Below are 56820 nucleotides of genomic sequence, written 5' to 3'. Positions count from 1 at the left end.
CCACCGGAGGTGAGGACGACCTCACTGGGGCGGGCGCCGAGGGATTCGGCGAGGGTCTCTCGGGCCTCCTCGACGGTGCGCCTCGCGCGGCGGCCGGATGCGTGGAGGGAGGAGGCGTTGCCGGTGACGGCCAGCTGTGCGGTGAGCGCCTCGACCGCCTCGGGAAGCATCGGGGTCGTCGCTGCGTGGTCGAGGTAAGCCATGGTGACCCGATTCTACGGGCCCTGTTGGGAGGACTCGTGTCCAGGCCGGGCTAGAAGCTCCAGGACACCGAACTGTCCATCTGCATGAAGGCGACCAGGACGACCAGGTCGGCGATGCCGAGGCCCAGGCCCAGGAAGGCGCGGCCGCGGCGGGCGGTGCCCCGCCAGAGGGCCACGACGGCCAGGGCGATGGCGATGGGGCCGAGGAAGACGTTGAGGACGAGGAGGCCCACGAGGCCGAGGATGAAGGCGGCCACGGCCATGCCGTCGGCGTCACGGACGGCGGCGCGGGTGGCGGGGCTGGTGGAGTTGGTGGAGCTCGTAGAGCTGGTGGGCTGTGCGGTGAGCTGCATGATGATCGGTCCCCCAGGACGGGTGAGTCTGCGGATCAGTGGGTCGAGCTGTGACGGCGGGCGTTGCGCTCGCGGAGCGCGAAGATGCCGAGCCAGACGGCGATCACGACGGCGGCGACGGCGGTGAAGGTGAACGGCGCGTGGGCCACGGTGCCCAGCAGCGCACCGAAGAGCAGGAGCGCGGCGACGAGGAACAGCATGGGATGGAACCCCCTCCGAGATGCTTCGTGTGGTGCTTCTCGTTACAAGTCGGTGAACAGTTGTAGTAACAGTTGTTCACTGACTCCAGAGTCTAGCGTGTCCGACGACTTCTCAATTCCAGAGAACAGTTGTTTACTGATGACATGAGTCACACCCTCGGCATCCGGCAGGCCCAGAAGCAGAAGACCCGACAGGCGCTCCTCGACGCCGCGTTGGTACTGCTGGAGGAGCAGAGCCTGAGCAGTCTGGGCCTGCGCGAGGTCACCCGCGCCGTCGGCGTCGCCCCGACCGCCTTCTACCGGCACTTCCGCTCCACCGCGGACCTCGGCATCGCCCTCGTCGAGGAGGCGCTCGGCAGCCTGCACCCGATGATCCGCAGGACGGTCACCTCGGCCGACAGCGCCGAGGAACGCATAGTCCGCGCCGTCGAGTTGATCGCCCACCACGTGGCCACCCACCCCGCCCACGTCCGCTTCATCGCCCGCGAGCGGCACGGCGGGGTGCAGCCGGTACGGGAGGCCATCCGCGGCCAACTGGCCCGGTTCGCCGAGGAGGTGAAGGAGGAACTCGCCAAGGACAAGGAATCCGCGGGCTGGAGCGACGACGACCTGCTGATGCTGGCGAACCTCTACGTCGACCAGATGCTCATCACCGCCTCCCTCTTCCTGGAGGCGCTGGAGGGCTCGGAGAAGGAGCGGGAGCGGGTCCGGCAGGTCGCCACCAGCCAGATGCGGCTCATCAGCATCGGCCGGGACCACTGGCGGGGTTGAGCCCCGGCGGGGCCGAGCCCCGCTCAACGCCGAGGGGCGGCACCCCCGTTCACCGGGAGTACCGCCCCTGTCGTACGCCTGTGAGCGGAGTACGCGCGGAAGGTCAGCTCTTCGTGGCCGACTCCGACGGCTGCTGGCTCGGCGCGCCACTGGGCGCCGCGCCGCCGCCACCGGGACCGCCACAGCCGCCGCCCTGACCGCCCTGGCCGCCGCCGGGGCCGCCGCCCTGACCGCCGCCGCCGGGACCGCCGCTGGGCGCGCCGCTCGGCATGCCCGAGGGGGCGCCGGACGGCTGGGCCGTGCCGTTGGCGGTCGGAGCGCCGGAGGGGGCGCCGCTCGGCATGCCCGAGGGGTTGCCGGACGGTGCCGAACAGGCCTGCTGCCCGGAGTTGCCGCTGTTCGAGGTGGACGAGGAGTCGCCCGAGCCGCAGGCCACCAGGGCGAGGGGCGAGAGCGCCAGCAGGGCCACTGCGGGGATGAGACGCACACGCTTCATGAGAAACAACTCCAAGAAGGATGAGGGAGTCCTGAGGGCTGGAACTCAATCAACGCGGGTTAGGGCTTCCTTGAGGGACCGCTGTCCCGGGCCTGTGCGCGAGGCAAAGAGCACCTAAAGACCATCGTCTGACCTGCGCTTTTACGCGAGGCCGTCACCTACTCGCTGGTACAAGCCCGTGACAGAAGCCGCCGCCCGGAGCAGTTCCTCGCGTACTTCGGGCGGCGAGAGCACCTCAACCCGGTCGGAGAACTGGAGGAGTTGGCGGGCCTCGCCGACCACTCCGAGCGAGAGCCGGGCGGTCACCCAGTCGCCCCCGCCGTCGTCCTCCCCGTCGCCCTCCGGGAGTTCGGTGAGCGACGAGGCCATCAGCCGCAGGAACAAGTCGAGTCGGTCGCGCCGGACCCGTACGACGACGTCGATCCCTCCGGGGCGTTCCTCGACCTCGCGGCGCAACGCCTCCCACGCGTCGGCGAGTTCGACACCCGGGCGCCGCCGCACCGGGTCGTCCAGGACGGTCGCCGTCCGCACCCGGTCCGCGCGGAACAGCCGGGGCCTCCCCCGCCGGTCGGCGACCAGGTACCAGACACCGGCCTTGGAGACGAGACCGTACGGGTCGACGGTGTACGTCCGTGGCTCGCGCTGCCCGCTGTGCCGGTAGCGCAGCCGCAGCCGACGGTCGGCGAAGACGGCGTCCTGCAACACGTCCAGGTCCACGGAGGCTTGGGGACCGCCCTTCCAGCGGGTGGCGTCGACGAGGACGCGGCGCGAGGTCGCCTCGGCGGCGGGGCGGTGCGGGGCCGGGAGGGCCGCCATGACCTTGCGCAGGGCCGAGCCGAGGGCCGCGTCCAGGCCGAGCGCGGCGTGCGCGCCCTGTGCGGCGAGGATGAACAGGGCGCGGGACTCGTCGGCGGTCAGTCCGGTGACGTCCGTACGGAATCCCGCGAGCAGTTCGATGCCGCCGTGCCGGCCGCGTTCGGCGTAGACCGGGACGCCGGAGGCGGAGAGCGCCTCGATGTCGCGGTAGATCGTCCGGACCGAGACCTCCAGGCGCTCCGCGAGTTCGGGGGCGGGGACGCGGCCGCGGGTCTGGAGGAGCAGCAGGATCGACAGCAGACGGTCGGATTTCACCCCGCCAGGATCTCTCGTGCCGTTGGCGGCGGGGAAGCATCCCCCGTCGCCGACGGCACGGCCGACCCCACCCGACGGGCTGAAGTGACCTGGGCCGGCCTCGGATCAGCCGAGCCGGACGCGCGCCAGCTGCCTCGACTGGGCCACCAGTCGGTCCGCGGTGTCCCAGACCTCCGCGTCCTCCTCCAGGAAGCCGCCGGCGAGGTTGCGGGTGGTAATGGAGACGCGGAGGGGGCCCGGGGCGGGGCGGCAGCGGATGTGGACGGTCAGTTCGACCGTGGGGACCCAGCCCTTGAGGCCGATCTCGAAGGCGGTGGGCGGGAGGGCGTCGACCGCGAGGAGCAGGGAGAGGGGGTCGGCGTCGCGGCCGTCGGCGAGGCCGAACCAGGAGCGCATCTCGCCCTTGCCGGACGGGGCGCCGAGGGCCCAGCCGAGGGTCGACGGGTCGAGCTTCAGCATCAGGCGGTCGGCTATGGCCGAGCTGCCGTCGACGGGGGCCGGACCGTCCTCGGGGCCGAAGCACTGGTCCATGGGCGGGAACACCGGCGGCTGGGCCGTCGTACGGACGTCGTCCGGGAGGGAGTCCAGGTCGCCGTAGGAGGCGAGGACGCGGATGCGTTCGATCTCCTCTCCCTGGTCGTCGTACTGGAAGAGGGAGGCCTGGCCGGTGGAGAGGCTGCGGCCGGTGCGGACGAGTTCCGTGCGGACGACCGCCGGGCCGGGCTGGGACGCCGTCAGGTAGTGCGCGGTGATCGTGAACGGGTCCGGGTGCGGGAGGGCGTCCGCGAGGGCGCGGCCCAGGACGGCCAGCAGGTAGCCGCCGTTGACGGCGCTGATGATCGTCCAGCCGGCGGAGAGGTCGATGTCGTAGACGCCGGGGGCGCGGCGGGTGAGCGCGGTGTCCCGGTCGAACTCGCTGTCGCCGATGGTGGCCTGCGTGGCGGAAGCTGCTTCTGGCATGGCTGAACGGTACAACAGTTGATTACTAAGCGGTAGCTTTGCCATAGGTCCGAGCGAGGGAACAAGATCAAGCCAGGGTGAGAGCAGGGCAATTTCCCGGTAAGTGTCCGTACTCGTCCCTCAACCCCGCGCCCCGCCCGGCCCTCTGTAGGGACATGAGCCTCACCGGGACCGCGTTCCTCTACACACTGATCGTGCTGTCCGTCGTCGCCGTCGTCCTCCCCCTCGTGCTGTGGTCGCGGCTGCGGGGACCCCGCGTCCTGCGCGCCGCGGCCCGGCTGCTGATGGTGGTCTTCGCCCAGGGCACGGCCGTCGCCCTCGTCTTCGTGCTGGTCAACAACCAGAACAGCCTGTACGACAACTGGGCCGACCTGCTCGGCACCGGCGACCACGTCCAGCAGGCCGCGAACCTCGGCGCCGACGGCACCGGCGGTATCGCGCTGAAACGGTTGCCCAAGGTCCACCAGCGCTTCACGGACGCCTCCGGGCCCGGCATGAGCGACGTACGGGTGACCCAGCTCAAGGGCCGGATCTCCGGCGTCGACGCCGAGATCTACGTCTGGCTGCCCCCGCAGTACGGCAGGCCCGCCTACCGGCACCACAAGTTCCCGGTGGTGGAGCTGCTGTCGGGCTATCCGGGCTCGGCGAAGGCCTGGTTCGGCTCGCTGCACGCGGTCAACCAGCTGGAGCCGCTGATGCGCGAGGGCAAGGTGGCGCCGTTCATCCTGGTCGCCCCGCGCATGAACCTGCTGGCCGGGGTGGACACCGGGTGCGCCAACATCACGGGCACGGTGAACGCCGACACCTGGCTCAGCGTGGATGTGCCGAAGATGGTCGACGACAACTTCCGCGCCCAGGTCGGACCGGCCGGCTGGGCGGTCGCCGGGTACTCGGCGGGCGGGCACTGCGCGACCAAGCTCGCCGTCGCCCACCCCGACCGCTACCGGGCCGCGGTCAGCATGTCCGGCTACAACGACCCCATCGGCGAGCGCAATTCACTGGCCGCCGAGACCCCCGCCCTGCGCCGCGCCAACAACCCCTACGTCCTGCTGCGCGAGGCCCGTACCCCGCCCGCCGTCGCGCTCTACGAGTCCGGCCAGCCGGGAGACGGCTACGAGGCGGGCGTAGGCCTCGAACAGATCGCGAAGGCGCCGACGACCGTGCACGTCGTCTACATCCCGAAGAGCGCCGGCGGCCACAACATGGCCCTGTGGCGGCCGCAGGTGGTCCCCGCGTTCCGCTGGCTGACCGAGGAGATGGGGCTGCTGCACGGCCGTGCGGGAGCTGCCGCGGGGGCTACTCCTCACGCACGGTCGAGCGCCGGTTCCACGCGCGCGGAGCTCGCCAGTGGTACCGCATCGCCAGCAACCGCAGCACGAAGGCGGTGATCGCGGCGAGGGAGCTGCTGACCGGGGTCAGGGCGTCGTAGCGGATGCAGAGCACGACCATCGTGGCGCCGACGATCGCCGGGACCGCGTACAGGTCGCGGTCCCAGCGCAGCAGCGACGGCACCTCGTTGGCGAGCACGTCCCGCAGCACACCGCCGCCGACGGCGGTCGCGAGACCGAGGGTGGCGGACTGGGTGAGGCCGAGCCCGTAGTCGTACGCCTTCGTCGTCCCGGTGACGCAGAAGAGGCCGAGGCCCGCCGCGTCGAAGACGTTCACGCCGAGCTGGATGCGCTCCACCTGGGGGTGGAGGAAGACGACCAGGAGGGCGGCGAACAAGGGGGTGACGAAGTACCCCAGGTCGGTGAAGGCGGCCGGGGGTACCGCGCCGATGATCAGGTCCCGGAACAGCCCTCCGCCCAGCGCGGTGACCTCGGCGAGGACGGCGATGCCGAAGACGTCGAAGTTCTTGCGCACGGCCAGCAGCGCGCCGGAGATGGCGAAGACGAAGATGCCGATCAGGTCGAGCGTGTGCTGGACGGAGGGGGAGAACAGTGGCTCAAGCACCCCACATTCTTACCTATGAATGGGGGCGAACCTTGCAATGCAAGGGTTACGGGGTCGGAAGGGCCGGTTTTCCTGTGGTGAACAGCCAGGTCTGGAACAGGTCGTCCAGCTGTTGCCCGGAGATCTTCTCGGCGAGCCGGATGAAGTCGGCCGTGTTCGCGTTGCCGTAGCGGTGGATCTTCGTCCAGGCCGGCAGCAGCTTGAAGAAGGCCGCGTCGCCGATGCGCTCGCGCAGCACCTGGAGGGTCATGGCGCCGCGCTGGTAGACCGCGGAGGCGAACATCGTGTCGCGCTGCGGGTCGCCGACGGTGATCTGCCAGAAGGGGGCGTCGGCCGGGCGCGCGTTGTACCCGGCCAGGAACGAGTCGTGGGCGGTGCGGGTGCCCTGGTGCTCGGCCCACAGCCACTGGGAGTAGGTGGCGAAGCCCTCGTTGAGCCAGATGTCCTTCCAGCGCTCCACCGACACCGAGTCGCCGAACCACTGGTGGGCCAGCTCGTGCACGATGGTCGACTCGCTGCGGACGGCCGAGTAGACCGGCTTCGTCTGCACCTCGAGCGAGAACCCGGCCTGCGGCATGTCGTCGACGATCGCGCCGGTCTCCTCGAAGGGGTACGGCCCGAAGACCTGCGACCAGTAGTCGGTGGCGGCGGCCGTGACGGCGTACACGTCGACGTTGTTGCTGTTCGCGAGGACGGGGTCGATGGCGACGTAGATGGGGGTGCCGCCGGGTGTGGTGCCGGTCTTCACGTCGAACTTGCCGATGGTCGCGGTCGCGAGATACGTCGCCATGGGCTTGGTCTCGCGCCAGTGCGTGTACGTCGAGTCGCCCTTGTCGTACGTCTTCACGAGCCGGCCGTTGGAGACCGCGGTCAGGCCCTTGGGGGTCTTGAACCGGATGTCGTACGTGGCCTTGTCGGCGGGGTGGTCGCTGGACGGGAACCAGGTGGAGGCGGCGTTGGGTTCGCAGGCGACGAAGACGCCGTCGGTGGTCCTCATCCACCCGTAGTCGGAGCCGAACACGATGGGGCCGCCGAGGGGTTCGGGTACGCCGCCGTAGGTGACGGCGACCGTGAAGTCCCTTCCCTTGCGCAGGGATTCGCGCGGGGTGATCACGATCTCGTCGCCGTCGCGCGTGAACTGGGCGCGTCTGCCGTTCACTTCGACCCTGGTGACCTCCAGTTTCTGGAGATCCAGGTCGAAGGAGGAGAGGTTCTGGTTGGCGCGGGCGGTGAGGGTCGTACGGCCGTCCAGACGGTCGGTGTCCGGGTTGTACGCCACGTCGAGGGTGTAGTGGCGGGCGTCGAAGCCGCCGTTGCCGAGGAGCGGGAAGTAGGGGTCGTCGAGGCCGGGGGCTCCGGGTGAGGGGGCGGGGGCGGCCGCGATGACACAGAAAGAGGCCACCGCCGTGGCGATGGCCCCTAAGCGTGCCGAACGGGAGAGTCTCATGTGTCGTCCCTTTCGCGCGTGTGCCGATAAGTCGGACACGGACGACTCTGGACTCTCCCGGTCGGGCATGTGCATGACTTTGCCAACTCGTCATGCGTTACTTGTCGGTTGACTCCTGACCGTCCGCTTCCACTTCGGCTTCCGCTTCGGCATCGGGTTCGGCTTCGGAGGCGGTTGCCTCGACCTCCGCCGCCACCGCCGCCGACGTCTCCGCGCTCTCCGCCAGGACCTCGTCCGCGACCAGTTCGGCCGCTTCCTTCGCGACCGTCAGCAGGACGGTGTCCTGGGGTGCCTGGTCCTCGAAGTTCTCCGGGTGGTGGCAGGCGACCTGCTGGCCGGGCTTCAGCTCGGTGAGCTTCGGCTCGGTCGTCTTGCAGATCTCCGTCGCCTTCCAGCAGCGGGTGTGGAAGCGGCAGCCGCTCGGCGGGGAGATCGGCGAGGGGACGTCGCCCTTGAGCAGGATGCGCTCGCTCTTGGCGTTCTTGCGCTTGGGGTCCGGGATCGGGACCGCCGACATCAGCGCCTTGGTGTACGGGTGCATCGGCGCGCTGTACAGCGACTCGCGGTCCGCCAGCTCGACGATCTTTCCGAGGTACATCACCGCGATCCGGTCCGAGACGTGCCGGACGACCGAGAGGTCGTGCGCGATGATCACGTACGTCAGGCCGAGCTCCTGCTGGAGGTCGTCCAGGAGGTTCACGACCTGGGCCTGGATCGACACGTCGAGGGCCGACACCGGCTCGTCCGCCACCACGAGCTTCGGGTTGAGCGCGAGCGCGCGGGCGATGCCGATGCGCTGGCGCTGACCGCCGGAGAACTCGTGCGGGTAGCGGTTGTAGTGCTCGGGGTTGAGGCCCACGACCGACAGCAGGCGCTGGACCTCCGCCTTGATGCCGCCCTCGGGGGTGACGCCCTGGAGCTTGAAGGGGGCGCCGATGATCGTGCCGATGGTGTGGCGCGGGTTCAGCGACGAGTACGGGTCCTGGAAGATCATCTGCACGTCGCGGCGCAGCGGCCGCATGCCGCCGACGCCGAGGTGCGTGATGTCCTGGCCCTCGAACTCGACCTTGCCGGCCGTCGGTTCGAGCAGCCGGGTGATGAGCCGGCCCATCGTCGACTTGCCGCAGCCGGACTCGCCCACGACACCGAGGGTCTCGCCGGACTTGACCTCGAAGTCGATGCCGTCGACCGCGCGGACCGCGCCGACCTGCCGCTGGAGCAGGCCCTTCTTGATCGGGAAGTGCTTCTGGAGCCCGGTCACCTTCAGCAGGGTCTCGCCGGGGGCGGCGTCGGCCTTGGTGACCAGCGTGCCGTCGCTCTGCGCAGGGATGCTCACTTTGTCCTCGCTCACAGCTTCGGCGCAATCTCTTCGGTCCAGATCCGCTCCCGCTGCTCCTGCGTCATGTGGCAGGCGGCCCAGTGCTGGCTGCCGACCTCGGACAGCTCGGGGCGGACCGTGCGGGTGACGTTGTCCTTCGGGATGTCCGCGTACGGGCAGCGCGGGTTGAAGGCGCAGCCGGACGGGATGTTGATCAGCGAGGGCGGCGAGCCCTTGACCGGGATCAGGCGCTCCTGCTGGTCGCGGTCAAGACGCGGCATCGAGCCGAGCAGACCCCAGGTGTAGGGGTGGCGGGGCTCGTAGAACACCTTCTCCGCCGGACCGCGCTCGACGCAGCGGCCGCCGTACATCACGAGGATGTCGTCGGCGAGCTCGGCGACGACGCCCAGGTCGTGGGTGATGATGATGACCGCGGAGCCGAACTCCTTCTGCAGATCCCGGATCAGGTCGAGGATCTGCGCCTGGACGGTCACGTCCAGGGCGGTCGTCGGCTCGTCCGCGATCAGCAGCTCGGGGTTGTTGACCAGCGACATCGCGATCATCGCGCGCTGGCGCATACCGCCGGAGAACTCGTGCGGGTAGTTGTCCACCCGCTTGTCCGGCTGCGGGATGCCGACGCGGTCGAGCATCTCCACCGCGCGGCGCTTGGCGGTCTTCTTGTCGACCTTGTGGTGGATGCGGTACGCCTCCACGATCTGCTGGCCGATCGTGTAGTACGGGTGCAGCGCGGACAGCGGGTCCTGGAAGATCATCGCCATCTCGCGGCCGCGCAGCTTGCGCACGTGGTCCGGGTCGGCGGTGAGCAGCTCGGTGCCGTCCAGCCAGATCTCGCCGGAGATCTGCGCCTTGCGCTTGCCGTACTGGCCCGCGGTGTGCAGGCCCATGATGCCGAGCGAGGTCACGGACTTGCCGGAGCCGGACTCGCCCACGATGCCGAGGGTCTTGCCCTTCTCCAGCTGGAAGCTGAGCCCGTCGACGGACTTGACCAGACCGTCGTCGGTCGGGAAGTGCACCTTCAGGTCGCGCACTTCCAGGAAGGCGGTCGGCGCGGGCGAAGCGGGGGTGGGCTCGCCCACGGCCGCTCCGCTCTTGCTGAGTTCGGTCATGCGAGCCTCACTCGGGGGTCGATCACGGCGTAGAGGATGTCCACCGCGAGGTTGGCGATCAGCACCGCGAGAGAAGTGATCAGGGTGACGCCCAGAATGATGGGCAGGTCCTGGGTCTTGATGCCGTTGAGCACCGCCTGGCCGAGGCCTGGCAGGCTGAACGTGGTCTCGGTCAGGATCGCGCCGCCGATGAGGGCACCGAGGTCCATGCCGAGCATGGTCAGGATGGGCGTGAGCGTCGACCGCATGGCGTGCTTGCGGATGACGACCTGTTCCTTGAGGCCCTTGGCCCGCGCGGTGCGGATGTAGTCCTCGCCGAGGATCTCCAGCATGGTGGCGCGGGTGATCCGGGCGTACATCGCGGCGTAGAGGAACGCGAGGGTGGCCCAGGGCAGCAGCATGGAGGCGAAGTAGCCGCCGAAGCTGTCCGTCAGCGGGACGTACTCCGAGTCGATCCAGCCCAGCCCGATATCGAAGATCGCGACGCTCAGCAGACCGGTGAAGTAGATGGGGAGGGAGACACCCGACAGCGCGACGAGCATCGCACCGCGGTCCCACAGGCTGCCCCGCTTGAGCGCGGAGAGCACACCGGCGGCGATACCGAAGATCAGCCACAGTACGGCGGCACCGAGCGCGAGACCCAGGGTCACCGGGAAGCGGTCAGTGATCACCGGCCAGATGGCCTGTTCGGTACGGAAGGAGTAGCCGAAGCACGGCGCGGCACAGTGCACGGAGTCGCCGCCGCCCACATAGGTGCGGCCGGCGAAGAGGCCCTTGAAGAACTCCCAGACCTGAGCGTAGACCGGGTCGCTCAGTCCGAGCTTCTGCCGCACGCCCTCGACGGCGGCGGGGTCGGCCTGCTTGCCCACGAAGCTCAAGGCGACGTCGACGCCCGCCCACTTGGGGACGAGGAAGAAGATGCCGAAGACCACCATGATGATGACCACGAGCATCACTGCGGCGGCGAACAGCCGCCTGATGAGGTAAGCGAGCACAGCTCTCGGCCCGCCGCGGGCCGCGGGCCACCGGAGGTCGTCCGGTGGCCCGCGCTCCCGCGTCGCCGGCCTTCACCTGCCTTTCGTGCCGTTCGGCGGGTGTGCCGGGATTACTTCGAGGACTTCAGACCGAGGTTGACGAAGTCGTACATGCCGCTGAAGGCGTCCGACGTGTAGACGTTCGCGAGTCGGTCACCGCGCCAGTTGACGAACTTCTCGAAGACGAAGGGCAGGTAGTAGCCGCCCTCCATCACCGCGTGGTTGATGTCCTTGGCGATCGCCAGCTTGCCCGCGTCGTCCTGCGTCTTCACGTAGGTGTCGAACAGACCGTTGATCTTCTTGTCGTCGATGAGCGCGAAGTTGTTGTTGCCGCTCTCGAGGATGTACTTGCCGTCCCACAGCGGCAGACCGAAGCCCTGGACCGAACCGAAGTCGGCGCCCCAGCCCATGATGATGATGCCGTAGCCCTTCTTCTTCACGTTCGAGGGGCTGCCGATGATGCCGGAGGTCTGCGAACCGTCGTACTGGTCGATGTCGGCGGTGATGCCGATCTTCTTCAGCGAGGCCTGGAGGGACTCCGCCGTGGCGACCTCGACCGGCTTGTTGTTACGGACGGCGATGGTGGTCTTGAAGCCGTTCGGCTGACCGCAGGCCTTCAGCTCTTCCTTGGCCTTGGCGACGTTGCCGTCCTTGTTGGCGCCGTTGAGCTCGTAGGGGTCGTACGACTGGCCCTCGGAACCGGGGACGGTCGGGGGCAGCATGTTCGTGCCGATGTCACCACCGGCGACCGGGCCACCGCGCGCGGTCTGCAGCGAGACGTGGTCGGCGCCGTAGATCACGGCCTTGCGGCAGTGCTCGTTGTCGAACGGCTTCACGCTCTGCGGGAAGGTCGCGTAGCGGATGTAGCCGGAGACCGGGTTGTCCAGGTTGGCCTTGTGCTCCTGGAGGGCGGTGGTGCGGCCCTGCGGGGAGAGACCGGTCTGGTTGATGTCCAGGTCGTAGTCACCGGCGAGCAGACGGGCGTCCAGGTCGTTGGCGTTCGAGAAGAACTTGACCGAGATCTTGTCCGGGTAGGCCTTGCGGATCGGGTCCGATGCCTGCTTCCACTCGGTGTTGCGGACCAGGACCAGGTCCTTGCCCGGGCTGTACGACTGGAACTTGTACGGGCCGGAGGAGAACGGCTTCAGGCCGTACTTGGACTTGGTGTCCTTGTCCTGGCGGACCGGGGAGGCCGAGACCAGGGCGAGGATCTCCTCGAAGTCGGCGTTGGCCTCCGGCAGGTGGAAGACGATCGTCTTGTCGTCCGGGGTGTCGATGGCCTTCAGACCGAGCTTGTCGGCCGAGGTGTCCTTGTACGGGCCCTTGTACTCGCCCTTGGGGTCGAGGACGTCCTTCAGGTAGACCGGGCCGCCCGACAGCACGTCCTGCGCCCAGACGCGCTCGATGCCGTACTTGACGTCCTTGGAGGTGATCTCCTTGCCGTCCTCCCACGTGATGCCGTCACGCAGGGTGTACGTGTAGGTCTTGCCGTCGTCGGTGACCTTGGCGAGACCGGTGGCGAGGTCCGGGGTGAGCGCCGCGCCCTTGGCCCCGGGCTCCGTGGCGCTCGTGACCAGCTGGCGGCTGTAGTAGCGCGCGAAGTTCCACATGAAGCCGTAGTAACCACGCGTGGTGTCCCACGAGTCGGCGTCCTGGGCACCGGCGAACTTCAGCTCGCCGCCCTTCTTGGCCAGCGAGGCCTGGGCGACCTTGTTGTTCGCGGCGTTGAAGCCGGCCGCGCCCGTCGACGAGCCGTTGCCGTTGTCGCTGTCATCACCGCCGCCGCACGCCGCCGTGGTCAGCAGCGCGGCGACCGCGGCGACAGCGGCAAATGCCTGCTTCCGCCGCCCTGAGGTGCGTTGGGTAGTCACGATCTCGGATCCTCCGGATTTGATGAGAGACCCCGTGTTGGTGCCACGGGACGCTTTGTGTACGGCAGTTCAGCGGGAACCCTTCGGGTCCAGCGCGTCCCGCACGCCGTCGCCGAAGAGATTGAAGGCAAGAACGGTGATGAAGATCGCTACACCCGGGACCACCATGTAGGTGGGATCGGACTTGTAGTAGTCGATCGCGTTCGAGAGCATCTGCCCCCAGGAGGCCGTGGGCGGCTTGACGCCCACGCCCAGGAAGCTGAGCGCCGCCTCGGTGAGGATGTTGGTGGGGATCATCATCGTCGTGTACACGATGATCGGCGCGACCAGGTTGGGCAGCAGCTCCTTGAACAGGATGTAGAGCCGCCCGGCGCCGAGCGAGCGGGCCGCCTCGACGTATTCACGCTCGCGCAGCGAGAGCGTCTGACCGCGCACCACGCGTCCGATGTAGGGCCAGCCGAAGAAGCCGATGACCAGGATCATCACGAACAGGCGCACGCCCGTACCGGTCAGTCCCAGCATCTCGTTCGGCATGACGGAGACCAGCGCGATGATGAACAGCAGCTGCGGGAAGGCCAGCAGACCGTCCATGACCCGGCTGATGGCCGAGTCGACCCAGCCGCCGAAGAAGCCGGCCAGGACACCCAGGACGGTGCCGATGACCACGGCGACGAGCGCGGACAGGAAGCCGACGAGCAGCGAGATCCGGGCGCCGTACACGATGCGGGAGAAGATGTCGCGGCCGTTGACCGGCTCGACGCCCAGCCAGTGGTCGCCGCTGATGCCGCCGAAGGACCCCTTGGGGGTGCCGAACAGCGGGTCGATCAGGTCCTTGTCGTGGTACGTGTTCGGGTCCTGGCCGTAGAGGCTGGTGATCACGGGCGCGAGCAGCGCGACCGCGATGAGGAAGAGCACGACGATGCCGCCCGCGAGGGCGAGTTTGTCCCGCTTCAACCGCTCCCAGGCGATCCGCCCCAGGGAGCGTCCCTGGACGGCCTTCGCGCCGGCGCTGACCGCCGCTTCCTCGGCCGCGCTCGGGGCCGCTTCCGCGGTCGGCTCGTGCAATGGTGCCGTCATCTGGCAGGGACCCCTCTCAACCGGCGGTAGCCGGCCCACACTTGCCGCTGTAGCGGCGTGATCAGTCCGTCGTACACAGGGGCGAACCCACCCCTGGAGCCGGAGTCTTCAACGCTTTGGCGATCTGTTGCCAGACTTGGCGAGGAAAGGATGCATAAACGTGATGCGGGCTGGGGGGTTCCGTTATCCGGACAGCGGGTAACGGCCGCCGGACGCAGACCAGTTGGGGCAATAAGGGCCTCATGGGGCCTTCCGGCCTCGTCTACGCGCGCAGACACACTCCCGTAACACGAGAGTCTGTGATCGTCCGGCTCAGTAGCCGCCGGGCGCCGGAGGGTAGCCGTACCCGGCCGCCGGAGCCTGCGCCGGGGCGGCGTGGGCCTCGCGGTCGTAGAAGGGCCGGGCGCCGGCCCGCATCCACATCGCGACCGGGTCGTACTCGTCGGACATCGCCACGGTCGACACGGGCAGCCCGTCCGGGACCGCGCCGATGGACTGCTGCATCATCGCGCGCACCGAGTCCACGGCCTGCGGGCTGGTGTCGTACACGTCCAGACCGATGGCGAGGTACGGCGCCCCGAGCGCGGGCTGCACCCAGGCGCGGCGCAGCGAGCGGACGGCGGGGGTACGGTGGGCGTTCTGCACGATCTGGGCGTAGAACTGCGGGATCTCGATACCGGGCTCCGAGAGCCGGAGGGGGCCGGCGGGCTGGCGCTCCAGTCCGGTGGCGATCCTGCGCAGGTCGAGCCAGGGGATGCCGACGCCGCCGCCGGGCGCGTGCGGGTTGAGCCACAGGCCGAAGTGGTCGGGGTAGAGGGTGCGGGCCACGTCGATGCCGTCGACCACTTCGTACGAGCGGTTCCATCCGCTCGCGGAGAGTTCCTGGGCCGAGGTCACGCAGGGGGCGTAGCCGTAGCCCTCGACCTCCATGTTTCCGTACTGGGCGTCCGGGGAGCCCGACTGGCCGTGCCAGAGGAGCATCCAGATCTGGCCGGAGGCGGGGGCGGCGAGGGCGCGGAGGAGTGCCTCGTAGGCGTCGTAGCGCCCCGGCGTCACCTGGCGCAGCATGTGCTCGACCTGGCCGGTCGCGGCGGTGCCGCTCGCGCTCACGGGTCCCTCCGGGTCAACGGTTGTGAATGTCTGTCGACAGCTTAAGCGGTGACGGCTCAGGGCTTGCGGTGGTCTGTCGGGTGCGGGTCGGTGGGGGCTTGTCGCGCAGTTCCCCGCGCCCCTGGGTCCGATGCCCCTCAGGGTGCTTAAAAGTCCCGCTGGTAGAACGGACGTACCTGTTCCCTCATCCAATGACCCACCGGATCATCCGCCACGTCCAACAGGACCAGGTTCACCTGCCAGTTCACCGGGGTCCGGCCCAGGGCCCTGCCCAGTGCGTCCATCGGGAGGGTACGCAAGTCGCCCTCCCATTGGGAGAGTTCCACGCCCACGAACATCACGGGGGTGGACGTCTCGATCGCGGCGAGGCAGCGGCGGGCCGTGCGGACCACGCCGGTCGCGGCGAACTCGGCGGAGGCGGTGGCGAGGAAGTCGACCGGGTCGTCCTGCCAGTCGGGCTCGTAGAGCTTGACGCGGCCGCCGGTGTTGGGGCCGTCGAGCGGGGTGCGGCCGATGCGGCAGAGTTCGGCGACGGCGGGGGGCGGGAGGGGGACGCCGACCACGCCCTCGGGGTTCACGGCGATGCCGACCTGGGGCGGCAGACCGCGGGCGAACTCGACCGCCGGGGCGATGGTGTACGCCATGTGCCCGCCGGCGACCTGCCGGAACTGTTCCTCGGAGGTGAAGACCGGGACGTACGCCTGGCCGTCGATCTCCATGCTGGGCAGGTCGAGGGGGCCGCTGTGCGGGCCGCCGCCGTTGGGCAGCGGGATCCAGATGAAGCTGCGGCCCAGGACCTCGATGATCCGGGCGCCCGCGGCGGGCATGCCGAGGGAGGCCGAGAGCACCTCCTCCAGCTCGTTGCCGGGCCATCCGCCGCCGTGCGGATGGGGGTGTGCCTGTGCCGGGAATGCCATCTGTCCGTCCGCCTGCCGAGTACTGCCGCCTGAGGCCTGTCTGTGGCTGAAAAGGCTAACGGGTGCGGGGGTGTCCGGGGTCAGCCCGTGAAGCCGATGCGGCGCAGGGTGTCCGCCGCGTCCCGGTCAAGCAGTACCGCCGAGCCGACGCCCTGCGGGAGGTCGCCCTTCTCCACGGAGTGGATCACGCGGGCGGCGGCCGAGCGGTGGCGCAGGAAGGCGTACCGCGAGACACCGCGGCCGCGTTCGCGCTGGCCGGCCAGGGCGGTGTCCGGGGTGACGTCGAGCAGCAGCAGGTGCAGGGTGCCGCCGCGGCGGCGGGCCTCGCGGGCCAGCCAGCCGCGCACCCAGGACTGGGTGCCGCAGTCGTGCACCACGACGCCCTCGCCGGAGCGCAGGGCGCGGAACAGCCCGAGGTAGTGGGCGGCCCGGACGAGGGGGCGGTAGACGGCGTACGGCAGGAAGCGCGGCGTCCGCTCGTCCCAGCGGTCGCGGGTGTCCTGGGAGTCGACGCGTATGCCGTTGACCGCGCGCTTCATGAGGGTGGACTTGCCGCTGCCGGGCAGGCCGGTGATCACGACGAGGTCGTCGGGGGCGAAGAGCAGGGCGTGCGGGCTGTGGCCGGAGCGCTCGCGCAGGTCGCGGACGACCGGCCGCGGTGCGTATGCCTCCTGGGCCGGAGCGGTCGGCTGCGCGGGCAGCGCGACGGCCGAGGTGGTGGCGTACGCAGTGGTCCTGTTCACCGTGATCGTCCTCCTCCGGGGTCAGGGGGGTTCCCCTCCCCACCGAGCGTAAAGAGAAGGTAATGGGGTGTCTCTCTTGTTTTGGTGATCGTCCTGCCACAAGCCAGTTACAAAGGGCCGGACCGATGCGGCCCTGCCGTCGGTGCCCGATGCGTGCAATGATGTCCGCGCCAACTGCATACCGGCCGTTTGAATCCGCGCGGGAGAGTCCCCAGCAGCATGTCTGGTCGCTGGGGCGCCGAAGGAGCAAGTCCCTCCCTTGAATCTCTCAGGCCCCGTTACCGCGCGGGCGAGGCACATCTGAAAAGCGGGTCACCGTTTCCGGTGGCTCCACCCAAGGTGCAAGCCAGGATCTTTCGACGATCATGGCGAACCTCTCAGGTTCCGATGACAGATGGGGAGGAACGACCTCGCCCGTCATGCCGTGGATCCCTGGGAGACGACCGTCCGATGAGCAGCACCGCACCCCGCCTGACCGCGCTCGATGCCCTGCATCGCGCGCTCGGCGCGACGATGACCGACTTCGCCGGCTGGGACATGCCCCTGCGCTACGGCTCCGAGCGCGACGAGCACAACGCCGTCCGCACGAAGGCCGGGCTCTTCGACCTCTCGCACATGGGCGAGATCACGGTCACGGGACCCCAGGCCGCCGCCCTGCTGAACTTCGCCCTGGTCGGCAACATCGCCTCCGTCGGCCTCGGCCGCGCCCGCTACACCATGATCTGCCGCGAGGACGGCGGCATCCTGGACGACCTGATCGTCTACCGGCTCGCGGAGACCGAGTACATGGTCGTCGCGAACGCCTCCAACGCCCAGGTCGTCCTCGACGCCCTCGTGGAGCGGTCCGCCGGCTTCGACGCCGAGGTGCGCGACGACCGGGACGCCTACGCGCTGATCGCCGTCCAGGGGCCGGAGTCCCCGGGGATCCTCAAGTCGCTCACCGACGCCGACCTCGACGGCCTGAAGTACTACGCCGGGCTGCCCGGCACGGTCGCCGGCGTCCCGGCGCTGATCGCCCGCACCGGTTACACCGGCGAGGACGGCTTCGAGCTGTTCGTGAAGCCCGAGCACGCGGTCGAGCTGTGGCGGGCGCTGACCAAGGCGGGCGAGGGCGTCGGCCTGATCCCCTGCGGTCTGTCCTGCCGGGACACCCTGCGCCTGGAGGCGGGCATGCCGCTGTACGGGCATGAGCTGAACACCTCGCTCACCCCCTTCGACGCGGGCCTCGGGCGCGTGGTGAAGTTCGAGAAGGAGGGCGACTTCGTCGGGCGCGAGGCGCTCGCCGAGGCCGCCGCCCGTGCCGAGACCGCGCCGCCGCGCGTCCTCGTCGGCCTGATCGCCGAGGGCCGCCGGGTCCCCCGCGCCGGGTACGCCGTCGTCGCCGACGGCCAGGTCATCGGCGAGGTCACCTCCGGCGCCCCCTCCCCCACGCTGGGCAAGCCGATCGCGATGGCGTACGTCGACGCCGCGCACTCCGCGCCGGGCACGTCCGGCGTCGGTGTGGACATCCGGGGCAGCCACGAACCGTACGAGGTCGTGGCTCTGCCGTTCTACAAGCGCCAGAAGTAGACACTGGACGCACGGTCGCGCGCCCGCGCGTGACCCTGCGCACATTTCCGCTGCTCACGCGTGTATCCAGCAGTCCCCCCTTCAACAGCACTCCCCCGCGTACAGGAGAATTCAGGCCATGAGCAACCCCCAGCAGCTGCGCTACAGCAAGGAGCACGAGTGGCTGTCGGGCGCCGAGGACGGCGTCTCGACGGTCGGCATCACGGAGCACGCGGCCAACGCGCTCGGCGATGTCGTCTTCGTGCAGCTCCCGGAGGTCGGTGACACGGTGACCGCGGGCGAGACCTGCGGCGAGCTGGAGTCGACCAAGTCGGTCAGCGATCTGTACTCCCCCGTCTCCGGTGAGGTCACCGAGGTCAACGAGGACGTCGCCAACGACCCGTCGCTGGTGAACTCCGCCCCCTTTGAGGGCGGCTGGCTGTTCAAGGTACGCGTCGCGGAGGAGCCGGCCGACCTCCTCTCCGCCGACGAGTACACCGCCTTTTCCGCCGGCTGAGGAGTCGTAGACGTATGTCCGTCCTGAACACGTCCCTGCACGAGCTCGACCCGGAGATCGCCGCCGCGGTCGACGCCGAGCTGAACCGCCAGCAGTCCACCCTCGAAATGATCGCGTCGGAGAACTTCGCTCCGCTCGCGGTCATGGAGGCGCAGGGCTCGGTGCTGACCAACAAGTACGCCGAGGGCTACCCGGGCCGCCGCTACTACGGCGGCTGTGAGCACGTCGACGTCGCCGAGCAGATCGCCATCGACCGGATCAAGGAGCTGTTCGGCGCCGAGTACGCCAACGTCCAGCCCCACTCCGGTGCCTCCGCCAACCAGGCGGCGCTGTTCGCGCTGGCCCAGCCCGGGGACACCATCCTCGGCCTGGACCTGGCGCACGGCGGTCACCTCACCCACGGGATGCGGCTGAACTTCTCCGGCAAGCAGTTCAACGTGGTCGCGTACCACGTGGACGACGCCGGTCTGGTCGACATGGCCGAGGTGGAGCGGCTCGCCAAGGAGCACCGCCCGAAGGTGATCATCGCGGGCTGGTCGGCGTACCCGCGCCAGCTGGACTTCGCGGAGTTCCGGCGGATCGCCGACGAGGTCGAGGCGTACCTGTGGGTGGACATGGCGCACTTCGCCGGTCTGGTCGCGGCGGGCCTGCACCCCAACCCGGTCGAGTACGCGGACGTGGTCACCTCCACGACCCACAAGACGCTGGGCGGCCCGCGCGGCGGCATCATCCTCGCCAAGCAGGCCTTCGCGAAGAAGCTGAACTCGTCCGTGTTCCCCGGCTTCCAGGGCGGCCCCCTGGAGCATGTGATCGCGGCGAAGGCGGTGTCCTTCAAGGTCGCGGCGAGCGAGGAGTTCAAGGAGCGCCAGCGGCGTACGGTGGAAGGTGCGCGGATCCTCGCCGAGCGTCTGACGGCCGCGGACGCCCGGGAGGCGGGTGTCAACGTCCTGTCCGGCGGCACCGACGTCCACCTCATCCTCGTCGACCTGCGCGAGTCCGAGCTGGACGGCCAGCAGGCCGAGGACCGTCTCCACGAGGTCGGCATCACGGTCAACCGCAACGCCGTCCCGAACGACCCGCGCCCGCCGATGGTGACGTCCGGTCTGCGCATCGGTACGCCGGCGCTGGCGACCCGCGGCTTCACGGCCGAGGACTTCGCCGAGGTCGCGGACGTGATCGCGGCGGCCCTGAAGCCGTCGTACGACGCCGAGTCCCTGAAGACCCGGGTCGAGGCGCTTGCCGCCAAGCACCCGCTGTACCCCGGTCTGAACAAGTAGTTCCCTGGTGGGGGCGCCCGACGACGTGTGCCCCCACCCTTTCTTAGGAGTTCCCGTGGCCATCTCGGTCTTCGACCTGTTCTCGATCGGCATCGGCCCGTCGAGCTCCCACACGGTCGGCCCGATGCGTGCGGCCCGCATGTTCGCCCGCCGTCTGCGCAACGAGGGCCTGCTCCCCTCCGTCGCCTCCGTCCGCGCCGAGCTCTACGGCTCCCTGGGCGCGACCGGCCACGGCCACGGCACCCCGAAGGCGGTACTGCTCGGTCTTGAGGGCGCGTCCCCTCGTACGGTCGACGTGGAGTCGGCGGACGACCGGGTGGAGGAGATCAAGAACGCGGGGCTCCTGAAGCTGCTGGGCGAGCGGGAGATCCCGTTCTCCTTCGACGACGACCTCGTCCTGCACCGCCGCAAGACCCTCGACTACCACGCGAACGGCATGACGATCTGGGCGTTCGACGCGGCGGGCGCGGAGCTCCTGTCGAAGACGTACTACTCGGTCGGCGGCGGTTTCGTGGTCGACGAGGACGCGGTGGGCGCGGACCGCATCAAACTCGACGACACGGTGTTGAAGTACCCCTTCCGCACGGGCGACGAGCTGCTGCGCCTGACCAAGGAGACCGGCCTGTCGATCTCCGCCCTGATGCTGGAGAACGAGCGCGCCTGGCGCACGGAGGACGAGATCCGCTCCGGGCTCCTCGACATCTGGCGGGTCATGCAGGCGTGCGTGTCCCGGGGCATGTCCCGCGAGGGCATCCTGCCGGGCGGCCTGCGGGTCAAGCGCCGCGCGGCGGTGACGGCCCGTCAACTCCGGGCGGAGGGCGACCCGTTGGCCCACGCCATGGAGTGGATCACGCTCTACGCGATGGCGGTGAACGAGGAGAACGCGGCGGGCGGCCGCGTCGTGACGGCCCCGACGAACGGCGCGGCCGGCATCATCCCGGCGGTCCTGCACTACTACATCAACTTCGTGCCGGGCGCCGACGAGGACGGCGTCGTCCGTTTCCTGCTGGCCGCCGGCGCCATCGGCATGCTCTTCAAGGAGAACGCCTCCATCTCCGGCGCCGAGGTCGGCTGCCAGGGCGAGGTCGGCTCGGCCTGCTCGATGGCGGCGGGCGCACTGGCGGAAGTCCTCGGCGGCTCCCCGGAGCAGGTCGAGAACGCGGCCGAGATCGGCATGGAACACAACCTCGGCCTGACCTGCGACCCGGTCGGCGGCCTCGTCCAGATCCCCTGCATCGAGCGCAACGGCATGGCGGCGGTGAAGGCGGTGACCGCGGCGCGGATGGCCATGCGGGGGGACGGGTCCCACAAGGTGTCCCTCGACAAGGTCATCAAGACCATGAAGGACACGGGCGCGGACATGAGCGTGAAGTACAAGGAGACGGCCCGGGGCGGGCTGGCGGTGAACATCATCGAGTGCTGAACGTTCCTGACGCGGCAACTGGGGCATACAACAACTCTCGTTACCCCACTGACGTTTCAGGGAGTCCCCCACATGCTGCGCGGCATAGACGTGAGCGCCTACCAGTCCTCCTCGTACGACACCGACGGCCTCTCCTTCGTCTTCATCAAGGCGACGGAGGGCCGCACCTACACCAACCCCAAACTGTCGGCCCAGACCAAGCGGGCCCGCGACGCCGGCCTGGTCGTCGGCTTCTACCACTTCCTCTGGCCGGGCAACCTCACCGCCCAGGCCGAGTACTTCGTCAGCAAGGCACCGGAACGGGCGGGCGACATCCTCGCCGTGGACTGGGAGACCACCGGTGAGGGGACGCATGCGAGCAACGCGGAGAAGGACCGGTTCATACGGAAGGTGAAGGAGCTCCGGCCGAACAACCGGGTCGTCCTCTACGCCAACCGGAACTACTGGTTGAACATCGACAGTACGTCGTACGCGGGCGACGGACTCTGGATCGCCGACTACGTGACCGCGGGCAAGCCCCGCATCAAGGCGAAGTGGCTGTTCCACCAGTACACCGACGACCCGTTGGACAAGGACGTGGCGAACTTCGCGAGCAAGACCGCCCTGCGCGAGTGGGCCGAGGGCGCCTGATCGTCAGGCGGGGTTGTCGGGCAGGCCGCATCCGCCGCTGAAGACGGTCCGACGCCCGTCGGCTCAGGCCCGGAACTCCGGCTTGCGTTCCGGGCTCGCCTCCGCCAGTGCCTTCGTGACCCCCGTGACCCCCTCCCGCAGCCCGTACACCGGCGTGTCCGGCTGCTGGCGCCAGGAGTCGTCGAGGCCGCCCGTGTCCACCGTGTCGAAGCCGAGTTCGTCGATGAGGGCGCGGACCTTCGCCTTGGCGGCCTCGTCGTCGCCCGCGACCGGGAGGGCCTGGCGGTCGGGGGTGCCGGCCGGGGCGTGGCGGTCGAGGATGTCCTGGGCGTAGGTGCCGTTGAAGGCCTTGATGACGGGGTGGTCGAGATGGCGTTCCGTCCAGCGGCTCTCCGTCAGGCCGTCGTCCTCGATCTCGGCGATGCGGCCGTCGCGCTGCTTGGGGTAGTAGTTGCCGGTGTCGATCACCGCGACCCCCTCCGCCGCCCCGTCGAGCACGCCCTTCGGCAGGTCCGGGATCGCCTTCAGGGGGATGGTGACGACGACGACCTCCGCGCCGCGTGCCGCTTCCTCCACCGGTACGGCCGTCGCACCCGTCTCCTTCGCCAGCTCGGTGAGCGTGTGCGGGCCGCGGGAGTTCGCGACGGAGACCTCGTGGCCGAGGGCGGTGAGCCGTCGGGTGAGGTTGCCGCCGATGTTTCCGGCGCCGATGATGCCGATCTTCATGACAGGCCCTTCAGGTCGATGCATGTGCATACGTCTGAGCAGCATCAACCGGGGCGGGGCGGCACCTATTCCGCGCCGCGGACTCAGAGTCGTACGACGATCTTTCCCGTGTGCCGGTTCGACTCCATCAGGCGGTGGGCGTCCCGGATGCGGTCCAGGCCGTCGAAGACCTCGGCCACGACCGGGCGGAACCCGCCGTCGGCCAGGCCCGCGTTGAGGAACGCCGTGGAGCGGCGGCGGCCGCCCGGGGTGGTGGTGAGGTTCATGTTGGCGTAGGTGTGGATGGTGAAGGGCCAGTTCCAGGGGATCTCGGCGGGGCGGCGGTCCAGCCAGCCGTACGCCACCACCGAGCCGCCCTCCGCGAGCGCCTCGGCCAGCGGGCGGAAGCCGGGGCCGCCGATCGCGTCGAAGATCACCTCGACGCCCCGGCCGCCGGTGAGCCGCCTGGCCTCCTTCGCCACCGCCTCGGCGCCTCCCTCACCCTCTCCTGCCGCGTTCTCCCCGGAGACGATCACCTCCGCCGCCCCCGCGTCCAGCAGCCCCTGCCGCTTCGCCTCCGTACGGGTCGTGACCAGCGGGATCGCTCCGATGCGGCGGGCCACCTGGATCGCCGCCGTGCCCACACCGCTGGAGGCGCCGGTGATCAGGACATGGTCGCCGGGCTCGAGACCGGCCGTCTCCAGGAGGGCGCCGTACGCGGTCGTGTACGTCAGCCAGGCCGCCGCGCCGGTCACGGCGTCCACGGACGCGGGGCGGGTCACCACCGCGGTCTCGGGCAGCACGACCCGTTCCGCGTACACACCCTGTGCGCTCATCTCGATGCCGGGCCCCGTCATCACCAGGTCCCCGACGGCGAGTTCGGTGACCCCCTCGCCGACCGCCTCCACGACACCGGAGGCCTCGTAGCCGAGCCGGGAGGCGGGGAGCGCGGGCTGGTAGTAGTAAGTGCCGGACCTGAAAAGGGCTTCGGCGCGGTTCAGGCCCAACGCCTCGACCCGGACAGCGACTTCGCCGCGGCCCGGCGCGGGTACGGCCACGTCCTCGATCCCCAGCACCTCGGGTCCGCCAATTTCATGAAAGAGCACTGTACGTGCGGTAGTTGACATGCCGTCCACGCTAGGAGCCGGATCGGAGACGATCCATGTCCGCCGGTCTTCCTTTCCTGTCCGTTCGTCTCCCTCCCCCAACTCCCGGCTACCGTGGTGGACATGGACGTACTCAGCGACGCCATCGCCGCGATGCGCACCGGGCGGCCGCACTCGGGCCGGCGGGACAAGTTCGCGCCCTGGGGGATGCGGATCGAGGACTCGGAGGGCGCCGGGTTCCATGTGGTGCTGCGGGGGTCGGCCTGGCTGCTGCCCTCGGCTGGCGAGGCGGTGGCGCTGGCGCCGGGGGACGTGGTGTTCCTGGCGCACGGGCGGGGATACGCGCTGACCAGCGGGCCGGGCGTGGAGCCGGAGGTCGTACGGTTCCAGCCGGACGGGAGTCCGCCCGAACCGCCCTCCCCCGCACGGGACTCCGTGCCGGACACAGTGCTCCTGTGCGGCGCCTACTGGCTCGACCGCAGCCGTGCGCACCCCCTCCTCTCCGAGCTCCCGGAGGTGGTCCATCTGCCCGCCAAGCTCGGCGCCCATCAGTCGCTGCGGGCGGCCGTGGAACTGCTGGGCACGGAGCTGGAGGAGCCGCAACCAGGCTCGGACACCATCGTCGCCTCGCTCCTGGACACCCTGCTGCTCTACATCCTGCGCGCCTGGTGGCAGGGCGAGGCGCGCGCCGAAGGGCACCCCACCGGGTGGGCCGCCGCGCTCGCCGACCCCGCGGTGACGGCGGCGCTGCAAGCCATCCACGCCGCGCCCGACCACCCCTGGACGGTCGAGGAACTCGGCGCCCACGGCGGCCTGTCCCGCGCGGCCTTCGCCCGGCGGTTCACCGCGCTCGTGGGGCGCCCGCCCCTGGCGTATCTGACCTGGTGGCGCATGACGACGGCCGGCCGGCTGCTCCGCGAGGCCGATCTGCCCCTCCGCCATGTCGCCCAACGCACCGGCTACACCTCGGAGTTCGCCTTCGCCAAGGCCTTCAAGCGGGAGTACGGGGTGGCGCCGGGGCAGTACCGGAGGAAGGCCTCCTAGGCCGCGACAGAGAGTCCGCGGAGTCCGTCGAAGTCGAAGGGGATCAGGGAGCGCGTCTGATGGCGAATGTCTTCGTCAGTCACCGGAAGCAGGACTCGTCCCTGGCCGAACGGCTCGCGCGGGACATCCGCGCGGCCGGGCACACCGTTTGGCTCGACGAAGACGTCATCGGCGTGGGCGACTCCGTCGTCGGAGAGATCAACGACGGGCTGACCGGGACCACTTATCTCGTCCTCTGCTACTCCGACGCACCGGACGGTGTCCTCAGCCCCTGGACGTCCCGCGAGTGGATGACCGCGCTCCACCGCCAGCTGGAAGGCCACGGCGTACGGCTCCTGCCGGTACGGTTCGGTGGGTCGCCGCCCTCCATCCTCGTCGACCTCAAGTACGCGGACCTGACGAAGGATTGGGACGCCGGAGTCGCTCAACTGCTGAAGGCGATCGGTTGATCCACTGAGCCGCTGATCCGGGGGGTGCGCGAAGGAACCGCTGCTCAGGCTCATGAAGGAGCGCTCACTCGAACCACCGTCACTCGTGGTGGCCGCTCTCGCCTCGCTCGAAACGGACGGTCACACCCGGAAACTGCTGTCCCAGGACCTTGACGGCGGGCTCCCCGCTCGTGACCCGGCACAAGAAATCGATGAGGAGGCACTCCCGAGGATCAGCGAAGCCACACAACTCCCCGTAGAAGAAGTCCGCGCCCGCTACGAAGCCCTCGCCGAGCGCTACCCCCTGAAACTCGCCTGGCTCCCCCGTCAGCGCCAACGGCCAACGGCCAACGAAAAAGGGGCGCCCGGCGTGATCCCACCCGCCGGACGCCCCTCCCCCTGACGTCACTTGGCCAGGTACGCCCAGAACTCGTCGAACGACAGCACCTTGTCGCCGTTCAGGTCGCGGGTCTTGATGATCGCCTCGGCGACCGACTCGGTGACGTTCCAGTCGCCTTCCTGGGCGAGGGCGGTCTTGAACTCGGCAGCGGTGATGAAGCCGTCACCGTCCGTGTCGATCCGCTCGAAGTCCTTGCGTGCCTCGTCGATGTCGGCCACCGATCCGCCCCTTTTCGTCGTACCTTGCTGGCTTGTTGCCGGAGGTCAGGTTAACCGGCCGTCCGAGCGCGCAGCGCGGCGACCACCCAGGTGAACTCCTCCTCGTACGACGGCTGGGGTTCGAGGCCGTTCACGACGGCCGACAGCTCGCGGTACCGGGCGAGCCGCAGGTTCGTTCCCGCCTCCAGACGCTTGAGCACCTCGGCCCGGTCGGCGTCCCCGAGCAGACCGGCCAGCAGTTCGTCCGCCTCCGGCGCCTCGGGGGCGAGCCCTCGCCGCCGTGCCTCCCCCGCCAGCTGGACGAGCCTGCTCATGAACCACAGAGACGTCCCGGCGGGGACGTCGGGCCCCCGGTCCGCCGCGTTGAACTCGATCGCCCTGCGCATCAGCGCCCGGAACTCCGGGTCCTGGATGAGTTCGGCCAGTTCCACCCACGCGTCCACCTGCTCGGGACTGGGGTCGTCCGGCAGATTGACGGCCCCGGCGAACCGCAGCCGGGTCCGGATGTCGGGATCCGCCGTGTCGAGCCCCTCGAAGATCTCCGCCATGAAGTCCTCGACGATCCTGCGCCGCTCTGCGGCGGACAGCCGCGCCAGCTTGTTCATCAGTGTCATCTCCTCCGCGGTCGACCCGCGTCGCGCAACGGTCGACAGCACCGCCCGGGTCACCTTCAGCGAGCGGATCTGCGCGTCCAGCGCCACCACGTGCGCCGCCGCGACCTCCGCGACCGTCCGCTCCCCGTCCAGCACCTTGCGTACGTCCGCCAGGCCGAGGCCCAGCTCGCGCAGGGTGCGGATCAGTTCCAGACGGGCGGCGGACTCCGCGTCGTACAGGCGGTAGCCGCCGGCCGAGCGGGTCACGGGGACGAGTACGCCCTCGTCGGACCAGTAGCGGATGGTCCGTACGGTCAGGCCCGTCGACCTCGCCAGCTCGCCGATGGTGAAAAGTCCGGTGCCGTCGTCGATCATGTGTGTGAGTGTGGGCCTTCCAGTGGGTGGAGACTCAAGGAGCGGTGCGCGATGGAGACCTTGCGGGAGATTCTCGACGCCGCCGCCCGCGGTGTCTTCCCGCCACCGGACGGCCGTACGACCGTCGTACCGCAGGCTTCCGCCCGGGACGCGGGCGTGCTCGCGTTCACCGCGCACTCGGTCGTCTTCACGGACGAGGACCCGGAGTGGGTGTACGAGACTCTGGCGGCCGTGGAGTGCGATCCGCTGGCCGTGACGATGAACCCACGGTTCCTGGCGGCCTTCATGGCGCGGACGGGGCGTACGGCCGAGACGATCGACGCGATGTTCGTGGGCTCGCCCCTGCCGGGACGGCCGCCCCTCGCGCTGGAGGAGATCAAGGACGCCGAGCACCCGCGCATCACATACGCCCGCAACCGCCGTGACGACGTACGGGCCTGGACGACCGACGGCGGGGTGCTCGTCACCGGGCGCGGGATCGGCGGGCGCCTTGAGGTCTCGCTGGAGGTCGACGAGGCCGTACGGCACCGGGGGCTGGGGCGTCTGCTCGTGACCGCCGCCCGGCATCTCGTCGAGGAACCGCTGTGGGCCCAGGTCGCCCCGGGGAACGCCCGCAGCACGCGGGCGTTCCAGGCAGCCGGTTACCGTCCCGTGGGCGCGGAGGCGCTGCTGCTCAAAGTCGACGCCTGACCTCTCAGTGCCACGCCTCGAAGTGCGGGTTGCTCTGGCAGCCGCTCATGATCTCGGTCTTGGTGGTCTTGTTCACCGGGCAGACGCCGATGATGTACTTCCGGGCGATGCCGCCGGGGAAGGCCACCTCGACCTGGTCGGCCCATTTGTGGGTGTCGCCGATGGTCTTGTTGACGTCCACGCCGCCGGGGGCGTCGATGTAGTAGTTGTAGCCCGACTTCCACCACGTCTTGTACAGGTCGTGGTCGTAGGTCGTGGAGACGTACGGGGAGGGCTGGTTGACCAGGACGTACTTCTCGATGTCGTACTGGCCGTTCACCACGTCCTTGGGCTTGAAGCCCTCCGCGAAGACGATCTCGGGGCCGCGGCCGTCGCTGCGGTAGAGGGTGCCGCAGCTCTTGCGCCAGACCGGCTCGGGGGTGATGCGGCCGACGTCGACGGTGCGGTCGACGGCGGCCTTGACGGGATCGTCGAACTGGACCTTGCAGTCGGGGGTCGTGGGGGCCTTCGAGGGCGCGGTGGCCGCCGTGGTGGCGAAGACGGCGGCGAGGGACAGGACGGCGGCAGCGGCACGCCGCCGCAGGTGAGTGGTGATCATGGGAGCACAATCCCGGCCGGGTCCGGGCGGGTTGGGGATCTTCACTCGTGCGGCGGCGTGTCAACTGACCGAAGATCAGCGGAAGATGCCCGTGTGGCCGAGCGAGTACCGGCCCGGCTGCGGATACACCGCGAGCCCGTGCGGGCCGCTGCCCACCGGGATGCGGGCCAGTTGCTCGCCGGTGCGGGTGTCGATGGCGTACACCTCGGCGTTGTAGCGCCCGGACAGCCACAGGACCTTGCCGTCGGCCGAGACGCCGCCCATGTCGGGGCTGCCGCCGTCGGGCAGGTGCCACTTCCTGGCGACCTTGTTCTGCGCGAAGTCCCAGACGGAGATGGTGCCTTCACCCCGGTTGGAGACGTACATCTCGCGCGAGTCCCGGCTGACGTAGAGGCCGTGGGTGCCCTTGCCGGTGGGGATCAGCTTCGGCTTGTCGAACGTGGCGCCGTCCAGGACCCACATGCCGTCGGCCATCATGTCGGCGACGTAGAACCGCTTCCCGTCGGGCGAGATCTTCACGTCCTGCGGCATGGCCCCGTCGAAGGGGAGCTTCTGCTGCCCGACGACCTTCATCTTCTCGGTGTCGACCTTGAGCAGTTCGCCGCTGAACTCGCAGGAGACGATGAAGTACTTGCCGTCCAGGGAGAAGTCGGCGTGGTTGACGCCGTAGCAGGTGACCGGGACGGTCTTCTTCCGGTCCATGGTGTGCGGGTCGCGGAAGACGAGTTCGCGGTCGAGGGAGGCCATGACGACGGCGTACTTGCCGTTGGGCGTGAAGTAGAGGTTGTACGGGTCGTGCACCTCGACCGGCTTGCCCGCCTTCCCCGTCTTCGGGTCGATGGGGGTGAGCGTGTGGCCGCGGTTGTTGTTGACCCAGAGGGTCTTCATGTCCCAGGAGGGGACGACGTGTTGGGGCTGCCGGCCGACGTGGATCGTCTCCACGATCTCGTACGTCTTCGGGTCGATGACGGAGACCGTGTCGGACTCGGTGTTGGGGACGTAGACGCGGCTGGGGAAGTCCTTGACCACCGGGGACAGCCGGCCCGGGCGGTCGGCCGCGTACACGTCCTTCGGGTCGAGGACCGGCGGCATCCCGGGCAGCCCCTGGACCGGCCGTTTCTTGGGCGGCGCGGGGACGGCGGCCTGGGTGGCGCGGTGCTTGGTCGAGGCCTGGTCGTGGGTTTCGGTGCCGCAGGCGGCGAGGGCGGTGAGAGCGGTGAGTACGGCGCTCGCGGCCAGGGTGTGCTTCACAAGGCGGTGCATCAGCTGAACAGCTCCGTGGTGGTCACCGCGGCCAGACCGCGGCGGTCGAGTTCTTCCAGTACGGCGGGGAGGGCGGCGACCGTGTCGGCGTACCCGAAGTGCAGGCTCACCACGGACCCGTTGCGGATCTCGCCGAGTACCTTGCGGGACACGGCGGGGGCGCCGGGCGAGGTGAAGTCGAGGGAATCGACGTCGTACGACAGCACGTTCGGGTAGCCGGCCCGGCGGGCCAGCCGTTCAACGAGCGGTGAGGCGCGGGCGGCACGCGAGGGCCGGAACCAGCTGCCGATGGAGCCGGTGAGCCGCCGCAGCCGCTGGGCGCAGCCCTCGATCTCGGCGCGGGCCTCGGCCTCGGACATGTCGTTGACGCCGAGGTGGTGGAGGGTGTGGTTGCCGAGGTCATGGCCGCCGTCGAGGATGCGGCGGGCGATCTCCGGGTGCTCGTCGAGCCAGGTGCCGACGGCGAGCACGGTGATGCGGGCGCCGCCCTGTTCGGCCTCGCGGAGGAGGGCGCGGGCGGTGGCGGGGTCGCCGTTGCCGTGGAAGGTGAGGGCGACACGGGGGTGGGTGCGGGGGCCGTGGGTGAGCTGGGTGGGGAGGCCGGGGAGGTGGCGGGGGCCGGGCGCCGGCGGCGGCTGGGCGGGGGCGCTGGAGTGGACGGGGTGGGCGACGGCACCGCTCGCGGCACACCCGGTGGTGAACGCGAGCCCGGCGGTCGCGCGGAGCACGGCCCGACGATCGGTAGTGGTCACTCGCCCCATTTAAGGGGGATTGGTGGCGAAAATTCCTGATTGAGCCGTTCGACGGCCCTACCGGATCAGCGGTCCGCGACCCGCATCTCGAACCACGTCGTCTTCCCCCGCGGCAGCAGATCCACGCCCCACCGGTCGGACAGCTTGTCCACCAGGAACAGCCCCCGCCCGCTGATGTCCATCTCCTGAACCGGCATCAGACACGGCAGCCCGCGCGACGGATCACGCACCTCGACCCGGATCCACCCCCGCCGCCGCCGCATCCGCAGCCCGAACACCCGCGCCCCCGTGTGCCGTACGGCATTGCCCACGAGCTCGGAGACGAGTAAGACGGCGTCCTCGGTCATCTTCGGGGTGAGGCCCCAGTGCCGCAGGACCACGACCTGGGTCAGCCGGCGGGCGGTCGCCGCGGACTCGGGGCGGGAAGGGAGCGGAACCTCCGCCTCCGTCGGGTTGCCGAACAACTCCAGCGCCTTCAGCGCGTGTTCGTCCTCGACCGTGGGCGACCAGCGCGCCGCGGTCGCACGGCCGTGTCCCCGCGGCTGTTCGATACCCTCCAGCCCCGCCATGCCCCCATCATGGCCGCACCGCACGCCTTCCGGGGCCCTCTCTACGGAATACGCCCCCCGGAATCCACCATTCCGCTGGTTCCGATCGGCATATGCCACTGGCAGTTCGGTGCTCGCTGCAACCCCTCCGACCTGCGGCGGAGGCTCGATCGGAGGCAATCTGCGGCTCCCTCGGCAAGGCAGACTTAAGGTTGCCTTAAGGCTCCCATAAACCGCCCCATCGAGGGACCCGGATCAGACATCCCGTCAACAGCAAGTACTTCAGGGGAGTTTCCTCAAGAGGTTCCTCACAGGAACTTGGCCTTGCCAGGGCCCTCCTCGACGAAGCTGCGCATCCCGGTCTCACGGTCGGCGGTGGCGAACAGGCCCGCGAACCAGTTCCGTTCGACGGCCAGTCCGGTGTCGATGTCGGTCTCCAGACCGGTGTCGATCGACTCCTTCGCCGCGCGCAGCGCGATCGCCGGGCCCTGCGCGAGCCTCGCCGCCCAGGCATGCGCCTCGGTGTAGACGTCGGCGGCCGGAACCACCCGGTCCACCAGGCCCAGCCGCTCGGCCTCGTCCGCCTTGACCATCCGGCCGGTGAAGATGAGGTCCTTCGCCTTCGACGGACCGATCAGCCGGGCCAGGCGCTGGGTGCCGCCCGCGCCCGGGATCAGACCGAGCAGGATCTCGGGCTGGCCCAGCTTGGCGTTGTCGGCGGCGATCCGGAAGTCCGCGCACAGCGCCAGCTCGCAGCCGCCGCCCAGCGCGTACCCGGTGACGGCCGCGACGACCGGCTTGGGGATACGGGCCACCGCCGTGAACGAGTCCTGGAGGGCGCGGGCGCGCAGGACCATCGCGGTGTGGTCCATGGCCTGCATCTCCTTGATGTCCGCGCCCGCCGCGAACACCTTCTCCCCGCCATAGATCACCACGGCCCGCACGTCCTCGCGGCGCGCGGCCTCCTCGGCGAGCTCCTTGAGCCGGTCCTGGATCGCGATGTCCAGCGCGTTCATGGGCGGGCGGTCGAGACGGATCGTGCCGACGCCGTCGGCCACTTCGAGAGTCACGGTCATGGCAGCAGGTTAACGGGGACTAACGACAACGGCCCCGGTGCGATGTCTCACACCGGGGCCGCCATCGACGTACGAACTCGAACCGCTACTTCTTCCACTCCGCCCAGGACAGGTTCCAGCCGTTGAGGCCGTTGGACGGGTCGACCGTCGGGTCGGTGGAGTTCTTGACGGTCACGACGTCACCGATGATCGAGTTGTTGAAGAACCACGCGGCCGGTACGCCGCTGTCGTAGCCGCCGCGGACGTCGCGCAGGCCGATGCAGCCGTGGCTGGCGTTGTAGTTGCCGAAGGCGCCGCCGCCCCAGTAGTTGCCGTGCACGAAGGTGCCGGAGTTGGTGAGGCGCATGGCGTGCGGGACGTCCTTGATGTCGTACTCGCCGTCGTAGCCGACGGTGTCGCCGTTCATCCGGGTGACCGTGAACTTCTCGCTGATGACCATCTGGCCGTTCCAGGTGGCGTAGCCGGGCTTGCCGGTGGTGACCGGGATGGTCTTGAAGAGCTTGCCGTCGCGCATGACCTTCATGGTGTGCTTCTTGGCGTCCACGATGGAGACCTGGCTGCGGCCGATGGTGAAGGAGACGGTCTTGGACTGCTTGCCGTAGACGCCGTTGCGGCCCTCGACGCCGTCCAGGTTGAGCTCGACGGTGACCTTGGTGCCGGCCTTCCAGTAGTTCTCGGGGCGGAAGTCGAGGCGGTCGTTGCCGAACCAGTGACCGGCGACCTCGACGGCCGGCTCGGTCTTGATCGTGATGGCCTTCTCGACGTCCTCGGGCTTGGTGATGCCCCGGGTGAAGCGGATGGAGAAGGGCATTCCGACGCCGACCTTGGAGCCGTCCTCGGGCGTGAAGGTGCCGATGAAGGTGTTCTTCGGCGTCAGGGTGGTGAAGCTGGAGTCCTCGGCGGCCTCACGGCCCTCTGAGTCCTTCGCGACCGCGTGCACCGTGTACTTGGTGGCGGCGGCGAGGTGGCTCGACGGCGTCCAGGAGGCGCCGTCGGCGGATATCGCGCCGTCGACCTTCGCGCCCTTGGAGTCCTTGACCTCGACGGTCGTCAGCTTGCCCTTGTCGGCGCCGACCTTGAGGACCCCGCTGGTCTCGACGGACTTCGCGCCGTCCTTGGGGGCGATGGAGACGACGGCCACGGACTGCTTGCTCTCGGCCGCGCCGGCGTCCGCGCTCTTGCCCGCGCCCGGCTCGGCGTCCGAGTCCCCGCCGCCTCCCCCGCACGCGGTGACGGCGGTCAGCATGACCCCCAGCAGCAGCGCCGCCGCGCGCCTACGGCCACGCACGCGTGCGTCAACCGACGCCCCCGATATCGGTCGCACGTTCAAGATCTTTTCTCCCCTCGCCGGGCCCGGTCCCAGGCCCGAAACCCCCGCGCTCCCCGCGCGTCCGGCGATATTAACCGCAAGATCAGGCCGGTCGACGGGGTGCGATTGTCACCGTTCGGTCCCAACTGCGCCCGCGCGACCGGGCCTCGACCCGGCCCCCCACCTGGTTACTTCACCGCGCTGCCCGCGATCCACGCCTTCCAGCCCATATTCCACCCTCCGAGGCCGTTGTCAGGAGCGACCTTTTTGTCATCGCTGTGGACGACCTCGACGACGTCCCCGACGAGGCTCCGGTCGAAGAACCAGCCCGCGGGCGTGTCCGAACTGCCCCCCTTCACATCCCTCAGCCCCACACAGCCGTGGCTGACATTGACCTTGCCGGGGGCGTTCGGCGCCCAGTAGTTGCCGTGCAGGAAGGTGCCGGAGTCGGTCAGGCGCAGGGCGTGCGGGACGTCCGGGATGTCGTACTCGCCGCCGAAGCCGACCGTGCGGCTGTTCATGCGGGTGACTTCGAGCATCTCGGTGACGACCATCTTGCCGTTGTACGTCGTCGTCCTGGGGGCGCCCGCCGTGATGGGAACCGTCGCGAGCAGCTCGCCGTCGCGCCGGACCTCCATGGTGTGCTTCGCGGCGTCGACGAGGGAGACCTGGCTGCGGCCGACGGTGAAGGAGAACGTCTTGTACTGCAACCCGTAGACCCCGGGCGCCCCTTCGACGTCCCGGAGCCTGAGCGCGACGGTGACCTGGGTGCCGGGCTTCCAGTAGTGCTGGGGGCGGAAGTCGAGGCGGCCCTTGTCGAACCAGTGCGGGCGGATCTCGACGGGCGGCTTGGCGGTCACGTGGACGGCGCGTTCGACGGCGGCGCGGTTCTCGATCTCCCGGTTGAACTCCAGGGAGACGATCATTCCGGTGCCGACGGTGGAGCGGTTCTCCGGGGTGACGTATCCGATGAACCGCTCGTCGGGGACGTAGGTGGTGAAGGTGGTGTGGCGGGCGGAGCGGCGCCCGTGTCCGTCCAGCGCGACGACGTCGACCGTGTACTTCGCGGCGAGGGCGAGCCGCGACTCGTCGGGCTCCCAGCGCAGCCCGTCCTCGGAGATGTGCCCGGCGACCGGGGTGTCCTGCGCGTCCTGCGACTTGACGACCTCCACCGACTCAAGCCGCCCACTGGGCACCCGGACACGCAGCGCGCTGTCGGGTCGGACGCCCTTGGTCCCGTCGTCCGGGGAGACGCGGATGACGTCCTCGGCGGCGGGGGGTTTGCCGAGCCCGCCGAGATCGATCCCTCCCGAGGAGCCGGAAGTGCAGCCGGCCAGCAGCCCGGCCCATGTCAGTACGGCGGCCAGTGCGGCCCCTGCGCGCCGAGCGCGTCCTTGTACGTGCCTCACGCAGGGCCCAACGACGAGGGCCGCCATGGGGAAACGTGAGTGCGAGCCAAGCTCTGGGCAGAACAGTGGGGAGGACGACGCGACGGGGAGCCGCGGCCGGGACGCCGCACGCCCTTTTGCACGTCGTTCCGCGAGCCGTGGGAGGCCCCAGGTGTCGAGCGCAGCCGAGCAGGAGGCGGTGGCCGAGGAGCGGCTGCCGGCTGCCGTCGTCAATGGGGCGCGGCGGGCCGCGCCGCCGCCGGCCGTGCCCGTGTGGCCCGGTGCGCCGATGCCGCTGGGGTCCCGGTTCCGGGTGGGCCCGGACGGGGTCGCGGGCACCAACTTCGCGCTGTGGGCGGGCGGGGCCGAGGGCGTCGAGCTGTGCCTCTTCGACGAGCGGGGCAAGGAGACCCGGGCCCGGCTGACCGAGCTGACGCACGAGATCTGGCACGGCTTCGTGCCCGGCGTGATGCCCGGGCAGCGGTACGGCTACCGGGTGCACGGCCGCTGGGACCCGTGGACCGGCGGCCGCTGGAACCCTGCGAAGCTCCTCCTCGACCCGTACGCCCGCGCCGTGGACGGCGACTTCAGCCTGCCGCCCGAGGTGTACGGGCATGTCCGCGACTGGCCGCAGCAGCAGGTCGCCGACACCGTGCGCGACGACCGGGACTCGGCGCCGTACGTCCCGAAGGGTGTCGTCGTCCACGATGACGACGACTGGGCGGACGACCGCCGCCCGAAGACGCCGTGGGCGGACTCGGTGATCTACGAGCTGCATGTACGGGGATTCACGAAGCTGCACCCGGGGATCCCGGAGGAACTCCGGGGCACGTACGCCGGTCTGGCGCACCCGGCGGCGATCGAGCACCTGGTGAAACTGGGAGTAACGGCGGTGGAGCTGCTCCCCGTCCACCAATTCGCCCACGAGGACCACCTGTTGAGGCGCGGCCTCAAGAACTACTGGGGCTACAACTCCATCGGCTACTTCGCCCCGCACGCCGCGTACGCCGCCTCCGGTACGACGGGTCAGCAGGTCGGCGAGTTCAAGCGCATGGTGCGGGCGCTGCACTCGGCCGGGATCGAGGTCATCCTCGACGTGGTCTACAACCACACGGCGGAAGCGGGCGAGTTGGGGCCGACGCTGTCGCTCAAGGGCATCGACAACCGGGGCTACTACCGGTTGCAGTCGGACGCGCGGCGGTACGCGGACTACACGGGCTGCGGGAACACCCTGCACGTCGTGCAGCCGCATGTGCTCCGTCTCATCACGGACTCCCTGAGGTACTGGGTCACCGAGATGGGCGTCGACGGCTTCCGCTTCGACCTCGCGGCCGCGCTCGCCCGGTCCATGCACGACGTCGACATGCTCTCCCCATTCCTGGCGGTGATCGCGCAGGACCCGGTGCTGCGGCGGGTGAAGCTGATCGCCGAGCCGTGGGACGTCGGCTCGGGCGGCTACCAGGTCGGCTCCTTCCCGCCCCTGTGGACGGAGTGGAACGACCGTTACCGCAACGCCGTACGGGACTTCTGGCGGGGCGCGCTGCCGGACGTACGGGACCTGGGGTACCGGCTGTCGGGCTCCAGCGACCTGTACGCGTGGGGTGGCCGGCGCCCGTACGCCTCCGTCAACTTCGTCACCGCGCACGACGGTTTCACCCTGCGGGACATGGTGTCCTACGAGCGCAAGCACAACGAGGCGAACGGCGAGGGCAACCGGGACGGTTCGGACGACAACCGGTCCTGGAACTGCGGGGCGGAGGGCGAGACCGAGGACGAGCGGGTACGGGGGCTCCGGCGCCGTCAGTTGCGGAACCTGCTGACGACGCTGTTGCTGTCGACGGGGGTGCCGATGCTGGTCGCGGGCGACGAACTGGGCCGGACACAGCGCGGCAACAACAACGCCTACTGCCAGGACAACGAGATCAGCTGGCTGGACTGGGAGCTGCTCGAACAGCCCGGCTGGAAGGCCCTGTTCGACCTCACATCGAGGCTGATCGCCCTGCGCCACCAGCACCCGGTCCTTCGCCGCCGGGCCTTCTTCTCCGGCCGCCCGCACTCGGCGGACGGCCTGCGGGACCTCGCCTGGTTCACGGCCCGGGGCACCGAGATGACGGAACGGGACTGGTACGCCCCGGCCGCCACCCTCGGCATGTACCTCTCCGGCCGCGACATACCGGGCCGCGACGAGCGGGGCGCACCCATCCTCGACGACAGCTTCCTCGCGGTCCTGCACGCCGGGGACCGTCCGGCGAGCTTCGTGCTGCCGGGGGCGCCCTGGGCGGAACGGTACGAGGTGGTCGTGGACACGTCCCGGGAGGAGCAGGGGGTAGCGCCTGGGGTGGTGCATCGGGCGGGGGTGGGGATTACGGTGCCGGCTCGGGCGGTGTTGTTGCTGCGGGTGGGGTGAGGGGCTGCGGTGTCGAACGGGAACACCTTCTTCCTGCATGGCCGCCGGCCCGATCCGCCGTCACCGCGCGCGGCGCAGGACCGGGGGCGGGGGCGGCGGCTGATCGTCGTCGGGTGGGTGCTGCGGGTGGGCGGGGCGGTGCTCGGGGTGGGCAGCATCCTGATGTTTCAGATCGTCCTGCGAGGGATCATCGCGCCCTCGGACCCGGTCTTGAAACTGCTGAGCCTGCTGGGGTGTGTCCTGGCCCTCTTCGCCGGCTGGGCCGCGCTCGGCTTGGCCCACGTCCGGCAGCGCGGTGGCAGACAGCACACCGCCGAGATCATCGACTCCGGCACCGCGGCCGCCCGGAGCGGCCATGTCCTGTATCTGCGCCCGTTCGACCTGGACGAGGTCATGTCCGCGATGCCCTACGACCTCTCCGGCGGCGGGGCGGGCGCGCACAACATCCTCCACTTCTCCGGGCGGACACAGGAGGAAGACCTGGTCGAGCGCTTTCGGCGGTGCGGCCCGGTCATCGCGATCGGCCGCCCCGGCGACGAACTGCCGAAGGCCGGCGCCCAGCGCATGTACGTGGCCGACAGCGAGTGGCAGCAGACGGTGAGCGGGCTCATCGACCGCGCCCGGGTGGTCGCCCTTTCGGTGGGCCCTGGGCAGGGCACGATGTGGGAGTTCGTGCAGTGCCTGCGTACCCTGCCGCCCGAGCGGCTGGTGCTGCTGATCTACTGCGAGAGGAAGGCGTACGACGACTTCCGCCGAGCGTCGGCGGACCTCTGCGCCCTGCCGGATTTCCCTCCCTTCGCCCGCCCGCACCGGCCCCGCTGGGAAGTCCTCATGAACAGCGGCCGGAAACGGCTGCTCTGGGACTTCACGCTGAAGGGCCTGATTGTCTTCGGGCCGGACTGGCAGCCGAGGTTCGTCCGGTTCGATCCGACACCCCTGCGCATCCCGACCGTCCGGTCCGTGCGCAAGCTCCTCAAGCGCGGGTTCGAGCCCGTCCTGGACAGGCTGGAGAAGCTGCCGCCCCGCCGCTGACACGTTTCAGGTCCATGAACTCCCCGCCGGATTCCTGGCCATGGCATCAACCCTGCTGATCCACTGGAGCCACCCCTGCCCCCATGGCCTCTGCACAAGGACCCCGCATGTCCGAAATCACCCGCCGTACCTTCGGCGGCCTCGTCGGCGGCGGTGCCGTCACCGCCGTCGCCGGTACGGCCGGCACCGCCGAAGCCGCCGACGCCGCCTCAGGCGAAGCCTCCCCCACCGAACGGCCCTTCAAGGCCAGGACCGGGTCCGTGAGCCGACGGCCCAATATCCTGGTCATCCTCGGTGACGACCTCGGCTGGGCCGATCTCTCCTCCTACGGCGCCCCGCACATCAGGACGCCGCACCTGGACCGGCTGGCCCGGCAGGGGGTGCGGTTCACCGACGCGTACTCGGGGTCCGCGACCTGCTCTCCCACCCGCTTCAGCCTCTACACGGGACGCTATCCGGGACGTACGCCGGGCGGCCTCGCCGAACCCATCGGCAACAGGACCCAAGGCCTCGACCCGAACCACCCCACCCTCGCCTCCCTCCTCAAGAAGGCCGGTTACGCCACCGCGCTGATCGGCAAGTGGCACTGCGGCTGGCTGCCCGACTACAGCCCCACCAAGTCCGGTTGGGACGAGTTCTTCGGCAACCACGGTGGCGTCCTTGAGTACTTCTCCAAGCTCGGCCAGCTCGGCGACTACGACCTGTACGAGGGCGACGCCACCTACAAGGACCTGCGCTACTACACCGAGGTCCTCACCGAGCGGGCCGTCGAGTACGTCGGCCGGGACCACGCCAAGCCCTGGCTGCTGAACCTCAACTTCACCACCCCGCACTGGCCGTGGCTCGCGGAGGGCGACGAGGAGACCGGCGCCGAGATCGAGGCGAAGATCCGCGCCGCCAAGAGCCAGGCGGAGGTCGTCGCCGCGCTCAACCACTACGACGGCGGCTCGGTCGAGAAGTACAAGGAGATGGTGGAGAGCCTCGACGCGGCCGTCGGCGAGGTGCTCGCCGCGCTGCGGCGCTCCGGGCAGGAGGAGAACACCCTCGTCCTCTTCGCCTCCGACAACGGCGGTGAGCGCTACTCCTACAACTGGCCGCTCAGCGGAGAGAAGTTCGTCCTCCTGGAGGGCGGCATCCGCGTCCCGACCATCGTGCGCTGGCCCGCCCGTATCGACGGTCACCAGGTCAGCCACGAGCCCAACTTCTCCCCCGACTGGACCGCGACCCTCCTGGAGATCGGCGGCGCCCGGCCCGACCCGGCTTACCCGCTCGACGGGACCAGCCTCGCCGGATATCTCCTCAAGGGCCACGAGCTGCCCGAGCGGGATCTGTTCTGGCGGGTGCGGGCCAACCGGGCGCTCAGGCGCGGGGACTGGAAGTACTACCAGGACGCCGACAAGACCGACCACCTCTACAACCTGGCCGCCGACTCCCGCGAACAGGCCGATCTCGCCCCGGACAAGCCGGAGTTGCTGGCTGAGCTGAAGGCGGCCTGGGAGAAGACCGCGGGCACGCTGCTGCCGTACCCGAGCTGAGCTTCGGGCTAGCTCAGAATCCCCCGCTGGTACGCCGTCGCGACCGCCGCCGCGCGGTCGTTGACGCCCAACTTGGCGTACAGGTGGGTGAGATGGGTCTTCACGGTCGCCTCGCTGATGAAGAGCTCGCGGGCGATCTCACGGTTGGACGTGCCCTTGGCGACGAGTGCCAGCACCTCGCGTTCGCGTGCGGAGAGCGGCTCGTTGCCGGGGGCGCGGACGGCTGACACCAGGCGGGAGGCGACGGCCGGGGACAACACCGTGCGGCCCTCCGCCGCCGCCCGTACCGCCGTGAAGAGTTCGTCGCGCGGGGCGTCCTTCAGGAGATAGCCCGTCGCGCCCGCCTCGATCGCGGGGAGCGTGTCGGAGTCCGTGTCGTACGTCGTCAGGACGAGGACCTTGGCGCGGGCGCCTCGGCGGGTCAGCTCGCGGATGGCGTCCACTCCTCCGCCGCCTGGCATGCGCAGGTCCATCAGGATCACGTCGGGGTCGAGGGCGGCGGCTCGCTCCAGCGCCTCGACGCCGTTGGACGCCTCGCCGAGGACGACGAAACCGGGGGCGTTCTCGAACATGCCGCGCAGACCGTCCCGTACGACGGGATGGTCGTCGACGATCAGCAGGCAGACCTCGTCATTCATTGCGGACCAACGGTACGCGAGCCGACAGGGCCGTGCCGTGACCCGGCTCCGACTCCACCGTGAGGGAGCCCGCGATGCGTTCGGCGCGGGCGCGCATGCCGTCGAGGCCGAAGCCGCCGGTGCGGGTGCGTTCGGGGACGGCGGCGGGGTCGAAGCCCTGGCCGTCGTCGCGGATGTCGAGGATGACCTCGTCGCCAAGGTAGGAGAGGGTGACGCCGACCCGGGTCGCCCGGGCGTGGCGGGCCGCGTTGGAGAGGGCTTCCTGGACGATCCTCAGCAGGGTCGCCGCGACCTCGTCGTGGAGTGGTTCCGCCGTGCCGGTGACGGTGAACTCGGCCCGCACGCCGGTCCGTTCGCCCCATTCGGCGACCGTCTTCTTCAGGGCCTCGGCCAGTCCGGCGTTCTCCAGCGCCACCGGGGCGAGGTTGTGCACCGAGCGGCGGGCCTCGCCGAGGCTGTGCCGGGCGAGGTCGGAGGCGCGGGCCAGGTGGGTGCGGGCGATGTCCAGGTCGGGGGCGTTCGCGACGACCTGGAGCTGGGCGATGATGCCGGTCAGGCCCTGGGCGATGGTGTCGTGGATCTCGGCGGCGAGCCTGCGGCGCTCGTCGGCGACGCCCGCCTCCCTTGCCTGGACGACGAGTTGGGCGTGAAGGGCGGCGTTCTCGTCGAGCGCCTGCTGGAGCGCCTCGATGGTCTCGGCCCGCTCGCGGGAGCGCTGCTCCTCCTGATAGGTGAGGTGGGCGACGGCCATGAGCAGCGCGTTGTTGGCGACCAGGAGCCCGCAGAACACCGCCACCTGGCCCCAGTTGCGGAACGGCAACCCGCCGGACTGCGACCCGGCCACCACGATCGACGTGGCGAACAGCCCGAACCGCTGCCGGCGGGTGCCGGGGAGCACCTCGTCGGCGTCGAAGTAGCCGGCCACCGCGTAGAACGCGAAGAACGGGTTGAGCCAGGTCAGCGCGAAGGAGATCGCCCAGCGCAGGACGTAGTAGACGACCCCGCGCCGGGAGGGCGTACGGCGGCCCCGGCGCGGTCCGTGCCACAGCTGGAGCAGGAGCGCGGCACCCACGAGGGGTCCGGCCGCCCACCACTCGCCGGGTCCGGCCATCACCTCGGCGCTGGTGACGGCGGAGAGGAAGGTGCCGATGGCGAGCAGTCCGTAGGGGCCCCAGGTGTGGAACTGGTCCCAGCGCCGCTCGATCGCTGCGTCGGACGCGGTCATGTCCCCAGTGTGCACGGTGAGGCGCCTACTCCCACCGGAACCAGCGCGTGGCCGCGGCCGTCAGCAGGACCGTCCAGGCGATGAGGACGGCCAGGTGGGTCCAGCCGATCCAGTCCCCTGCCGCGGCCCGGTTCAGTGCCTCGGCCGCCGCGCCGAACGGGGTGTAGCCGACGGCCCGGGCGAGACCGTCCGGCATGGTCTGCACCGGCGCCCACAGGCCCGCGCAGAACATCGCCGGGAAGAACACGGCGGAGCCGATGGCACCGGCGATCTTCGTGGTCCGGGACAGCGCGCAGACGACCGCGCCGAGCGCGAGGGCGACGAGGACGGCGAGGACCAGCGCGAGGCCGTATCCGAAGACCTGTTCGGGCAGTCGTACGTCGAAGGCGAGCCGTCCGACGGCCAGCGCGAGCAGCGCCGAGCCGAGGGCGGCACCGCCGAAGACCAGCATCTGGGCGGTGAGCAGGGCGGACGGCCGTACCGGTGTGGTGGACATCCGGCGCAGGATGCCGCGCTCGCGGTAGCCGGTGAGGGTCTGGGGCATCGCCTGGAGGCCGCCCATGATCAGGCCGAGGAGGACGGCGACGGGGACGTAGACGTCGATGGTGCGCAGGCCGCCGAGTTCGGGGTCGGCGTCCCGGAAGGACGGGATCGAGCCCAGGATGGCCAGGAGCAGGGTCGGGAAGAGCAGGATCCAGAAGAGGGCGGCGGGTTCGCGGCGGAAGAGCCGGATCTCGGTCCGCAGTACGGCGGTGTTCATGCCGTCGCCTCCTGTGTCAGGTCGAGGAACGCGTCGTCGAGGGTGGCCTCCGTGACGCGGAGCTGGTGGGCGGTGACGTGGAGCCGGGCGAGGAGCGTCATCACGGCGTTGACGGTCTCGTCGGTGCCGGAGAGGGTGACGCGGCCGTCCCGCTGCTGGACGGAGGCGACCCCGGGCAGTGCGCCGAGGTCGTGGTCGTCCAGCGGGGCGGAGGGCGTGAAGCTGATGACGGTGGCTCCGGCGGAGCGCCGGATGAGACCGGCCGGGGTGTCCAGGGCGGCGACCCGCCCCTTGTCGATCACGGCGATCCGGTCGCAGAGGCGCTGCGCCTCCTCCATGAAGTGGGTGACGAGGAGGACGGTGACGCCGTTCGCGCGGATGTCCTCGATCAGCTCCCAGGTGTCCCGGCGGGCGCGCGGGTCGAGGCCGGTGGTGAGTTCGTCGAGGACGACGATCCGGGGGTTGCCGATGAGCGCGAGCGCGATGAACAGGCGCTGCTTCTGCCCGCCGGACAGCTTCCCGAACCGCGTGGTGAGCTTGCCGGTCAGACCGAGGCGCTCGGCGAGGGGACGCCAGTCGGCGGGGTGCTCGTAGAAAGTCGCGTACAGCTCCAGTGCCTCGCGGACGGTGAGCTTGGCCTGGAGTTCGCTCTCCTGGAGCTGGGCGCCGAGGACCCGGGCCACGCGCGCGTGGTCGGCGACGGGGTCGAGCCCGATGACCCGGACCCGGCCCGCGTCGGGCACCCGGAGCCCCTCGACGCACTCGACGGTGGTGGTCTTGCCGGCGCCGTTCGGACCGAGGATCCCGAAGATCTCCCCCTCCTCCACGGCGAAGGAGACGCCGTCGACGACGGGCCGGCCGCCGTAGGACTTGCGAAGATCGCTTACTTCGATGAAGGACATGCGTCCAGGGTTCCGGCGGGCGGGGGTCGGCCACATCGGCCGTCGCGCTCGATGAGGCATCAACCGATCGGTTGATGGAGGCCTACGACCATGTCGTCGGGGCCCACGACCGTGCTGTACGACCGCTCGAACACGCAGGTCGTAGGACCAGCGGCCGATCCCGGTCCGGCCAAAACTCGGTGGGCGTTGTCAGTGCCGGTCCGTAGGCTCGCTGCTGATGTCCACGACACGTGCAACCACCAAGGACCACTCCGCCGTCCGGACCCTGCTGCGGCTGTGGCCGTACGTCCGGCCCGTCCGGGCGCGGATGGTCACCGCCGCCTGCGTCGCGGTCGTCGCCTCCTGTACGGGGCTGGTGATCCCGCTCGTCCTGAAGTGGATGGTGGACGGTCCCGTGGCCGACCGGGACCCGGCGGGCGTCTGGCTCGGCGCGCTGTACCTGCTGCTCCTCGGGCTCGCGGAGGCGCTGCTGTTCGGCCTGCGCCGATGGCTGGTGGCACGGCCGCTCTCGCATGTCGAGGCGGAGATGCGGGCGGACCTGTACCGGCACCTTCAGCGTCTGCCGGTGTCCTTCCACGACCGCTGGGCATCGGGCCAGCTGCTCTCCCGGGGCACCACCGACCTGATGCTGCTGCGCATGTTCCTCGCCTTCCCGCTGACGTTCCTGCTGGTCAACGGCGTCACCATCCTGGTCGGCGTGATCATCATGCTGCTCCAGGACTGGACGCTCGGCCTGGTCATCCTCGGCCCCGCGATCCCCGTGATCGTCACGTGCGTGCTCTTCGAGCGGCGGTACTTCCATGTGGCGCGCCTCGCCCAGGACCAGGTCGGCGACCTGACGACGGTCGTCGAGGAGAGCGTCCTCGGCATCCGCATCATCAAGGGCTTCGGCCGCCACCGCAGCCAGGCGAGGGCGTTCCGCGAACTGTCCCGGACTCTGCGGGGAACGGAACTGCGCAAGGCGCGACTCCTCGCGTCGATCTGGGGCGTCATCGTGACACTGCCCGAGATCGCGATCGGGGCCGCGCTGGTGCTGGGCTCGGTGCAGGTGGCGGACGGCGACCTGTCGGCGGGAACCCTGGTCGCCTTCCTGTCGACGGCCCTGGCGCTGAGGTGGCCCATCGACTCGATCGGCTTCCTGTTGGCGATCAGCCAGGACGCGGCGAGTGCGACGGAACGCTATTTCGAGGTCATGGACGAAACCCCGGAACAGGAAGCGCCCCGAAGGGGCGCGGGGAACTGCGCGACCAGCCCCCACCAACCCGCAGACAACAACGACGGCCTACGTTTCCACAACGTCCGTTTCCGCTACCCGGACGCCCCACCCGACTCACCCCCCATCCTCGACCGCATAGACCTCCACATACGCCCCGGCGAGTCCATGGCCCTGGTAGGCACCACAGGCAGCGGCAAGACAACCCTCACCGCCCTGGTCCCCCGCCTCCACGAGCTAACCTCGGGCCGTATCACCCTCGACGGGCAGGACATCACCGAGCTCTCCCGAGAATCGCTGCGCGAACTCGTGGCGGTGGCCTTCGAAGAGCCCACCCTCTTCTCGGCCAGCGTCGGCGAGAACGTCCTGATGGGCGACGAGGAGGGAAACCTCGACCGCGCCCTGGCCGTCGCGCAGGCGGACTTCGCCCACGCCCTCCCCCAGGGCACCGACACTCAGGTGGGCGAGCAGGGCCTCAGCCTCTCCGGCGGGCAGCGCCAACGGCTCGCCCTGGCGAGGGCGGTTGTCGGCCGCCCCCGCTTCCTCGTGCTGGACGACCCGCTGTCCGCGCTGGACGTCCACACCGAGGCAGCCGTGGAGGCCGCGCTGCGTGAGGTGCTGGCCGAGACGACCGCCCTGATCGTGGCGCACCGCCCGTCGACCGTGCTGCTCGCCGACCGGGTCGCCCTGCTGTCGGAGGGCCGTATCGCCGCCGTGGGCACGCACCACGAACTGCTGCGCACGAACGCCGAGTACGCCCACTTGATGTCAGGGTCCGACCGGATGTCGGAGTCCGGCCTGATGTCAGGGTCCGGGGAAACGGAGGACGACCGATGACGGCGCCGACGAAGGCCGCACCCGCCCCCGCCGACGACGACGAACCGGACGTCCCCAGGACCACCAGCGACGGCGACGGCGACCCCTTCGACCACGACGTCCTGCCCACCCCACCGCGCGCCACCACCGACCTGCTGCGGTCCCTGCTGGCGCCGATGAAGGGCAGGGCGCTCGGCACCGCGTTCCTGCTGCTGCTCCAGCAGGCGGCGGTGCAGGTGGGTCCGCTGCTGGTGGCGTACGCGATCGACAGCGCCGTACCGGCGTTCCGGGACGACAGACACGGACCGCTGATCGCGGTGGCCGTCGGCTATCTCCTGTGCGCGCTGGCGGCGGGCGGACTCCAGTACGCCTTCATCCTCGCCTCGGCGCGCGTCAACCAGGACGTCCTCCTGGATCTGCGCGGCCGGATCTTCCGCCACGCGCAGGCCCTCAGCGTGGACTTCCACGAGCGCTACACGTCGGGCCGGCTCATCTCGCGGTCCACGGCGGACGTCGAGTCGTTGCGCGAACTCCTCAATGAAGGCTTGCAGGAGCTGGTGACGGTCGTCCTGTCGTTCCTCTACATCTCGGCGCTGCTGCTCTGGCTGGACCTGGGGCTCGGCGCGGTCGCGGTGGCGTCCTTCGTGCCGCTCTACCTCCTCGTACGGGTCTACCAGCGGCGGGCGGGAGAGGTGTACGCCCGTCGGTCCACGGCCATCGCCGCCGTGATCGTGAAGTTCGTCGAGACGATGAACGGCATCCGGCCGGTACGGGCGTTCCGGCGCGAGGCGGCCAACGACGCCGACTTCGCCGTACTGAACAAGCGGCACGAGCGCACGAACGGCGACGCGCTGCTGGAGATGGCGCGTTACGTCGTCGGCTCGCGCCTCGTCGCCAACACGGCCGTCGCGCTGATCGTGCTGTGGGGTGCCTACCGGGTGGCGGACGGCACGCTGGCGCTGGGTGTGCTGGCGGCGGCGGTGCTGTATCTGCGGCGGCTGTACGACCCGATCGACCGGCTCGGCATGTTCCTCAACTCGTACCAGTCGGCGGCGGCCTCGCTGGAGAAGATCGCGGGCCTGCTGGCGCAGACGCCGTCGGTCCCGGAACCGTCAACCCCGAAGGAACTCCCGGCCCTTGAGTCGGAGCACCCGGGCCGCGAGGTCGTCTTCGACGAGGTCCGCTTCGCCTACCGCACCGGCGGCGAGGTCCTGCCGACCTTCGATCTCACCCTCCCCGCCGGACAGACGGTCGCGGTGGTCGGCTCGACCGGCGCCGGCAAGTCGACGCTGGCCAAGCTCCTCGCCCGCTTCTACGACCCCTCCGAGGGCCGGGTCCTCCTCGACGGCGTCGACCTGCGCGACCTGACGGTGCCCGAACTGCGGCGCGGGGTCGTCATGGTGACCCAGGAGGCCTTCCTCTTCTCCGGCACGGTCGCCGACAACATCGCCATCGGCCGCCCCGACGCCACCCGCGAGGAGATCGAGCGGGCCGCGAAGGCCATCGGCGCCCATGAGTTCATCAGCGCCCTGCCCGACGGGTACGACACGGACGTACGCAAGCGGGGTGGCCGTATCTCGGCGGGCCAGCGTCAACTGGTCGCCTTCGCGCGGGCGTTGCTGGCGGACCCGGCCGTCCTCATCCTGGACGAAGCGACCAGCTCGCTGGACATCCCGGGTGAACGGGCGGTCCAGCGCGCGATGTCGACGGTGCTGCACGGCCGTACGGCGGTCGTGATCGCGCACCGCCTGTCCACGGTGGAGATCGCGGACCGGGTGCTGGTGATGGAGCACGGCCGCATCGTCGAGGACGGCCCGCCGGCCGAACTCATCGCGGGGACGGGCAGGTTCGCGGATCTGCACCGGGCGTGGCGGGACAGCCTGGCGTAGTGGAGTGGAGTGGCGGAACGGGGGACGACAGGTGATCGACGCGTACGAGGATCCCGGCACGCCCGACGCCCGGGGCGGCTGGTGGTATCTGCTCTGGCTCGTGCGATGCCAGCTCGGGCGGTGTGCCGCCGGGGCGGTGATCGCGAGCACGTGGATGGTGCTGCTGGCCGCGACGCCGTATCTGATGGCCAAGGCGATCGACGAGGGCCTGGAGCCGGGCGACATGGCGGCGCTCGCGGGCTGGTCGGTGGCGCTCTTCGTCGTCGGTTCGTTCAACGCGTGGCTGAGCATCATGCGGCACCGCACGATGACCCGGGTGCGGATGGACGCCAACTTCCGCACGGTGAAGGTGGTCGTCGGGCACGCGGTCCGGCTGGGCGCCGCGCTGTCGCGGCGGTCGGGGGCCGGGGAGGTCGTCACGATCGGAGTGGGTGACGTCCAGACGATCGCCCAGGCCCTGACCGTGGTCGGCCCGGGTGTCGGTGCGGTCATCGCCTACCTGACGATCGCCGGACTCCTGGTCTCGGTCTCCCCGCTGATCGCGGCCGTGGTCCTGCTGGGCATCCCCACCATCGTCCTCGTCGTCGGCCCCCTCCTCACCCGCCTCCAGGGCACCGAGACCGAGTACCGCGAACGCCAGGGCGTCCTCACCGCCCGCATCGCCGACCTCGCGGGCGGCCTCCGCGTCCTCAACGGCCTCGGCGGCAAGCGCCTGGTCGCCGACGCCTTCCACCACGACTCCCAGCACCTGCGCGCCCAGGGTTATCGCGTCGGCGCGGTCACCAGCTGGGTCCAGGCCCTCGGCGTGGGCCTCCCGACCGTCTTCCTCGCCGTGGTCACCTGGCTGGCCGCCCGCCTGGCCGCCCAAGGCCACATCACGGTCGGCGAGTTGGTCTCCGTCTACGGCTATGTCGCCGTCCTGGTCGGCCCGGTCGCCTTCTGGGTCGAGTGCGGCTACATGCTGAGCCGGGGCGTGGTGGCGGCCCGCCGGGTCGTACGTTTCCTGCGCCTGGAGCCGATGGAGGACAGGGGCACGAGGGCCGCCCCGATCGAGCCTTCCGTCCTGCACGACCCGGAGTCGGGCGTACGGGTGCTGCCGGGCCGCCTGACGGCCCTGGCGAGCGCCAACCCGGCGGACACGGCGACGGTGATCGACCGCCTGGGCAGATACACCCCGTCACGCACGACCTGGGGCGAAGTCCCGCTGGACGAGATCCCGTTGCGGGAGATCCGCGCCCGCATCCTGGTGGCGGACCACGAGGCGGATCTGTTCGCGGACACCCTGCGCAATGTAGTAGAGGGCGCGGGCAAGTCTTTTAGGGGCGCAGGGAACTGCGCGACCAGCCACAACGCACTCGCACACACCAACGCACCAGCCGAGGCACTTTCCGAGGCGCACCTCACCCAAGCCATACACGCAGCGGTCGCAGACGACATCGTCCAAGCCCTCCCCGACGCCCTCGACTCCCCCATCGACGCCCAGGCCCGCAACCTCTCCGGTGGCCAACGCCAACGCATCCGTCTCGCAAGAGCCCTCGCCGCCGACCCCGAGATCCTCCTCGCCACAGAACCCACCTCAGCCCTGGACGCCCACACAGAGGCCCGGGTAGCCGAAAGACTCCGCACCGCCCGCAACGGCCGTACGACCGTCGTCACCACCACCTCCCCCTTGGTCCTGGACCGGACGGACACCGTGATCTACCTCGTCGACGGCAAGGTCGAAGCCACCGGCACCCACCGCGAACTCCTGGACGAGCAACCGGGATACCGCGCACTGGTCGCGCGAGACGCCGACACCGACGCGGACGCCGACGCCGACGCCGACGCCGAGGAGGCCGTACGGTGACGACTTCCGGACAGGTGACGACTTCCGGCCACCTCCCCGTCGCGGACCCCGCCGACGTCCGCCGCGCGTCCGTCAGGCTCATCCGCGCCGACGCCCGCGCCTTCTCCACCGCCCTCGCCCTCAACTCCGCCGCCGCGGTGGCCGGTCTGGGCGGCCCGTGGCTGCTCGGCCGGATCATCGACGAGGTCCGCGGCGGCAGCGGGGTCGGCACGGTGGACCGGCTCGCCCTCGCGCTCCTCGTCTGCTCCCTCGCGGAGCTGCTCCTCGCCCGCTGGGCCCGCTTCGTGGGTCACCGTTTCGGTGAGCGCACCCTCGCCCGGGTGCGCGAGGAGTTCGTGGACCGTACCCTCGCGCTGCCCGCGTCGGTGGTGGAGCGGGCGGGTACGGGCGATCTCACGGCCCGTGGCACGGCGGACGTGGCGACGGTCGGCACGACCCTGCGCGACGCGGGTCCCGACCTGCTCATCAACTCCGTACGGTTTCTGTTCGCGCTGGGCGCGATCTTCGTGATCGACCCGCGTCTCGGCGCCCTCGGCGTGCTCGGTCTCACCCCGATCTGGCTCGCGCTGCGCTGGTATCTGCGCCGGGCCAGGGACGGTTATCTCGCGGAGGGCGCGGCCACGTCGGACATCGCGGAGATCGTCGCGGCGACGGCGTCAGGGGCGCGGACGGTGGAGGCGCTGCGGCTGGAGGAGCAGCGGGTCCGGGCGAGCCGGGACACGATCGAGACGGCGCGGCGCACCCGCTTCTACACCCTGTATCTGCGGTCGGTCTTCTTCCCGGCGGTCGAGGTGTCGTACATCCTGCCCATCTCCGGGATCCTGGTCCTCGGCGGTCTGCTGCACGCGCACGGCGCGGTGAGCCTGGGTGCGGTGGTGGCCGCCGCCCTGTACCTCAACCAGCTGATCAATCCGCTGGACCAGATCCTGATCCGGGTCGAGCAACTGCAGAGCAGCAACGCCTCGTTCGCGCGGGTGGAGGGGCTGGCGCGCGCCCCGAGGGCCACCGAGGCGGAGGCGCTCGCACCGGCCGGCGACCGTATCGACGTGACCGGTGTGCGCTACTCCTACGGGCGGGGCGGCGAGGTGCTGCACGGGGTCGATCTGACCGTGCGGCCCGGGGAGCGGCTCGCGATCGTGGGGCCGTCCGGCGCCGGGAAGACCACGCTCAGCCGGCTCCTCGCGGGCGTCGACGCCCCCACCGAGGGCACGGTGACGGTGGGCGGGGTGCCGGTCGTCGAGCTGGGGCCCGAGCAGCTGCGCCGCCAGGTGGTGCTGGTCACCCAGGAGCACCATGTCTTCCTGGGCACGGTCCGCGACAATCTGCTGATCGCCGAACCGGGCGCGCGCGACGCGGAGTTGTGGTCGGCGCTGGAAGCGGTCGGCGCCGACACGTGGGTGCGGGAGCTACCCGACGGCCTCAACACCCCACTCGGCGACGGAGGTCACGCCACCGACGGCTCACAGGCCCAGCAACTCGCCCTCGCCCGGGTCGTGTTGGCCGACCCCCACACCCTGATCCTCGACGAGGCCACTGCACTGCTCGACCCCACCACCGCCCGGCACACCGAGCGCGCCCTGGCCGCCGTACTGGAGGGCCGTACCGTCATCGCCATCGCGCACCGCCTCCACACGGCCCATGACGCGGACCGGGTGGCGGTGATGGAGGACGGCCTGCTCACCGAACTCGGCTCGCACGAGGAGCTGGTGGCGGCGGGCGGGGCGTACGCGGCGCTGTGGCACTCGTGGCACGGGGACCGGTCCACGCGACCGGCGGGCGAATAGTCCGTTTACCGAACATGACCAACCGGGCAACGGACGATTTCCAGCCAAGTTCCTGACGCGCTCCTGACAGAAACCGCGAACTGCTGCCACTCTTCCCACGGCCGCTTCACAGCAACCCCACAGCTCGACCCCAGTGAGGCGACCCCGCACGCGCACCGCCCGTTCTGCCCGGCCGGCCCACCAGCCGTCCGGTCTCCCCCGGCCGCGCGACCCGCGGCCCGCAGAAGCAGGAGTCAGTGTTGAGAGAGAGTTCCTCCCACAGACGCACCTCCCACGCCACGCACCGCAAGGCCGCCGCCGTAGCCCTCGTCGGTGTGTCCGCCCTGATCGCCGCGGCCGTCCAGTCGGGCGCCGCGTCCGCCGCCCCGGAGAAGGCACCGTCGGCCGCGGGCAAGGTCATACCGGGCGCCGAGTCCGTCAAGCTCTCCCCCGCCCAGCGCGCCCAGCTGATAAGCGAGGCCAACTCCACCAAGGCGGACACCGCCAAGGACCTGGGCCTGGGCGCCAAGGAGAAGCTGGTCGTCCGTGACGTCATCAAGGACGGCGACGGCACGGTCCACACCCGCTACGAGCGGACGTACGCCGGTCTGCCCGTCCTCGGCGGCGACCTGGTCGTGGAGACCACGAAGGCCGGTGCGACCGAGTCCGTCGTGAAGGCCACCAAGAAGGCCATCAAGCCGGCCACCACCTCGGCCGCGCTCCCCGCCGCCAAGGCCGAGAAGCAGGCCCTCACCCTCGCGAAGACCGCGGGCGCCGAGAAGGCCGACACCAACCGCGCCCCGCGCAAGGTGATCTGGGCCGGCAGCGGCACCCCGACGCTCGCCTGGGAGACGGTCGTCGGCGGCCTCCAGGAGGACGGCACCCCCAACGAGCTGCACGTCATCACCGACGCGGCCACCGGCGCCAAGCTCTACGAGTACCAGGGCATCGAGACCGGCACCGGCAACACCATGTACAGCGGCACGGTCACGCTGGGCACCACCCAGTCCGGGTCGACGTACAACCTCACCGACGGCGCGCGCGGCAGCCACAAGACGTACAACCTCAACCGCGGCACCTCCGGCACCGGCACCCTCTTCTCGGGCGCCGACGACATCTGGGGCAACGGCAGCGCCTCCAACACGGAGACGGCCGGCGCGGACGCGCACTACGGTGCCGCGCTCACCTGGGACTACTACAAGAACGTCCAGGGGCGTTCGGGTATCCGCGGTGACGGCGTCGGGGCGTACTCCCGGGTCCACTACGGCAACGCGTACGTCAACGCGTTCTGGTCCGACAGCTGCTTCTGCATGACGTACGGCGACGGCTCGGGCAACACCCACCCGCTGACGTCCATCGACGTGGCCGGCCACGAGATGACCCACGGCGTCACGTCGAACACGGCCGGGCTCAACTACAGCGGTGAGTCCGGCGGCCTGAACGAGGCCACCTCCGATATCTTCGGCACGGCGGTCGAGTTCTACGCCAACAACTCCTCCGACGTCGGTGACTACCTCATCGGCGAGGAGATCGACATCAACGGCGACGGCACGCCGCTGCGTTACATGGACCAGCCGAGCAAGGACGGCTCGTCGTACAACAACTGGACGTCCAGCATCGGCAACGCCGATGTGCACTACTCGTCCGGCCCGGCGAACCACTTCTTCTATCTGCTGAGCGAGGGCAGCGGCGCCAAGACCATCAACGGCGTCAGCTACAACTCGCCCACCGCGGACGGCCTTCCGGTCACCGGCATCGGCCGCGACAAGGCGGAGAAGATCTGGTTCCGCGCGCTGACCACGAAGTTCACGACCACCACGAACTACGCGGCGGCCCGCACCGGCACCCTCGCGGCGGCCGGTGAGCTGTACGGCACCACCAGCGCCGAGTACACGGCGGTCGCCAACGCCTGGGCGGGCGTGGCGGTCGGCTCGCGTCCCGGCGGCGGTGGCGGTGGCGGCACCTCCTTCGAGAACACGACCGACGTATCGATTCCGGACAACGGGGCGGCGGTGACGTCGTCGATCACGGTCTCCGGCCGGACCGGCAACGCGCCCTCGAACCTCGCGGTCGCGGTCGACATCGTGCACACCTACATCGGTGACCTCCAGGTGCAGTTGGTGGCCCCCGACGGCTCGGCGTACACGCTGAAGGCGTACGGCACCGGTGGCAGTTCGGACAACATCAACACCACCTACACGGTGAACGCGTCCTCCGAAGTGGCCAATGGAACCTGGCAGTTGAGGGTCCAGGACAACGCGGCCATCGACACCGGCTACATCAACAGCTGGAAGCTCACCTTCCCGTAGGCCTCACCGCTTCTGAGGGCTCCTGGACAGGGCGCCGCCCCGGTGGTTCGACTCCCCGGGGCGGCGCCCTCGTTTACATTCCCGAAACGTTAATCGGACAGTCGCTTTTCAGCCAACATCACTTCAGGGTCCTGACATGTACGCGCCCCTGATGTCACTCTTCCCTCACCCGCCGCACAACTTCGCAACCCCCACTCAAGGAGCTTGTGTGACCCCCGTCTACGCGCGTCACAAGCGCACCACTCTGGCCATCGCGACCGCTGTCGCCGCCGGAGCTCTCCTCACCACCGGTCTGACCACAGGTACCGCCACCGCCCAGACCCCGGCGGAGACGAGCGGCAAGGCCACCCTCGCCGGCGCGCCCCTCCAGCTGACCGCGGCCGCGCGCACCACGCTCATCAAGCAGCAGCAGGCCGGCGCCGCCGACACCGCCGACGAGATAGGCCTCGGCGCCCAGGAGAAGCTGGTCGTCAAGGATGTCGTCAAGGACGCCGACGGCACCGTCCACACCCGCTACGAGCGCACCTACGCGGGCCTGCCGGTCCTCGGTGGCGACCTGGTCGTCCACGAGTCCAAGGCCGGTGTGACCAAGGGCGTCTCCAAGGCGACGAACAAGACCATCAAGGTCGCCTCCCTGACCCCCAAGCTCACCGTCGCCAAGGCGGAGAAGGCGGCGCTGACCGCCGCCAAGGCCGCGGGCTCGGAGAAGACCGCCGCCGACGGCGCGCGCAAGGTCATCTGGGCCGGCTCGGGCACCCCCGTCCTCGCCTACGAGACCATCGTCGGCGGCTTCCAGGACGACGGCACCCCGAACCAGCTGCACGTCATCACCGACGCCGCCACCGGCAAGAAGCTCTTCGAGTACCAGGGCATCGAGAACGCCACCGGCACCGGCAAGAGCCTCTACTCGGGCACCGTCAGCCTGGAGACGACCCTGTCGGGCTCGACGTACCAGCTGACCGACGGCACCCGCGGCAGCCACAAGACGTACAACAAGTCCCACGGCACCAGCTCCTCCGCGGGCACGCTGTTCACGGACGCCGACAACACGTGGGGCACCGGCGCGGCCTCCAGCTCCACCACCGACCAGACCGCGGCCGTGGACGCCGCGTACGGTGCGGCGGAGACGTGGGACTTCTACAAGAACACCTTCGGCCGGAGCGGCATCAAGAACAACGGCGTCGCGGCCTACTCCCGGGTCCACTACGGCAACGCGTACGTCAACGCGTTCTGGGACGACAGCTGCTTCTGCATGACGTACGGCGACGGCGAGGGCAACGTCAACCCGCTGACCTCGCTGGACGTGGCCGGCCACGAGATGAGCCACGGCGTCACCTCGAACACGGCGGGCCTGAACTACTCCGGCGAGTCCGGCGGCCTGAACGAGGCGACCTCCGACATCTTCGGCACGGGCGTCGAGTTCTACGCGGCCAACTCCAACGACGTCGGTGACTACCTCATCGGCGAGAAGATCGACATCAACGGCGACGGCACCCCGCTGCGCTACATGGACCAGCCCAGCAAGGACGGCGGCTCCGCCAACTACTGGTCCTCGTCGGTCGGCAACCTGGACGTCCACTACTCGTCCGGCGTCGCGAACCACTTCTTCTACCTCCTCTCGGAGGGCAGCGGTTCGAAGACGATCAACGGGGTGTCGTACAACTCCCCGACGTACAACGGCTCCACCGTCACCGGCATCGGCCGCGCCAAGGCGCTGCAGATCTGGTACAAGGCGCTGACGACGTACTTCACGTCGACGACCAAGTACGCGGGCGCCCGCACCGGCACCCTGTCGGCGGCGGCCGCCCTGTACGGCTCCGGCAGCACCGAGTACAACGCGGTCGCGGCGGCCTGGACCGCCGTGAACGTGAGCTGACCCGAGGGGGGTTGACGGGCGGCACCCGGGAAGAAGGCATTCCGGGGGCCGCCCTACCCTTGTTTCCCATGCCGCCGAAAGAGCCCACGACCGACCCCTCGAACGACTTCACGTACGCCGACGTAGGCGCCACCCGTCGAGCCGACTTCTGCCCACCCGGCTTCCACCCCCTCCACGTCCGCACCCGCATCGGCGAGGGCGAGCCCGTCTTCCGCCGAGCCTCCGAAGCGGTCCTCACCTGGGAGATGCACCGCGCGATGGGCGTCGGCATCGACGCGACCGCCTCCCGCGCGGCCCCGGAGGTCGACGTCACGGTCACACTCGCGGGCGTGATCAAAGCCCCGTGCCGCGTGGTGTGGACGGTGGAGGAGCCGCGGCGGGCGGGGTGGGCCTACGGAACACTTTCCGGCCATCCCGAGTGCGGCGAGGAGTCCTTCGTGGTCGACCGCACGGGGGATGGGACGGTGTGGCTGACGGTGTCGGCTTTCAGCCGGGGCGCGAAGTGGTACGCGAGGGCGGGCGGGCCTGCTACTCGGGGGTTGCAGCATGCTTATGCTCGGCGGTGCGGGGTGGTGTTGCGACGGTTGAGCGGGCCGCACGAGGAGTAGCCACGTCACGGCAGATCGCCTTCACTCCCCATCTCGCGCAGGACGATGTCGATCTCGTCGTCCGTCAGCGGGGGGGGTCGAAGCAATTCTTCGAAGGTGATGTTGCGTTGCTTAGGCGTGGCGTTCACCCTCACACAAGCGCCCTTCGGGGGTAGACCTACCGCGTCTGCCCACCAGGGGAAACGATCCGGTCAACTGTCGGCAATTGCCATCCAGCGTCCTCACGGACAGCAGAGCATTTTCGATTTTCTCGGGTCATGGAGAGAAACCGCGCAGTTCCGCCCAGGGGCTCATACACAGCAGCGCCGACCGACACGGAAAAGGATCCGATCCACAGGAACCTCGCCGGCGGTCTACCTCACTCTCAACGGCCATCCATTTTACGTCATGCGGGAGTTCATCACCCGACAGAACCCGCTACCCGTTTGCCAATTACCCTCCCCCACGACCGATCTCATCTACTCCCAGACGGTCATACTCGGCTCCGCACGAGCGCCGCTTGCCATACTCCACAGCACAACTGACACTCCCCTGCAACCAGCACCGAGGTGTGCCACATCACCACCACACCCCTTGTGTACAATTCGCCTCATGATTGATCCAATTCAAATTGACCTGCCCACCTTTATTCGCGACTGGCACGGGCCTTCCAGTATGCCCGTCACGCCATTGCCTTCAAAATTCTCCTGGCTCCCATCCCCCCTCAAAGAGTGGTACGAACTCTCGTCACAATGGTCCGACAGACTGATCACCATTAAAGAATTTCTCGCACCGGATCAAATCGAGATTGAACACGGCAAGGCCATCTTTATGGAGGATTATGGTGATCAGTCCTGGGCTTTCGATGTAAATAACCCATCAATCGTCCTTGAAGGCCAATCGGACGGGTCATGGAAAAGATCGACAGAAACCCTTTCCGAATTCCTCATCCATAACATAATGCACGACTCCGCACACAACGCCCCCTTTCAGCGCGCGTGCAACAATGTTCCAGATTCATACCTTCCCGACATTCTGACAGCAATGCAGGAAGTCACGTTCGGTGGCTGGCTCTGGCCGCGCCCTGGCCATCAAATCTTTCTCAGTGATGGAATCATCGCAGACATTGGCCCCGCAATGGATGACGAAGCCCCCTGGGGAGACAAGCCTGGGTACTTTGAGGTCCAAATCGGAGCAACTACCTCTAGGCGCCTTGACTACCTAGACGAGATGCATGCGATCAGGTGGATCAGGTCTGAATAGCAATAAAACGCGCGCAGAGGGGCCCGGCAGCAATCCACCGAGCCCCCTCCAGAAACCACTATTTCGGGAGTGTCTTGTTTTTGGGTCTTCCAAGATTTTCGTAGGTGTTGATCGGCTGCTCGGTTTCGGCCCGGTCGCGCGTTGTGGTCCGGCAGGCTTG

General features: G+C 69.7%; 53 protein-coding genes and 1 riboswitch (1 of these 54 only partly in view). Of the genes, 21 read left to right on the top strand and 32 right to left on the bottom strand.

The annotated features are described in order from the left end of the window. The 3 genes in view from ABZ928_RS51695 to ABZ928_RS51685 are tightly spaced (at most 50 nt apart) and all read right to left on the bottom strand, a layout consistent with a single transcriptional unit that may run on beyond the window. Window positions 1-203, bottom strand: partial view of a cysteine desulfurase family protein gene (locus ABZ928_RS51695; protein ID WP_361536503.1) — the beginning only. The gene continues 967 nt to the left of window position 1, outside the view; only the first 203 of its 1170 coding nucleotides appear in the window; the start codon lies at window positions 201-203; its stop codon lies off the left edge, out of view. A gap of 50 nt (window positions 204-253) precedes the next feature. Further along, window positions 254-556 (bottom strand): DUF4190 domain-containing protein, encoded by a 303-nt coding sequence (locus ABZ928_RS51690; protein ID WP_361536501.1) that lies wholly within the window; start codon window positions 554-556, stop codon window positions 254-256. Window positions 557-591: 35 nt separating this feature from the next. Next, window positions 592-756 carry a hypothetical protein gene (locus tag ABZ928_RS51685; RefSeq protein WP_361536499.1) on the bottom strand — a complete coding sequence of 55 codons (165 nt, stop codon included), beginning with the start codon at window positions 754-756 and terminating at the stop codon, window positions 592-594. A 144-nt stretch (window positions 757-900) separates the two neighbouring features. Here ABZ928_RS51685 and ABZ928_RS51680 point away from each other — a divergent pair, with 144 nt between their 5' ends. Beyond that, window positions 901-1527, top strand: coding sequence for a TetR family transcriptional regulator (locus ABZ928_RS51680; protein ID WP_361536497.1), 627 nt, complete (start codon window positions 901-903; stop codon window positions 1525-1527). Between the two features lie 103 nt (window positions 1528-1630). Here ABZ928_RS51680 and ABZ928_RS51675 read toward each other — a convergent pair whose 3' ends face one another. The 3 genes from ABZ928_RS51675 to ABZ928_RS51665 form a co-directional block, all read right to left on the bottom strand. Continuing rightward, the gene (locus tag ABZ928_RS51675) at window positions 1631-2023 is read right to left on the bottom strand and encodes a hypothetical protein (protein WP_361536495.1); all 393 of its coding nucleotides are present in this window, start codon (window positions 2021-2023) and stop codon (window positions 1631-1633) included. A 141-nt stretch (window positions 2024-2164) separates the two neighbouring features. Beyond that, window positions 2165-3154 carry a YafY family protein gene (locus tag ABZ928_RS51670; RefSeq protein ID WP_361536493.1) on the bottom strand — a complete coding sequence of 330 codons (990 nt, stop codon included), beginning with the start codon at window positions 3152-3154 and terminating at the stop codon, window positions 2165-2167. 105 nt (window positions 3155-3259) lie between these two features. Continuing rightward, window positions 3260-4114, bottom strand: coding sequence for a thioesterase family protein (locus ABZ928_RS51665; protein ID WP_361536491.1), 855 nt, complete (start codon window positions 4112-4114; stop codon window positions 3260-3262). 155 nt (window positions 4115-4269) lie between these two features. Here ABZ928_RS51665 and ABZ928_RS51660 point away from each other — a divergent pair, with 155 nt between their 5' ends. Next, window positions 4270-5502, top strand: coding sequence for an alpha/beta hydrolase-fold protein (locus ABZ928_RS51660; RefSeq protein WP_361536489.1), 1233 nt, complete (start codon window positions 4270-4272; stop codon window positions 5500-5502). On the opposite strand, the gene ABZ928_RS51655 is transcribed toward ABZ928_RS51660, so the two are convergent. The 10 genes from ABZ928_RS51655 to ABZ928_RS51610 form a co-directional block, all read right to left on the bottom strand. Further along, entirely contained in the window at window positions 5411-6067 is a 657-nt protein-coding gene (locus ABZ928_RS51655; protein WP_361536487.1) for a trimeric intracellular cation channel family protein, read from the bottom strand. The genes ABZ928_RS51660 and ABZ928_RS51655 overlap by 92 nt on opposite strands. 46 nt (window positions 6068-6113) lie before the next feature. Continuing rightward, complete coding sequence (locus tag ABZ928_RS51650) at window positions 6114-7514, bottom strand: M1 family metallopeptidase (protein WP_361536485.1); 1401 nt, start codon at window positions 7512-7514, stop codon at window positions 6114-6116. 97 nt (window positions 7515-7611) lie between these two features. Continuing rightward, window positions 7612-8850 (bottom strand): dipeptide ABC transporter ATP-binding protein, encoded by a 1239-nt coding sequence (locus ABZ928_RS51645; protein ID WP_361536483.1) that lies wholly within the window; start codon window positions 8848-8850, stop codon window positions 7612-7614. A gap of 11 nt (window positions 8851-8861) precedes the next feature. Next, on the bottom strand, window positions 8862-9959 hold the full coding sequence (locus ABZ928_RS51640) for an ABC transporter ATP-binding protein (protein WP_361536481.1): 1098 nt from the start codon (window positions 9957-9959) through the stop codon (window positions 8862-8864). After that, on the bottom strand, window positions 9956-10954 hold the full coding sequence (locus ABZ928_RS51635; RefSeq protein ID WP_361536479.1) for an ABC transporter permease: 999 nt from the start codon (window positions 10952-10954) through the stop codon (window positions 9956-9958). The genes ABZ928_RS51640 and ABZ928_RS51635 overlap by 4 nt, the downstream gene beginning before the upstream one ends. 110 nt (window positions 10955-11064) lie before the next feature. Beyond that, window positions 11065-12864: an ABC transporter substrate-binding protein gene (locus tag ABZ928_RS51630; protein WP_361536477.1), complete on the bottom strand. Its 1800-nt coding sequence runs from the start codon at window positions 12862-12864 to the stop codon at window positions 11065-11067. A gap of 69 nt (window positions 12865-12933) precedes the next feature. After that, window positions 12934-13941: an ABC transporter permease gene (locus tag ABZ928_RS51625; RefSeq protein ID WP_361536475.1), complete on the bottom strand. Its 1008-nt coding sequence runs from the start codon at window positions 13939-13941 to the stop codon at window positions 12934-12936. Window positions 13942-14253: 312 nt separating this feature from the next. Then, on the bottom strand, window positions 14254-15051 hold the full coding sequence (locus tag ABZ928_RS51620; RefSeq protein ID WP_361536473.1) for an enhanced serine sensitivity protein SseB C-terminal domain-containing protein: 798 nt from the start codon (window positions 15049-15051) through the stop codon (window positions 14254-14256). A gap of 146 nt (window positions 15052-15197) precedes the next feature. Continuing rightward, window positions 15198-15968 (bottom strand): enhanced serine sensitivity protein SseB, encoded by a 771-nt coding sequence (locus ABZ928_RS51615; protein ID WP_361536471.1) that lies wholly within the window; start codon window positions 15966-15968, stop codon window positions 15198-15200. A gap of 80 nt (window positions 15969-16048) precedes the next feature. Next, entirely contained in the window at window positions 16049-16711 is a 663-nt protein-coding gene (locus ABZ928_RS51610; RefSeq protein WP_361536469.1) for an AAA family ATPase, read from the bottom strand. 190 nt (window positions 16712-16901) lie between these two features. Further along, a riboswitch (glycine riboswitch) is annotated at window positions 16902-17005 on the top strand. Between the two features lie 156 nt (window positions 17006-17161). On the opposite strand from ABZ928_RS51610, the gene gcvT reads away from it, so the two are divergent. The 5 genes from gcvT (at window position 17162) to ABZ928_RS51585 (ending at window position 22106) form a co-directional block, all read left to right on the top strand. Beyond that, window positions 17162-18280: a glycine cleavage system aminomethyltransferase GcvT gene (gcvT, locus tag ABZ928_RS51605; RefSeq protein ID WP_361536467.1), complete on the top strand. Its 1119-nt coding sequence runs from the start codon at window positions 17162-17164 to the stop codon at window positions 18278-18280. 118 nt (window positions 18281-18398) lie between these two features. Beyond that, the gene (gene gcvH, locus ABZ928_RS51600; protein WP_361536465.1) at window positions 18399-18776 is read left to right on the top strand and encodes a glycine cleavage system protein GcvH; all 378 of its coding nucleotides are present in this window, start codon (window positions 18399-18401) and stop codon (window positions 18774-18776) included. 14 nt (window positions 18777-18790) lie between these two features. Next, window positions 18791-20053 (top strand): serine hydroxymethyltransferase, encoded by a 1263-nt coding sequence (glyA, locus tag ABZ928_RS51595; protein WP_361536463.1) that lies wholly within the window; start codon window positions 18791-18793, stop codon window positions 20051-20053. 55 nt (window positions 20054-20108) lie between these two features. After that, the gene (locus ABZ928_RS51590; protein WP_361536461.1) at window positions 20109-21476 is read left to right on the top strand and encodes an L-serine ammonia-lyase; all 1368 of its coding nucleotides are present in this window, start codon (window positions 20109-20111) and stop codon (window positions 21474-21476) included. Window positions 21477-21548: 72 nt separating this feature from the next. Beyond that, the gene (locus tag ABZ928_RS51585; protein ID WP_361536459.1) at window positions 21549-22106 is read left to right on the top strand and encodes a glycoside hydrolase family 25 protein; all 558 of its coding nucleotides are present in this window, start codon (window positions 21549-21551) and stop codon (window positions 22104-22106) included. A 63-nt stretch (window positions 22107-22169) separates the two neighbouring features. On the opposite strand, the gene ABZ928_RS51580 is transcribed toward ABZ928_RS51585, so the two are convergent. Next, a complete protein-coding gene (locus ABZ928_RS51580; RefSeq protein WP_361536457.1) occupies window positions 22170-22832 on the bottom strand; it encodes an NAD(P)-binding domain-containing protein in 663 nt (220 codons plus the stop codon). Between the two features lie 83 nt (window positions 22833-22915). Then, window positions 22916-23938: a zinc-dependent alcohol dehydrogenase family protein gene (locus ABZ928_RS51575; protein WP_361536455.1), complete on the bottom strand. Its 1023-nt coding sequence runs from the start codon at window positions 23936-23938 to the stop codon at window positions 22916-22918. A gap of 102 nt (window positions 23939-24040) precedes the next feature. Between ABZ928_RS51575 and ABZ928_RS51570 the strand changes: the two genes are divergently transcribed. After that, the gene (locus ABZ928_RS51570) at window positions 24041-24961 is read left to right on the top strand and encodes an AraC family transcriptional regulator (RefSeq protein WP_361536453.1); all 921 of its coding nucleotides are present in this window, start codon (window positions 24041-24043) and stop codon (window positions 24959-24961) included. Between the two features lie 59 nt (window positions 24962-25020). Next, complete coding sequence (locus tag ABZ928_RS51565) at window positions 25021-25410, top strand: toll/interleukin-1 receptor domain-containing protein (protein WP_361536451.1); 390 nt, start codon at window positions 25021-25023, stop codon at window positions 25408-25410. Window positions 25411-25794: 384 nt separating this feature from the next. Here ABZ928_RS51565 and ABZ928_RS51560 read toward each other — a convergent pair whose 3' ends face one another. Together ABZ928_RS51560 and ABZ928_RS51555 are read right to left on the bottom strand one after the other, a co-directional pair. Further along, the gene (locus tag ABZ928_RS51560) at window positions 25795-26007 is read right to left on the bottom strand and encodes an EF-hand domain-containing protein (RefSeq protein ID WP_361536449.1); all 213 of its coding nucleotides are present in this window, start codon (window positions 26005-26007) and stop codon (window positions 25795-25797) included. A 50-nt stretch (window positions 26008-26057) separates the two neighbouring features. Continuing rightward, the gene (locus ABZ928_RS51555) at window positions 26058-26975 is read right to left on the bottom strand and encodes a MerR family transcriptional regulator (protein WP_361536447.1); all 918 of its coding nucleotides are present in this window, start codon (window positions 26973-26975) and stop codon (window positions 26058-26060) included. Window positions 26976-27026: 51 nt separating this feature from the next. Between ABZ928_RS51555 and ABZ928_RS51550 the strand changes: the two genes are divergently transcribed. Continuing rightward, on the top strand, window positions 27027-27665 hold the full coding sequence (locus ABZ928_RS51550; RefSeq protein ID WP_361536445.1) for a GNAT family N-acetyltransferase: 639 nt from the start codon (window positions 27027-27029) through the stop codon (window positions 27663-27665). A gap of 4 nt (window positions 27666-27669) precedes the next feature. Here the strand turns inward: ABZ928_RS51550 and ABZ928_RS51545 are convergent, their stop codons facing one another. From ABZ928_RS51545 to ABZ928_RS51515, 7 genes are all read right to left on the bottom strand, one after another. Beyond that, a complete protein-coding gene (locus ABZ928_RS51545; RefSeq protein WP_361536443.1) occupies window positions 27670-28263 on the bottom strand; it encodes an ADP-ribosyltransferase in 594 nt (197 codons plus the stop codon). 75 nt (window positions 28264-28338) lie between these two features. Beyond that, complete coding sequence (locus ABZ928_RS51540; protein ID WP_361536441.1) at window positions 28339-29526, bottom strand: YncE family protein; 1188 nt, start codon at window positions 29524-29526, stop codon at window positions 28339-28341. Next, the gene (locus tag ABZ928_RS51535) at window positions 29526-30287 is read right to left on the bottom strand and encodes a polysaccharide deacetylase family protein (RefSeq protein ID WP_361536439.1); all 762 of its coding nucleotides are present in this window, start codon (window positions 30285-30287) and stop codon (window positions 29526-29528) included. The genes ABZ928_RS51540 and ABZ928_RS51535 overlap by 1 nt, the downstream gene beginning before the upstream one ends. Before the next feature lie 56 nt (window positions 30288-30343). Beyond that, the gene (locus ABZ928_RS51530) at window positions 30344-30952 is read right to left on the bottom strand and encodes an ATP-binding protein (protein WP_361536527.1); all 609 of its coding nucleotides are present in this window, start codon (window positions 30950-30952) and stop codon (window positions 30344-30346) included. Window positions 30953-31134: 182 nt separating this feature from the next. Next, complete coding sequence (locus tag ABZ928_RS51525) at window positions 31135-31902, bottom strand: enoyl-CoA hydratase-related protein (RefSeq protein WP_361536437.1); 768 nt, start codon at window positions 31900-31902, stop codon at window positions 31135-31137. Window positions 31903-31987: 85 nt separating this feature from the next. Beyond that, on the bottom strand, window positions 31988-33232 hold the full coding sequence (locus ABZ928_RS51520; RefSeq protein WP_361536435.1) for an Ig-like domain-containing protein: 1245 nt from the start codon (window positions 33230-33232) through the stop codon (window positions 31988-31990). 167 nt (window positions 33233-33399) lie between these two features. Then, entirely contained in the window at window positions 33400-34620 is a 1221-nt protein-coding gene (locus tag ABZ928_RS51515) for an Ig-like domain-containing protein (RefSeq protein WP_361536433.1), read from the bottom strand. Between the two features lie 151 nt (window positions 34621-34771). On the opposite strand from ABZ928_RS51515, the gene glgX reads away from it, so the two are divergent. The 3 genes from glgX to ABZ928_RS51500 all read left to right on the top strand — a co-directional run bounded on the left by glgX (window position 34772) and on the right by ABZ928_RS51500 (window position 39573). Next, window positions 34772-37006 carry a glycogen debranching protein GlgX gene (gene glgX / locus ABZ928_RS51510; RefSeq protein WP_361536431.1) on the top strand — a complete coding sequence of 745 codons (2235 nt, stop codon included), beginning with the start codon at window positions 34772-34774 and terminating at the stop codon, window positions 37004-37006. Window positions 37007-37015: 9 nt separating this feature from the next. Then, complete coding sequence (locus ABZ928_RS51505; RefSeq protein WP_361536429.1) at window positions 37016-38038, top strand: hypothetical protein; 1023 nt, start codon at window positions 37016-37018, stop codon at window positions 38036-38038. Window positions 38039-38145: 107 nt separating this feature from the next. Further along, entirely contained in the window at window positions 38146-39573 is a 1428-nt protein-coding gene (locus tag ABZ928_RS51500) for a sulfatase-like hydrolase/transferase (protein ID WP_361536427.1), read from the top strand. 8 nt (window positions 39574-39581) lie between these two features. Here the strand turns inward: ABZ928_RS51500 and ABZ928_RS51495 are convergent, their stop codons facing one another. The 4 genes from ABZ928_RS51495 to ABZ928_RS51480 are packed head-to-tail and all read right to left on the bottom strand — an operon-like array spanning window position 39582 to window position 43098. After that, a complete protein-coding gene (locus ABZ928_RS51495) occupies window positions 39582-40211 on the bottom strand; it encodes a response regulator transcription factor (protein ID WP_361536425.1) in 630 nt (209 codons plus the stop codon). Continuing rightward, complete coding sequence (locus ABZ928_RS51490) at window positions 40204-41436, bottom strand: sensor histidine kinase (protein ID WP_361536423.1); 1233 nt, start codon at window positions 41434-41436, stop codon at window positions 40204-40206. The genes ABZ928_RS51495 and ABZ928_RS51490 overlap by 8 nt, the downstream gene beginning before the upstream one ends. Before the next feature lie 25 nt (window positions 41437-41461). Further along, window positions 41462-42196 (bottom strand): ABC transporter permease, encoded by a 735-nt coding sequence (locus tag ABZ928_RS51485; protein WP_361536422.1) that lies wholly within the window; start codon window positions 42194-42196, stop codon window positions 41462-41464. After that, window positions 42193-43098 (bottom strand): ABC transporter ATP-binding protein, encoded by a 906-nt coding sequence (locus ABZ928_RS51480; RefSeq protein ID WP_361536421.1) that lies wholly within the window; start codon window positions 43096-43098, stop codon window positions 42193-42195. Before ABZ928_RS51480 ends, ABZ928_RS51485 begins: the two co-directional genes overlap by 4 nt. A gap of 217 nt (window positions 43099-43315) precedes the next feature. On the opposite strand from ABZ928_RS51480, the gene ABZ928_RS51475 reads away from it, so the two are divergent. The 7 genes from ABZ928_RS51475 (at window position 43316) to ABZ928_RS51445 (ending at window position 55418) form a co-directional block, all read left to right on the top strand. Next, on the top strand, window positions 43316-45148 hold the full coding sequence (locus ABZ928_RS51475) for an ABC transporter ATP-binding protein (RefSeq protein WP_361536419.1): 1833 nt from the start codon (window positions 43316-43318) through the stop codon (window positions 45146-45148). After that, window positions 45145-47016, top strand: coding sequence for an ABC transporter ATP-binding protein (locus tag ABZ928_RS51470; RefSeq protein WP_361536417.1), 1872 nt, complete (start codon window positions 45145-45147; stop codon window positions 47014-47016). Before ABZ928_RS51475 ends, ABZ928_RS51470 begins: the two co-directional genes overlap by 4 nt. Window positions 47017-47047: 31 nt before the next feature. After that, entirely contained in the window at window positions 47048-48862 is a 1815-nt protein-coding gene (locus ABZ928_RS51465) for an ABC transporter ATP-binding protein (protein ID WP_361536415.1), read from the top strand. Beyond that, window positions 48859-50646: an ABC transporter ATP-binding protein gene (locus tag ABZ928_RS51460; protein ID WP_361536413.1), complete on the top strand. Its 1788-nt coding sequence runs from the start codon at window positions 48859-48861 to the stop codon at window positions 50644-50646. Before ABZ928_RS51465 ends, ABZ928_RS51460 begins: the two co-directional genes overlap by 4 nt. 239 nt (window positions 50647-50885) lie before the next feature. Beyond that, the gene (locus ABZ928_RS51455; RefSeq protein ID WP_361536411.1) at window positions 50886-52934 is read left to right on the top strand and encodes a M4 family metallopeptidase; all 2049 of its coding nucleotides are present in this window, start codon (window positions 50886-50888) and stop codon (window positions 52932-52934) included. A gap of 208 nt (window positions 52935-53142) precedes the next feature. Next, on the top strand, window positions 53143-54810 hold the full coding sequence (locus ABZ928_RS51450) for a M4 family metallopeptidase (RefSeq protein ID WP_361536409.1): 1668 nt from the start codon (window positions 53143-53145) through the stop codon (window positions 54808-54810). A gap of 68 nt (window positions 54811-54878) precedes the next feature. After that, a complete protein-coding gene (locus tag ABZ928_RS51445) occupies window positions 54879-55418 on the top strand; it encodes a DUF1990 domain-containing protein (protein WP_361536407.1) in 540 nt (179 codons plus the stop codon). A gap of 5 nt (window positions 55419-55423) precedes the next feature. Here the strand turns inward: ABZ928_RS51445 and ABZ928_RS51440 are convergent, their stop codons facing one another. Further along, window positions 55424-55546, bottom strand: a complete 123-nt coding sequence (locus ABZ928_RS51440; RefSeq protein ID WP_361536405.1) for a hypothetical protein — start codon at window positions 55544-55546, stop codon at window positions 55424-55426. Between the two features lie 463 nt (window positions 55547-56009). On the opposite strand from ABZ928_RS51440, the gene ABZ928_RS51435 reads away from it, so the two are divergent. Next, on the top strand, window positions 56010-56660 hold the full coding sequence (locus ABZ928_RS51435) for a hypothetical protein (RefSeq protein ID WP_361536403.1): 651 nt from the start codon (window positions 56010-56012) through the stop codon (window positions 56658-56660). The last annotated feature ends 160 nt before the right edge of the window (window positions 56661-56820 follow it).

Origin of the sequence: Streptomyces sp. NPDC046909, from assembly GCF_040644695.1 — a bacterium.
Lineage (GTDB): Bacteria > Actinomycetota > Actinomycetes > Streptomycetales > Streptomycetaceae > Streptomyces.
The sequence above is the reverse complement of the archived record's forward strand: the minus strand, read 5'-3'. Positions and strand labels throughout refer to the sequence as shown.

Excerpts from the sequence above, each read along its gene's own strand:
- ABZ928_RS51445 (WP_361536407.1), top strand. The coding sequence starts at position 54,879 with ATGCCGCCGAAAGAGCCCACGACCGACCCCTCGAACGACTTCACGTAC.
- ABZ928_RS51690 (WP_361536501.1), bottom strand. The coding sequence starts at position 556 with ATGCAGCTCACCGCACAGCCCACCAGCTCTACGAGCTCCACCAACTCC.
- ABZ928_RS51495 (WP_361536425.1), bottom strand. The coding sequence starts at position 40,211 with ATGAATGACGAGGTCTGCCTGCTGATCGTCGACGACCATCCCGTCGTA.
- ABZ928_RS51540 (WP_361536441.1), bottom strand. The coding sequence starts at position 29,526 with ATGCACCGCCTTGTGAAGCACACCCTGGCCGCGAGCGCCGTACTCACC.
- ABZ928_RS51535 (WP_361536439.1), bottom strand. The coding sequence starts at position 30,287 with ATGGGGCGAGTGACCACTACCGATCGTCGGGCCGTGCTCCGCGCGACC.
- ABZ928_RS51685 (WP_361536499.1), bottom strand. The coding sequence starts at position 756 with ATGCTGTTCCTCGTCGCCGCGCTCCTGCTCTTCGGTGCGCTGCTGGGC.
- ABZ928_RS51485 (WP_361536422.1), bottom strand. The coding sequence starts at position 42,196 with ATGAACACCGCCGTACTGCGGACCGAGATCCGGCTCTTCCGCCGCGAA.
- ABZ928_RS51490 (WP_361536423.1), bottom strand. The coding sequence starts at position 41,436 with ATGACCGCGTCCGACGCAGCGATCGAGCGGCGCTGGGACCAGTTCCAC.
- ABZ928_RS51640 (WP_361536481.1), bottom strand. The coding sequence starts at position 9,959 with ATGACCGAACTCAGCAAGAGCGGAGCGGCCGTGGGCGAGCCCACCCCC.
- ABZ928_RS51665 (WP_361536491.1), bottom strand. The coding sequence starts at position 4,114 with ATGCCAGAAGCAGCTTCCGCCACGCAGGCCACCATCGGCGACAGCGAG.
- ABZ928_RS51555 (WP_361536447.1), bottom strand. The coding sequence starts at position 26,975 with ATGATCGACGACGGCACCGGACTTTTCACCATCGGCGAGCTGGCGAGG.
- ABZ928_RS51565 (WP_361536451.1), top strand. The coding sequence starts at position 25,021 with ATGGCGAATGTCTTCGTCAGTCACCGGAAGCAGGACTCGTCCCTGGCC.
- ABZ928_RS51675 (WP_361536495.1), bottom strand. The coding sequence starts at position 2,023 with ATGAAGCGTGTGCGTCTCATCCCCGCAGTGGCCCTGCTGGCGCTCTCG.
- ABZ928_RS51650 (WP_361536485.1), bottom strand. The coding sequence starts at position 7,514 with ATGAGACTCTCCCGTTCGGCACGCTTAGGGGCCATCGCCACGGCGGTG.
- ABZ928_RS51470 (WP_361536417.1), top strand. The coding sequence starts at position 45,145 with ATGACGGCGCCGACGAAGGCCGCACCCGCCCCCGCCGACGACGACGAA.
- ABZ928_RS51500 (WP_361536427.1), top strand. The coding sequence starts at position 38,146 with ATGTCCGAAATCACCCGCCGTACCTTCGGCGGCCTCGTCGGCGGCGGT.
- ABZ928_RS51580 (WP_361536457.1), bottom strand. The coding sequence starts at position 22,832 with ATGAAGATCGGCATCATCGGCGCCGGAAACATCGGCGGCAACCTCACC.
- glyA (WP_361536463.1), top strand. The coding sequence starts at position 18,791 with ATGTCCGTCCTGAACACGTCCCTGCACGAGCTCGACCCGGAGATCGCC.
- ABZ928_RS51525 (WP_361536437.1), bottom strand. The coding sequence starts at position 31,902 with ATGACCGTGACTCTCGAAGTGGCCGACGGCGTCGGCACGATCCGTCTC.
- ABZ928_RS51625 (WP_361536475.1), bottom strand. The coding sequence starts at position 13,941 with ATGACGGCACCATTGCACGAGCCGACCGCGGAAGCGGCCCCGAGCGCG.
- gcvH (WP_361536465.1), top strand. The coding sequence starts at position 18,399 with ATGAGCAACCCCCAGCAGCTGCGCTACAGCAAGGAGCACGAGTGGCTG.
- ABZ928_RS51475 (WP_361536419.1), top strand. The coding sequence starts at position 43,316 with ATGTCCACGACACGTGCAACCACCAAGGACCACTCCGCCGTCCGGACC.
- ABZ928_RS51570 (WP_361536453.1), top strand. The coding sequence starts at position 24,041 with ATGGACGTACTCAGCGACGCCATCGCCGCGATGCGCACCGGGCGGCCG.
- ABZ928_RS51550 (WP_361536445.1), top strand. The coding sequence starts at position 27,027 with ATGGAGACCTTGCGGGAGATTCTCGACGCCGCCGCCCGCGGTGTCTTC.
- ABZ928_RS51585 (WP_361536459.1), top strand. The coding sequence starts at position 21,549 with ATGCTGCGCGGCATAGACGTGAGCGCCTACCAGTCCTCCTCGTACGAC.
- ABZ928_RS51435 (WP_361536403.1), top strand. The coding sequence starts at position 56,010 with ATGATTGATCCAATTCAAATTGACCTGCCCACCTTTATTCGCGACTGG.
- ABZ928_RS51480 (WP_361536421.1), bottom strand. The coding sequence starts at position 43,098 with ATGTCCTTCATCGAAGTAAGCGATCTTCGCAAGTCCTACGGCGGCCGG.
- ABZ928_RS51660 (WP_361536489.1), top strand. The coding sequence starts at position 4,270 with ATGAGCCTCACCGGGACCGCGTTCCTCTACACACTGATCGTGCTGTCC.
- ABZ928_RS51615 (WP_361536471.1), bottom strand. The coding sequence starts at position 15,968 with ATGGCATTCCCGGCACAGGCACACCCCCATCCGCACGGCGGCGGATGG.
- ABZ928_RS51545 (WP_361536443.1), bottom strand. The coding sequence starts at position 28,263 with ATGATCACCACTCACCTGCGGCGGCGTGCCGCTGCCGCCGTCCTGTCC.
- gcvT (WP_361536467.1), top strand. The coding sequence starts at position 17,162 with ATGAGCAGCACCGCACCCCGCCTGACCGCGCTCGATGCCCTGCATCGC.
- ABZ928_RS51575 (WP_361536455.1), bottom strand. The coding sequence starts at position 23,938 with ATGTCAACTACCGCACGTACAGTGCTCTTTCATGAAATTGGCGGACCC.
- ABZ928_RS51680 (WP_361536497.1), top strand. The coding sequence starts at position 901 with ATGAGTCACACCCTCGGCATCCGGCAGGCCCAGAAGCAGAAGACCCGA.